The 44,876-nt window shown below is 64.7% G+C and carries 43 protein-coding genes and 1 tRNA gene; 25 read left to right on the top strand and 19 right to left on the bottom strand.

Annotated features, from left to right (window positions below; genetic code table 11):
- The first annotated feature begins 25 nt into the window (after positions 1 to 25).
- The 3 genes from JHC57_RS06925 to JHC57_RS06935 all read left to right on the top strand — a co-directional run bounded on the left by JHC57_RS06925 (position 26) and on the right by JHC57_RS06935 (position 4,410).
- Entirely contained in the window at positions 26 to 2,308 is a 2,283-nt protein-coding gene (locus tag JHC57_RS06925; RefSeq protein WP_294029318.1) for an ATP-dependent helicase, read from the top strand.
- A 73-nt stretch (positions 2,309 to 2,381) separates the two neighbouring features.
- Entirely contained in the window at positions 2,382 to 3,308 is a 927-nt protein-coding gene (locus JHC57_RS06930) for a DUF4349 domain-containing protein (RefSeq protein WP_294029276.1), read from the top strand.
- Between the two features lie 40 nt (positions 3,309 to 3,348).
- A complete protein-coding gene (locus JHC57_RS06935) occupies positions 3,349 to 4,410 on the top strand; it encodes an aspartyl/asparaginyl beta-hydroxylase domain-containing protein (protein WP_294029277.1) in 1,062 nt (353 codons plus the stop codon).
- A 108-nt stretch (positions 4,411 to 4,518) separates the two neighbouring features.
- On the opposite strand, the gene JHC57_RS06940 is transcribed toward JHC57_RS06935, so the two are convergent.
- Positions 4,519 to 4,594 (bottom strand) — tRNA-Ala (locus JHC57_RS06940).
- Positions 4,595 to 4,692: 98 nt separating this feature from the next.
- Here JHC57_RS06940 and JHC57_RS06945 point away from each other — a divergent pair.
- Positions 4,693 to 5,709, top strand: coding sequence for an NADP-dependent oxidoreductase (locus JHC57_RS06945; RefSeq protein ID WP_294029278.1), 1,017 nt, complete (start codon positions 4,693 to 4,695; stop codon positions 5,707 to 5,709).
- 15 nt (positions 5,710 to 5,724) lie between these two features.
- On the opposite strand, the gene JHC57_RS06950 is transcribed toward JHC57_RS06945, so the two are convergent.
- Both JHC57_RS06950 and JHC57_RS06955 read right to left on the bottom strand, forming a co-directional pair.
- Positions 5,725 to 7,092, bottom strand: a complete 1,368-nt coding sequence (locus tag JHC57_RS06950; RefSeq protein WP_294029279.1) for a DEAD/DEAH box helicase — start codon at positions 7,090 to 7,092, stop codon at positions 5,725 to 5,727.
- 113 nt (positions 7,093 to 7,205) lie between these two features.
- Positions 7,206 to 7,730: a hypothetical protein gene (locus JHC57_RS06955; RefSeq protein WP_294029280.1), complete on the bottom strand. Its 525-nt coding sequence runs from the start codon at positions 7,728 to 7,730 to the stop codon at positions 7,206 to 7,208.
- A gap of 191 nt (positions 7,731 to 7,921) precedes the next feature.
- Between JHC57_RS06955 and JHC57_RS06960 the strand changes: the two genes are divergently transcribed.
- Positions 7,922 to 9,343, top strand: coding sequence for an FAD-binding oxidoreductase (locus tag JHC57_RS06960; RefSeq protein ID WP_294029281.1), 1,422 nt, complete (start codon positions 7,922 to 7,924; stop codon positions 9,341 to 9,343).
- A gap of 117 nt (positions 9,344 to 9,460) precedes the next feature.
- Positions 9,461 to 10,240, top strand: coding sequence for a SapC family protein (locus JHC57_RS06965; RefSeq protein ID WP_294029282.1), 780 nt, complete (start codon positions 9,461 to 9,463; stop codon positions 10,238 to 10,240).
- Between the two features lie 87 nt (positions 10,241 to 10,327).
- On the opposite strand, the gene JHC57_RS06970 is transcribed toward JHC57_RS06965, so the two are convergent.
- Positions 10,328 to 10,594 (bottom strand): DUF1674 domain-containing protein, encoded by a 267-nt coding sequence (locus JHC57_RS06970; RefSeq protein WP_294029283.1) that lies wholly within the window; start codon positions 10,592 to 10,594, stop codon positions 10,328 to 10,330.
- Between JHC57_RS06970 and JHC57_RS06975 the strand changes: the two genes are divergently transcribed.
- Positions 10,593 to 11,891 carry a transcription antitermination factor NusB gene (locus JHC57_RS06975; protein WP_294029284.1) on the top strand — a complete coding sequence of 433 codons (1,299 nt, stop codon included), beginning with the start codon at positions 10,593 to 10,595 and terminating at the stop codon, positions 11,889 to 11,891. The genes JHC57_RS06970 and JHC57_RS06975 overlap by 2 nt on opposite strands.
- An 84-nt stretch (positions 11,892 to 11,975) precedes the next feature.
- On the opposite strand, the gene JHC57_RS06980 is transcribed toward JHC57_RS06975, so the two are convergent.
- Positions 11,976 to 13,697, bottom strand: coding sequence for a DUF885 domain-containing protein (locus JHC57_RS06980; protein ID WP_294029285.1), 1,722 nt, complete (start codon positions 13,695 to 13,697; stop codon positions 11,976 to 11,978).
- A 128-nt stretch (positions 13,698 to 13,825) separates the two neighbouring features.
- Here JHC57_RS06980 and JHC57_RS06985 point away from each other — a divergent pair, with 128 nt between their 5' ends.
- The 4 genes from JHC57_RS06985 (at position 13,826) to JHC57_RS07000 (ending at position 18,013) form a co-directional block, all read left to right on the top strand.
- A complete protein-coding gene (locus tag JHC57_RS06985) occupies positions 13,826 to 15,139 on the top strand; it encodes an MFS transporter (protein WP_294029286.1) in 1,314 nt (437 codons plus the stop codon).
- A 127-nt stretch (positions 15,140 to 15,266) separates the two neighbouring features.
- Entirely contained in the window at positions 15,267 to 15,935 is a 669-nt protein-coding gene (locus JHC57_RS06990; RefSeq protein WP_294029287.1) for an alpha/beta hydrolase, read from the top strand.
- Positions 15,932 to 16,852, top strand: coding sequence for a cysteine synthase A (cysK, locus tag JHC57_RS06995; protein ID WP_294029288.1), 921 nt, complete (start codon positions 15,932 to 15,934; stop codon positions 16,850 to 16,852). Before JHC57_RS06990 ends, cysK begins: the two co-directional genes overlap by 4 nt.
- 33 nt (positions 16,853 to 16,885) lie before the next feature.
- Positions 16,886 to 18,013: a cell wall hydrolase gene (locus tag JHC57_RS07000; protein ID WP_294029289.1), complete on the top strand. Its 1,128-nt coding sequence runs from the start codon at positions 16,886 to 16,888 to the stop codon at positions 18,011 to 18,013.
- A 228-nt stretch (positions 18,014 to 18,241) separates the two neighbouring features.
- Here the strand turns inward: JHC57_RS07000 and JHC57_RS07005 are convergent, their stop codons facing one another.
- The 6 genes from JHC57_RS07005 to JHC57_RS07030 form a co-directional block, all read right to left on the bottom strand.
- Positions 18,242 to 19,381, bottom strand: a complete 1,140-nt coding sequence (locus JHC57_RS07005; RefSeq protein ID WP_294029290.1) for a zinc-binding dehydrogenase — start codon at positions 19,379 to 19,381, stop codon at positions 18,242 to 18,244.
- 129 nt (positions 19,382 to 19,510) lie between these two features.
- On the bottom strand, positions 19,511 to 19,912 hold the full coding sequence (locus tag JHC57_RS07010) for a hypothetical protein (protein ID WP_294029291.1): 402 nt from the start codon (positions 19,910 to 19,912) through the stop codon (positions 19,511 to 19,513).
- A 71-nt stretch (positions 19,913 to 19,983) separates the two neighbouring features.
- Positions 19,984 to 20,736, bottom strand: a complete 753-nt coding sequence (locus JHC57_RS07015) for a 3'(2'),5'-bisphosphate nucleotidase CysQ (RefSeq protein WP_294029292.1) — start codon at positions 20,734 to 20,736, stop codon at positions 19,984 to 19,986.
- 2 nt (positions 20,737 to 20,738) lie between these two features.
- Complete coding sequence (cysN, locus tag JHC57_RS07020) at positions 20,739 to 22,640, bottom strand: sulfate adenylyltransferase subunit CysN (protein ID WP_294029293.1); 1,902 nt, start codon at positions 22,638 to 22,640, stop codon at positions 20,739 to 20,741.
- Positions 22,640 to 23,695 (bottom strand): sulfate adenylyltransferase subunit CysD, encoded by a 1,056-nt coding sequence (gene cysD, locus JHC57_RS07025; RefSeq protein ID WP_294029294.1) that lies wholly within the window; start codon positions 23,693 to 23,695, stop codon positions 22,640 to 22,642. Before cysD ends, cysN begins: the two co-directional genes overlap by 1 nt.
- Positions 23,628 to 24,530, bottom strand: a complete 903-nt coding sequence (locus JHC57_RS07030; protein ID WP_294029295.1) for a LysR family transcriptional regulator — start codon at positions 24,528 to 24,530, stop codon at positions 23,628 to 23,630. Before JHC57_RS07030 ends, cysD begins: the two co-directional genes overlap by 68 nt.
- Before the next feature lie 101 nt (positions 24,531 to 24,631).
- On the opposite strand from JHC57_RS07030, the gene JHC57_RS07035 reads away from it, so the two are divergent.
- Genes JHC57_RS07035 through JHC57_RS07055 form a run of 5 tightly spaced genes read left to right on the top strand, consistent with a single transcriptional unit; the run spans position 24,632 to position 27,243 of the window.
- The gene (locus JHC57_RS07035) at positions 24,632 to 25,801 is read left to right on the top strand and encodes an isovaleryl-CoA dehydrogenase (RefSeq protein ID WP_294029296.1); all 1,170 of its coding nucleotides are present in this window, start codon (positions 24,632 to 24,634) and stop codon (positions 25,799 to 25,801) included.
- On the top strand, positions 25,798 to 26,148 hold the full coding sequence (locus JHC57_RS07040; RefSeq protein WP_294029297.1) for a hypothetical protein: 351 nt from the start codon (positions 25,798 to 25,800) through the stop codon (positions 26,146 to 26,148). Before JHC57_RS07035 ends, JHC57_RS07040 begins: the two co-directional genes overlap by 4 nt.
- Positions 26,145 to 26,570 (top strand): VOC family protein, encoded by a 426-nt coding sequence (locus JHC57_RS07045; RefSeq protein ID WP_294029298.1) that lies wholly within the window; start codon positions 26,145 to 26,147, stop codon positions 26,568 to 26,570. Before JHC57_RS07040 ends, JHC57_RS07045 begins: the two co-directional genes overlap by 4 nt.
- Positions 26,567 to 26,959: a VOC family protein gene (locus JHC57_RS07050; RefSeq protein WP_294029299.1), complete on the top strand. Its 393-nt coding sequence runs from the start codon at positions 26,567 to 26,569 to the stop codon at positions 26,957 to 26,959. Before JHC57_RS07045 ends, JHC57_RS07050 begins: the two co-directional genes overlap by 4 nt.
- Entirely contained in the window at positions 26,956 to 27,243 is a 288-nt protein-coding gene (locus JHC57_RS07055; protein WP_294029300.1) for a hypothetical protein, read from the top strand. The genes JHC57_RS07050 and JHC57_RS07055 overlap by 4 nt, the downstream gene beginning before the upstream one ends.
- Positions 27,244 to 27,264: 21 nt before the next feature.
- Here JHC57_RS07055 and JHC57_RS07060 read toward each other — a convergent pair whose 3' ends face one another.
- Positions 27,265 to 29,262, bottom strand: coding sequence for a M13 family metallopeptidase (locus JHC57_RS07060; RefSeq protein ID WP_366928532.1), 1,998 nt, complete (start codon positions 29,260 to 29,262; stop codon positions 27,265 to 27,267).
- A 230-nt stretch (positions 29,263 to 29,492) separates the two neighbouring features.
- On the opposite strand from JHC57_RS07060, the gene JHC57_RS07065 reads away from it, so the two are divergent.
- Genes JHC57_RS07065 through JHC57_RS07090 form a run of 6 tightly spaced genes read left to right on the top strand, consistent with a single transcriptional unit; the run spans position 29,493 to position 34,971 of the window.
- Positions 29,493 to 31,091 (top strand): carboxyl transferase domain-containing protein, encoded by a 1,599-nt coding sequence (locus tag JHC57_RS07065; protein WP_294029302.1) that lies wholly within the window; start codon positions 29,493 to 29,495, stop codon positions 31,089 to 31,091.
- Between the two features lie 2 nt (positions 31,092 to 31,093).
- The gene (locus tag JHC57_RS07070; protein WP_294029303.1) at positions 31,094 to 31,375 is read left to right on the top strand and encodes a barstar family protein; all 282 of its coding nucleotides are present in this window, start codon (positions 31,094 to 31,096) and stop codon (positions 31,373 to 31,375) included.
- Complete coding sequence (locus tag JHC57_RS07075; RefSeq protein WP_294029304.1) at positions 31,372 to 33,210, top strand: biotin carboxylase N-terminal domain-containing protein; 1,839 nt, start codon at positions 31,372 to 31,374, stop codon at positions 33,208 to 33,210. The genes JHC57_RS07070 and JHC57_RS07075 overlap by 4 nt, the downstream gene beginning before the upstream one ends.
- Positions 33,207 to 33,665: a GNAT family N-acetyltransferase gene (locus JHC57_RS07080; protein WP_294029305.1), complete on the top strand. Its 459-nt coding sequence runs from the start codon at positions 33,207 to 33,209 to the stop codon at positions 33,663 to 33,665. Before JHC57_RS07075 ends, JHC57_RS07080 begins: the two co-directional genes overlap by 4 nt.
- Before the next feature lie 2 nt (positions 33,666 to 33,667).
- Complete coding sequence (locus JHC57_RS07085) at positions 33,668 to 34,120, top strand: MaoC family dehydratase (protein WP_294029306.1); 453 nt, start codon at positions 33,668 to 33,670, stop codon at positions 34,118 to 34,120.
- Positions 34,120 to 34,971 (top strand): CoA ester lyase, encoded by an 852-nt coding sequence (locus JHC57_RS07090; protein ID WP_294029307.1) that lies wholly within the window; start codon positions 34,120 to 34,122, stop codon positions 34,969 to 34,971. The genes JHC57_RS07085 and JHC57_RS07090 overlap by 1 nt, the downstream gene beginning before the upstream one ends.
- Here the strand turns inward: JHC57_RS07090 and JHC57_RS07095 are convergent.
- The 5 genes from JHC57_RS07095 to hisI all read right to left on the bottom strand — a co-directional run bounded on the left by JHC57_RS07095 (position 34,968) and on the right by hisI (position 39,774).
- Complete coding sequence (locus JHC57_RS07095) at positions 34,968 to 36,461, bottom strand: phospholipase D-like domain-containing protein (protein ID WP_294029308.1); 1,494 nt, start codon at positions 36,459 to 36,461, stop codon at positions 34,968 to 34,970. The two genes, JHC57_RS07090 and JHC57_RS07095, sit on opposite strands and share 4 nt — an antisense overlap.
- A gap of 46 nt (positions 36,462 to 36,507) precedes the next feature.
- Complete coding sequence (locus tag JHC57_RS07100) at positions 36,508 to 38,310, bottom strand: acyl-CoA dehydrogenase C-terminal domain-containing protein (RefSeq protein ID WP_294029309.1); 1,803 nt, start codon at positions 38,308 to 38,310, stop codon at positions 36,508 to 36,510.
- A gap of 74 nt (positions 38,311 to 38,384) precedes the next feature.
- Positions 38,385 to 38,807: a MerR family DNA-binding transcriptional regulator gene (locus tag JHC57_RS07105; protein WP_294029310.1), complete on the bottom strand. Its 423-nt coding sequence runs from the start codon at positions 38,805 to 38,807 to the stop codon at positions 38,385 to 38,387.
- Positions 38,808 to 38,873: 66 nt separating this feature from the next.
- Positions 38,874 to 39,389 carry a hypothetical protein gene (locus tag JHC57_RS07110; RefSeq protein WP_294029311.1) on the bottom strand — a complete coding sequence of 172 codons (516 nt, stop codon included), beginning with the start codon at positions 39,387 to 39,389 and terminating at the stop codon, positions 38,874 to 38,876.
- A 4-nt stretch (positions 39,390 to 39,393) separates the two neighbouring features.
- On the bottom strand, positions 39,394 to 39,774 hold the full coding sequence (gene hisI, locus JHC57_RS07115; protein ID WP_294029312.1) for a phosphoribosyl-AMP cyclohydrolase: 381 nt from the start codon (positions 39,772 to 39,774) through the stop codon (positions 39,394 to 39,396).
- A gap of 140 nt (positions 39,775 to 39,914) precedes the next feature.
- Between hisI and purF the strand changes: the two genes are divergently transcribed.
- The 3 genes from purF to JHC57_RS07130 all read left to right on the top strand — a co-directional run bounded on the left by purF (position 39,915) and on the right by JHC57_RS07130 (position 42,561).
- Entirely contained in the window at positions 39,915 to 41,372 is a 1,458-nt protein-coding gene (gene purF / locus JHC57_RS07120) for an amidophosphoribosyltransferase (protein WP_294029313.1), read from the top strand.
- A 4-nt stretch (positions 41,373 to 41,376) separates the two neighbouring features.
- Entirely contained in the window at positions 41,377 to 42,111 is a 735-nt protein-coding gene (locus tag JHC57_RS07125; RefSeq protein WP_294029314.1) for an SDR family NAD(P)-dependent oxidoreductase, read from the top strand.
- A gap of 63 nt (positions 42,112 to 42,174) precedes the next feature.
- Positions 42,175 to 42,561 (top strand): hypothetical protein, encoded by a 387-nt coding sequence (locus JHC57_RS07130; RefSeq protein WP_294029315.1) that lies wholly within the window; start codon positions 42,175 to 42,177, stop codon positions 42,559 to 42,561.
- A gap of 41 nt (positions 42,562 to 42,602) precedes the next feature.
- Here the strand turns inward: JHC57_RS07130 and JHC57_RS07135 are convergent, their stop codons facing one another.
- Entirely contained in the window at positions 42,603 to 43,778 is a 1,176-nt protein-coding gene (locus tag JHC57_RS07135; protein ID WP_294029316.1) for a serine hydrolase, read from the bottom strand.
- Between the two features lie 19 nt (positions 43,779 to 43,797).
- Positions 43,798 to 44,876, bottom strand: a 1,079-nt coding sequence (locus tag JHC57_RS07140; RefSeq protein ID WP_294029317.1) for a cyclopropane-fatty-acyl-phospholipid synthase family protein, incomplete at its 5' end; no start/stop codon positions are given.

Here is a 44,876-nt window from a genome sequence, read left to right on the forward strand (position 1 = left end):
CGATACCCCCGCCTCCCTGCCCGACCTGACCCGCCCCGACCCTTCGGATCCGCCCTATCTGCAGGGCCTCAACGGCCCGCAACGACAGGCCGTACTGACCACCGAAGGTCCGGTGCTGATGCTGGCGGGCGCGGGCACAGGCAAGACCGCGGCGCTCACCGCGCGGCTCGCGCACATCATCGCGACGCGGCGCGCCTGGCCGTCCGAAATCCTCGCGGTGACTTTCACCAACAAGGCGGCGCGCGAGATGCGCGAGCGGATCGGGCGGATGATCGGCGACGCGGTCGAGGGCATGCCGTGGCTCGGCACCTTTCACAGCATCTGCGCGAAGATGCTCCGTCGCCACGCCGAACTCGTGGGACTGCAGAGCAATTTCGCCATCCTCGACACCGACGACCAGCTCCGCGTCCTCAAGCAGCTCATTCAGGCCGAGGGGCTCGACGAGAAACGCTGGCCCGCGCGGCAACTCGCCGGGCTGATCGACAAATGGAAGAACCGCGGCCTCACCCCCGCCGACCTCGATGCCGCCGACAAGGAAGCCTATGCCGACGGCAAGGGCCAGCATTTCTATGCGCTCTACCAGGCGCGGCTGAAGACATTGAACGCGTGCGATTTCGGCGATTTGCTGCTCCACATGCTCGTCATCCTGAAGACGCATCGCGACGTGCTGGAACAATATCAGCAGCGCTTCAAATATGTGCTCGTCGACGAATATCAGGACACCAACGCCAGCCAGTATCTCTGGCTCCGCCTGCTCGCGCAGGCCCGCAAGAATATCTGCTGCGTCGGCGACGACGACCAGTCGATCTATTCGTGGCGCGGTGCCGAGGTCGCGAACATCCTGCGCTTCGAGAAAGATTTTCCGGGCGCGACCGTCATTCGCCTCGAACAGAATTATCGCTCGACGCCGCAGATCCTCGCCGCGGCCTCGGCGCTGATCGCGCAGAACAGCGACCGGCTTGGCAAGACGCTGTGGACCGAACTCGACGCGGGCGACAAGGTCCGCGTCGTCGGTGTGTGGGACGGGCCCGAGGAAGCCCGGCGGATCGGCGAGGAACTCGAAACACTTCAGCATCGCAAGGTCGGCCTCGATCGCACCGCCATCCTTGTCCGCGCGCAGTTCCAGACGCGCGAATTCGAGGACCGCTTCATCGCGATCGGCATGCCCTACCGGATCGTCGGCGGCTTCCGTTTCTATGAACGCGCCGAAATCCGCGATGCGCTTGCCTATCTGCGGCTCGTCCAGTCATCGGCGGACGACCTCGCCTTCGAGCGCATCGTCAACGTCCCGAAGCGCGGGCTCGGCGACAAGGCGCTTGCGCGCATCCACCAGTTCGCGCGCCACGAGCGCGCGCCGCTCTTCCACGCCGCCTCGCGGATCACCGAGACGGACGAACTCACGCCGCAGGCACGGCGCCAGCTCGCCAATTTCGTCGCACAGATGCGGAACTGGCAAGCGAAGGCGAACGAACTGTCGCACGCCGAGCTCACCCAGCTCATTCTCGACGAGTCGGGCTATACGGCGATGCTCCAGGCGGACCGCAGCGCTGAAGCCGCGGGTCGCCTCGAGAATCTCTCCGAACTCGTCCGCGCGATGGAGGAATATGAATCGCTCGAAGCCTTCCTCGAGCATGTCAGCCTCGTCATGGACCGCGACAACGACGATCAGAGCGAGACGGTGACGATCATGACGATCCACGCCGCCAAAGGTCTCGAGTTCGACCATGTCTTTCTCGCCGGATGGGAGGACGGGGTCTTTCCCTCGCAACGCTCGATGGACGAAGGCGGCACCGCAAGTCTCGAGGAAGAGCGCCGCCTCGCCTATGTCGCGATCACGCGGGCGCGGCAGCGCGCGAGCATCTATCACGCCGCGAACCGCCGCATCTACGGCCAGTGGATGAGCAGCATCCCCAGCCGCTTCATCGCCGAGATTCCGCCCGAGCATGTCGACAGCGAGAACAGTTTCGGCGGCGGACAAAGCCTGTGGCGTGCGAACTGGTCGGCGCAGGGCGATCCCTTCGCCCATGTCGCCGAACGGAGTCCCACGCGCACGATGACGCGTGGCCCCGCATGGCAGCGCGCGACAGCGCAATCGTCGACGATCACGCGAGCGCCCGCGCCCTCCGAACGCGGCCCCGCAGCCTCGGTCGGCGCCAAGGCCCGTTCGGACCTCGCGATCGGGATGCGCGTGTTCCACGAGAAGTTCGGCTACGGCGAAATCATGGATATCGACGGCAACAAGCTGGAAGTCGAGTTCGATCAGGCCGGCGGCAAGCGGGTGCTCGACAGTTTCGTCAGGCTCGCCTGATCCATATTGTCTACTTATTCAATTATGATATTGCATCACATGCGGCCATGAGTCGCATGTTGGGAGAGACTTCATGAAAAACAGGCTCTTAGCGGGCGCGATGGCGCTCGCCCTGATCGGCTGCTCCGAAAAGAATTCCGAACCGCTCAACGCGCCCGCTTATGACATGGCGCCCGCCGAGGTCACGGAAAGTGCGGCTACACAGTCTATTCCCGCCCCCTCCGCTGCGCGCAGTCCCGACATCAACGTTACAGCGGCGCCGGGTGTCGCTTTCAATTATGCCTATGCTTTTCGCCTTGACGACAATCGCATCGCCAAGGTTCAGGAAGAACATGCCGCGGCATGCGAAGCGCTTGGCACCACCCGTTGCCGTATCACCGGCATGACCTATCGCCTCGTGCGCGAGAATGAGGTCGAGGCGCAGCTCCTGTTCAAACTCGACCCTGCGATCGCTCGCAAGTTCGGCCGTGACGCACTCGGCAGTGTCGAAAAGGCTGAAGGCGTGCTCGCCGAGGCGCGGATCAGCGGCGAGGATGTGGGGACCCAGATCAGCGACTCGCAACGCCGCAGCGCCGATATCAATGCAGAGATCGCCCGCATCGAGACCCGACTCAGACAAGGCGGTATCGGCGACCGCGAACGCGCCGAACTGCAGCAGCAGGTCGCGGGTTTGCGCAGCCAGCTCGACGGCGAACGCGACACCCGGCGCACCGGCGAAGCGATGCTCGCGACGACGCCGATGCAATTCGACTATGTCGGCACGGGCGGCCTTCCCGGGATCGGTTATGGCAACCCGTTCAGCGATGCCCTGAACATGCTCGTCCGCAGCGGCAGCGTGATGCTGTCGTTCATTCTGGTTGTCGGCGCCGCGATCGTCCCGTGGGCGCTGCTCTTTGCATTGCTGCTCATGATCTGGCGGACGCGTCCGATGCTCGGCGTCCGGAAATGGCTTCGCGGAACAGCAGCGCGTGCCCAAACCCCGCCGCCACCGGAAGTCTGACGCGAAACGAGCGTCGCTTGCAAAGGCCCGGCGCCCCGTTATGCCTGATGGCATGACGGGGCAGACGACATGGCTGGACCAGGCACGCGACGCCCACCGTCGCGGCGATGTCGCGGCGGAAACCACAGCGCTTGACGGTGCGATCCGCGCCGACCGCGGCAATATCGCGGCGCTGCTCGCCATGGCGGAACTCAAGCGTCGGCTCGCCGACGACCGCGCGGCGGGCAGCTTCTATCGTCTCGCGCTCGCGACCGCAGCGCAAGCCGGCGGTGTATCCCCCGCCCTGCATCCCGGTCTCCAGCGCGCCGAGGCGTTTCTGGCGACCGCCGATCGCACCTTTGCGGAGCATCTTCTCGGCCAGCTCCACAGCGCGGGGATCGATCCGCAAAGCGCGGCCCCGCGGGTTGCGGAAGCCCTGCGCATGCTCGCCGGCGAACAGCAGCTCTATCTGCAACAGCCGAGCATGTTCTTTTTCCCCGGCCTTGCGCAGCGCCCCTTCTTCGATCGCGCCGATTTCACATGGGCGGCGGAAGTCGAAGCCGCAACCGGGAGTATCCGCGCCGAACTGCTCGCCCTGACAGCGGACGCCGCCGACCGCTTCGCACCCTATGTCGCGGCCAGCCCCAACCGGCCTCCGCCGAACAATCCCCTTCTCGACAAGCCCGATTGGGGTGCGGCATGGCTGTGGAAGGATGGCGCGATCGCGGACGGGATGGAGGCGCTATGCCCCGCGACGCTCGCGGCGCTCGCGCTTGCTCCGCAGCCCGTAATCCCCGGTCGCGCGCCGATCGCGCTTTTCTCGCGTCTTGCGCCCGGTACGCATATCCGGCCGCACCACGGCCTGCTCAACACGCGCCTCATTTGCCACCTGCCGCTGATTGTCCCCGACGGCTGCGGCATTCGCGTCGGGGCGGAAACCCGCAGCTGGAACGAGGGCGAGCTGATGATCTTCGACGACAGCTTCGAACATGAAGCGTGGAACCGCGGCACGCGCGATCGCACAATCCTGCTTTTCGAAATCTGGCGCCCCGACATCGATGCGGACGAACGCGAGCAACTGACGCGCATCTTCTCGGCGATCGACACTTATGGCGGGCAATAGGCGGACAATATCGCGATCGCCGGATTCACGAGGGGAGCGGCGCGAATCTGGCGCCGGAACGGCAAGGGCATGGTGGCGATTGGCGAGACGATCTGCCGGAAAGGTCGCTGGTGGAGCCGAGGGGAATCGAACCCCTGACCTCTGCAGTGCGATTGCAGCGCTCTCCCATCTGAGCTACGGCCCCGCGACCGGCGGGGTCTTAACGGCACTGGCTGGCAGTGGCAACGGCTTTTCTGACCTTGGCCGTTGTTGCACTGAAAATTTGAGGAATGGGGGATTCCGATGACCAAGGCATGGCATTTGACCAGTCGTCCGCAGGGGGCGCCGACGATCGGCAATTTTGATTTGCGCGACCTGCCCGATGCACCGCTCGAAGCGGACCAGCTCCGTGTGCGGAATCTGTGGCTGTCGGTCGATCCCTATATGCGCGGACGCATGAACGATGCGAAGAGCTATGCCGCGAGCTTCCAGATCGATCAGCCGATGACCGGCGGCGCGATCGGCGAAGTCATCGAAAGCCGCATGGAGGGGTTTGCGCCCGGCGACCTGATCCTTCACATGGGCGGCTGGCGCGATGGCGGCGTCATCGGCCTCGACATGATGCCCAACAAGCTGCCTGCCGAAGCACTGGCCGCGGGCCTGACGCCGCAGACCTTCCTGCACAATATGGGCCTGACCGGCGGCACGGCGTGGATCGGGCTCCTCCGCGTTGCGAGCGCCAGGCCCGGCGATACGGTGTTCGTGTCCGCAGCCGCTGGCGCCGTCGGCTCGGCGGTCGTGCAGATCGCGAAGGCGCGCGAGATGACCGTTATCGGATCGGCCGGCGGTGCCGAAAAATGCGCATGGGTGCACGACCTCGGAGCGGACGCCGTGATCGACTACAAGGCGGCGCCGGTACTTCCCCAGCTCGCCGCCGCACTCGAGCGTCTCGGCAAGCCGGGGATCGACGTCTATTTCGACAATGTCGGTGGCGAGCATCTCGACGCAGCCTTCGCCACCGCAAACGATTTTGCCCGCTTCGCGATCTGCGGGATGATCGACGTCTATAACGACGGCAAGCCGCAGGAGATGAAATATCTCATCCGGTCGATCCCGGCGCGGATCCGCATGGAGGGTTTTATCTACACCGACCAGTTCATCGACTGCATGGAGGAATTCTATGCCGATATGGGCGGATTGATCGCAAGCGGCGCCGTGACGATGCGCGAAACGGTGCGCGACGGGCTGGCGTCGGCGCCCGACGCCTTCCTCGGCCTTTTCTCGGGCGAAAATACCGGAAAGATGCTCGTCAGGATCTGACCGGTATAACGAGCTTCAGTTACCGAAACCGACCGACAAAAAGCCCGGCGTCGGGCCATTCCAGCCATCGTCAGGGCCATCAAGATCGTCATGCTTCGGCTTGCGGTCCTCGCGCCGGGGCTTCGCCGGTCGCGTTTCGGGAGCGGCTGCACGAGCGGGCGCCTTGTCGGGCTTGCTCGCCCCCTTGCCGCCGCGCCCGCCGCGCGAGCGACCGCGACGTGGTTCGGAGGCATCAGCGTCATCGGCCTTGGCGGCATCGTCGATCGGCGCCGCGCCGCCATGCACCGGAATCTTGTAGCCGGTCAGCTTCTGGATGTTGTCGACCGCCTCGTCATCCGATGGCGTCACCAGCGTGAAGGCCCGGCCTTTCGCGCCCGCACGACCGGTACGGCCGATGCGATGGACATAATCGTCGGGATGCCAGGGCGCATCGAAGTTGAAGACGTGACTGACGCCCTTCACATCGAGTCCCCGCGCCGCGACGTCCGATGCGACGAGGATGTTGATCGTGCCCGCCTTGAAGCGGTCGAGTTCGGCAATGCGGCTCGACTGATCCATATCGCCGTGGATTTCGCCCGCCTTGTAGCCGTGCCGCTGGAGCGACTTCGCAAGCTCGCGGACGGTGGTCTTGCGATTGCAGAAGATGATCGCGGTCCCGATGTCCTCGGCCTCGATCAGACCGCGCAACATATCGCGCTTGCCGCGTTCGGAGGTCTTGACGACGAACTGCTCGATATTCTCGTTGCGGCTCGCCGGACGGGCGACCTCGATCGTCTTCGGGTTCGACAGAAACTTGTCGGCGAGCTTCTTGATCGGCGGCGGCATCGTCGCCGAAAACAGCAAGGTCTGCCGATTCGCGGGGAGCTTCGTGCAGATATTCTCGATGTCGGGGATGAAGCCCATGTCGAGCATACGGTCGGCTTCGTCGATCACGAGCAGGTTGCAGCCGGTGAGCAATATCTTGCCGCGCTCGAACAGGTCCATCAGGCGCCCGGGGGTCGCGATCAGCACGTCAACGCCCTTTTCGAGCGCCTTCACCTGATCGCCCATCTGCACGCCGCCGATGAGCAGCGCCATCGAGAGCTTGTGATATTTGCCGTATTTCTCGAAATTTTCGGCGACCTGCGCCGCGAGTTCGCGCGTGGGTTCGAGGATCAGCGACCGCGGCATCAGTGCGCGGGTGCGCCCGTGCGCCAGAATATCGATCATTGGCAGGACGAAGGATGCCGTCTTGCCCGTGCCCGTCTGCGCGATGCCGATCATGTCGCGCATCATCAGGACCGAGGGGATCGCGCCCGCCTGAATCGCGGTCGGCTCGCTATAGCCCGATTCGTCGATCGCGCGCAAAAGTTCGTCGGAAAGGCCGAGGTCGGCAAATTTCATGAGGCAATATGTCCGGAAGTTAAGTGGCGTCGCGCCTCCCACGCAGGCGAACGTTGCCGCGGCCCTTGGGCAAAGGACGAGGAAAAGTCAAGAAAAGCCCGCGATAAACGCGATCAATCGTCTTCGTGGACCGGAACCATCAGGCGGAATTTGTCGATCTCGCACTTTGCGCCGGTTCGGGCATGGATCTGGTCGCGATCCTCGCAGAGCTTTCCGTCCTTGCTGCCCTGCATGTAGAAACCGGCATAGAAATCGAGCGCACGGCACCCGCGGTTGAGCTGCGCCCGCAAGCGCTGCTTCTGGCGCGTGATCAGATCGATACTGTCGCGCTGGACCGCCTGCATGCCCAGAATATTGCGCATCGCCACGCATTTTGGTGCCTTCTTTTCCTTCCAGACGACGGGCAGTTCGGTCGCGCGCCTCGACGTCGAAGGCCCCGCCGCAAAATTGTTCAGCTGCGAACGCTGGGCAGGCACCCGGATGATGAGCTGTTGCTCGATCACCACCTGCCAGAAGGAAGACGCCTGATCGATCGTCGGTACCGCAATCGCGACCAACGGCTCCGGCGCCGCGACGGGCGTCGCGGCATCGGCCGCGGGCGCTGCGGCCGCGAACCACAGGAATGCCGTCGTCAGCACAGCTGCGCTGCCGCCCCTTCGGCGCCCTGACAGAAGATAAAATTCACCCGTGGCTCCCACGCCTAAGCCCGCTGGACGAAAAGGCACTAATCGTCCATCGCCCCCCTTTAACAGGAATGATTGAACATCAAATGAACTGCTGTCACCCCTCGTCCTTGTAACGTGCGGGAAATTTTACGGAGTTGAACGGCATGACGCGCCCGCCATCTGCATCGCTGCTCGCCGCGCTCAGGGATCGGCTGGGCGCGAAGGGATACAGCGACGATCCCGACGCGATGGCGCCTTGGCTGACCGATTGGCGCGGCAAATATCACGGCCGGGCGGCGGCCATGCTCTCGCCGGGGACGATCGAAGAGGTCGCTGCGATCGTGCGCCTGTGCCGCAAGGACAAGGTCGCGCTGGTCCCCCAGGGCGGCAACAGCGGGATGGTCGGCGGCGCGACACCCGACGCGAGCGGCGACCAGCTGCTGGTCAGCCTCCGGCGAATGAACCGGATACGCCATATCGACGAAGCGGCGCAGCTCGCCGTCGCCGAGGCGGGCGTGGTACTCGAGAATTTCCACAACGCCGCCCTGGACCATCGCCTCCGGTTCCCGCTCACGCTGGGCGGCAAGGGCTCGGCGACGATCGGCGGGCTGGTATCGACCAACGCGGGAGGAACACAGGTCCTGCGCCACGGAACGATGCGTGCGCTGGTCGCCGGTGTCGAGGCAGTCCTGCCCGACGGCAGCATCTTCGACGGGCTCGCCGCACTCAAAAAGGACAATCGCGGCTATGACCTGCGTCACCTGCTGTGCGGTGCCGAGGGAACGCTGGGCATCGTCACGGCCGCCTGCCTTCGCCTCGTCCCGACCGCCGCGCGGTGCACGGCATGGGTCGGCCTGGAAACACCCGAAGCCGCGCTTCGGCTGCTGCACCGCCTCGATGCTGCGATCGGGCGCGAACTCGAAGGGTTCGAACTTATCCCGCACGCCTGCCTCGACGCAGTCCTGCGGCATATTCCGCAGACCCGTGCGCCGCTTGGGGTCGCGCAGCCATGGTATGTCCTTCTGGAACTCGCCGGCGAGAGCGACCGGAAATTGCTCGAGCAGCTGGAAGAACAGCTCGCGGCCGCGCTCCAGGCCCGACTGATCGGCGATGTCGTGATCGCCAAAAATGACAGCGAAAGCGATGCCTTCTGGCGGTTGCGCGATTCGATCTCGGAGGCCGAACGCGCCGAGGGCCCGGCATTGCAGCACGACGTCAGCGTTCCGGTCGAGCAGATGCCGGCCTTTATCGCGGAAAATCCGCGCCGGCTCTCCCGTGCCTTTCCCGGCGCCCGGGCGCTTTCCTTCGGCCATCTCGGCGACGGCAACGTGCACCACCATGTCCAGCCGCCGATCGGCATCGACGGTGCGGGATGGCTTGCCGAATACGGCGCGGCGGTGAGCGGGCTTGTCTATTCGCACGTCCTCGAACTGGGCGGCTCGATCTCGGCCGAGCACGGCATCGGCCAGATGAAGCGCGACATATTGGCCGAACTGGACAGCCCCGCACGCCTGGCCGCACTTCGCGCCGTCAAGACGGGCCTCGACCCGGCGGGCATCTTCAACCCGGGCAAGCTGATCGGGTGACGCCTCGGCTACCAGCGCCGGTCGCGCGTCGACGCCCTCTTGCGCCGCGCGGCGCGGGCCAATAAGGCGCTATATCCTTTTCGTCCCGCCCTGCGGGACCCTTACCGGAGTCTAGACATGGCCACCGCGCCCGCATCTGCCAATCTTCCGCTGTTCTACAAGGACCTCGCCCCGCTTTCGAGCGTCGAGCATGCCGATTTCCACGCCCGTCCCCTCGACAGCGCCGAATTCCTGGTGGGCCAGCACGCAATCCCGCTGACCTCGGACGAGTTCGTGTCGGCTTGCCGCTTTTTCCCGATCGTCTTTTCGGCCGGCGACAATCCGGTTCCGCTCGCACTGATGGGCCTGAACGAAGGCATCAACACCTTCGTCGACGACCAGGGCAAGCTGGTCAATCCGGTCTATGTTCCGGCCTATATCCGCCGCTACCCCTTCCTGCTCGCGCGCCTGCAGCCCAATTCGGAAGATCTGTCGTTGTGCTTCGACCCGACCTCGGGCGCGCTCGGCAAATTCGACGAGGGCGATGCGCTGTTCGTCGACGGCCAGCCGTCGGAGCAGGTGCAGGCCGTGCTCGAATTCTGCAAGAATTTCGAGGAGGCCGGCCAACGCACCGGCATGTTCATGGACGAGCTCAAGAAGGCCGATCTGCTCATGGACGGCGAAGTCGCCATCCAGCAGGAAGGCAACGACAAGCCCTATGTCTATCGCGGTTTCCAGATGGTCGACGAGAACAAGCTGCGCGAATTGCGCGGCGACGTGCTGCGCAAGCTGATGCAGAACGGCATCCTCGGTCTGATCTTCGCGCATCTTTTCTCGCTGCAGCTGATGCGCGAAGTGTTCGCCGAACAGGTCAAGAGCGGCAAGATGCCGCTGAACACCGAACTGCCCGCCGCCTGAAACAGACAAACAAAAGGCCGCCCTCATCGATGACGGGGCGGCCTTTTGTTTTTGGCCGTTACACTATCGGCCAAATCCGGTCGTAGCTCAGAAATCGACAGCTACGCCTTTGAGCTCCCAGTCGCCGTAGCGCACCGGGTTGCGCCCGCCGGGCTGATCCCCGGCCTTGTCTTCATGGATCGGCCGGGGCGCCGGAACCGCACTGTTCGTCCACCCCTCGGGCGCTTTCACATGCGCGGGGCGCTTTACAGCACGCGGCGTTCCGCCGATGGTCGGGGTCGGGCTGTTTTCACTCGTCATGCCCGCAATATAGGATTTTTCATGCGCCACGCCAACCACGCCTGTGCCGGTCATGGCTGATCGCCGTCCGCGTCGCCGTCGGTCCGCGGGTGAGGCCGAGCCGCCGGGCATGGCGCCGCGCCGCGCGGCGTTGCGGCTGCTCGACGCGATCTTGCGGCGTGGCGATCCGCTCGACGTCGCCATGCATGCCGCCGCGCAGGGCCTGACCGGCGCCGATCGCGCCTTTGCCGTCGCCATCGCGTCCGAGGCGCTGCGCTGGATGGTCGATATCGACGCGCTGATCGACGGCGCGACGGCGCAAATCCTGCCCGACGACGTCAAATCGCGCGCGGTACTCCGGATCGCGCTCGCACAGCTGCTGGTACTCAAAAGTCCGGGCCATGCGGTCGTATCGACCGCGCTGCCCCTCGTCGACGGCGGGCCGCGACGGCTGGTCCATGCGATCCTGTCCCGCGCGCAACAAGAGGAATGGCAGCTTCCGGCGGGCGCCACGCTTCCCCTGCCCGCTGCCGAACGCTGGGCCGAGCAATGGGACCTGAAAATGGTCGAGGCGGCGGAAGCGAGCTGGAGCGCGCCACCGCCGATCGATCTGAGCTTCGCCGCCGAACCCGGCGCGGACGAATGGCCCGAGGCGCTCACGCTCGCACCACGCCACCGCCGCCTGCCGCGCGGACAGGCCGTCGAGGCGATGCCCGGCTACCGGGAAGGCGGCTGGTGGGTGCAGGATCTGGCGGCCAGCATGCCCGCACGCCTGCTCGGCAACGGCGAGGGCCGGACGGTACTCGACCTCTGCGCCGCGCCGGGCGGCAAGACGATGCAGCTCGCCGCCGCAGGATGGAATGTCGTCGCGGTCGACGCCAGCGCCAAGCGGCTCGAACGGCTGCGCGCCAATATCGAACGCACCAGCCTTTCGGCGGAGATCGTCCAGGGCGATATCCGGTCGTGGGAACCGGCGAATCCTGCCGACGCGATCCTGCTCGATGCCCCCTGTTCGGCGACCGGCATTTTCCGTCGCCACCCCGATGTGCTTCACCGCATCGAACCGCGGCAGATCGAAGAGATGGCCGCGTTGCAGGCCGACCTGCTCAGCCGCGCGGCGAATTGGCTGAAACCCGGCGGAACACTCGTCTACGCAACCTGCTCGCTCGAACGCGCCGAGGGCGAAGACCGGATGTCGGCTTTTCTCGATCGCCACAAGGGCTGGACCGTCGCCCCCGCGCGCCCCGACGAGTTGCCCGATATGATCGCGCCCGACAGCGACGGATTTGTCCGGACGCTCCCCGGCATGCTCGCCGATGAAGGCGGCCTCGACGGATTTTTCGTCGCGCGGCTGCGCGCGCCGTCAAACTGACCTTCCGCGCGAGCGGGACATGAACGTTCGCGCCCGCGGCCAGACTTTCCCGGGAAAGAACTGGCCGCGGATCGCCCGGCTTCGTCAGAATACCGCCTTCGGCGCCGTCTCCTTCATCATCGCAGCACGCACCATCGGGATCGGCGGGCCGCCGTAAGACAGGAATTCGTCGTGGAACGCCTTCCACTTCGTCTTGTCGCCCTTGGTCCAGTCATCGCGCAGCTTGCGGATCATCAGCTTGCCCATCGTGTAATTGAGATAGGCGGGATCATAGGTGCCACGCGCCGCCTGTTGCCGCGCGTTACCTTCGTCCTGATAGCATTGCTCCTTGAACAGCTTTTCCGAGTCCGCGACCGTCATCCCCTTGGTGTGCAGGCCGATCGCCGAGAGATAGCGGCAGTCGCGCAGCAGCGCGTTCGACAGCTGGCCGATATGCGTTTCGGGGTCGCCCTCGCCCAGCCCGGCATCCCACATCATCTCTTCGGTATAATGGGCCCACCCCTCGGCGAAGGCGTAGCCGACGAACAGCTTGCCGAAGATGCTTTCGGCGCGGTTCGAGTGAAGGAAGTTGAGGAAGTGGCCCGGCCAGACTTCATGGACCGAGGTAAACATCAGATCCTTGCGTCCCGGCACGAAATCGGCCTGCGTCTGCTTGTCCCACGCGGGATCGGGCGGCGAGATATAATAGACCGACGGCAGGCCTTTCTCATATGGCCCCGGAATGTCGATATAGGCGCTGTTCTGCCGGTTATACGGCGGCGATTCCTCGACCTGCGCCTGTTCGGTCCCCGGGATCGTCACGATGTCCTTTTCGATCAGGAAGGCCCGAAGCGCCGGCAGCTGGCGCCGTGCCTCGGCAACCGGGCCGTCGGCGGGCTTGTCCGAATTCATCTTCTTCATGCAGTCGGCGATCGTCATTCCGGCGGCATAGGTCGCGCAGGCAGCCTTCAGCGCGTCCTGGTTGCGCTTGAGGTCGGCCTGCCCGATACGCTCCAGCTCGTCGAGCGGCGTGTCGACGCCCTCGTTGGTCAGGATCATCTTCGAGAATTTCTCGGCGCCGAGCGCGTAGCCGTCTGCCGTACCCGGCTGCGATCCGACATATTTCGCAAGATCGGTCATCGCTGCGCCAGCTTTTGCGACGGCTTCGTCGAACTGCTTCTGCAGCGCCTCGTCCTTGACCGACGCAAAGGCGGCCTTTGCGTCGCCGGTATAATAGTCGGCAAAGCCGCCGAAGCCTGCGGTGCCATATTTGACGAAGGTCGCGGGCAGCGGAAGCTTGAGGTTCGCCTTGATCTGTGCCGCGGCTGCCGGGACCTTTTCGGCATAGGCGATGAACGCCTTCATCCGCGTCGTCGCATCGGCATAAGGGCGCGCGATATAGACATTGGGATCGAGCGCGCCGGTGTAGAAGGCAGGGTTCTTCTGCGCGAAATCGGTATCGCGAAGGAAGAAGAGCTGTCCCTGCGCGACGTGGATCAGATAATCGCGCTCGAACTTTTCGGCTTCGGTCATCTCCCCGTCGAACGCCTTGGCGTCGGCGATCGCCTTTTCGAGATAGGCGGCCTGTTTTTCGAGGCCCTCGGGCGACCAGTCGGGTAGCTGGCCGTCATATTCATGCTTGCCCTGATAAACGGCGAAATTGGGATTGAGCGGGAAATAGCCCGCGAGGAACTGATCGCGAAATCCGGTCCAGTTCGTCGCCCCCGATCCTGTCGCCGACTTGTTGTCCGACGCATTGCAAGCGGTCAGCACCAGCAAGCTCGCAGCCATCGCTGCCCCGCCGAAACGGACAAATTTGCTTTTCATTCCAATATCTCCCTGACTCCTGTGTCGACACTTGTGCCAGCGACCCCGACCGATGACACCTGCAAATCGACGAACGGCAAAGCTATGCCATCTGGACAGCAACGAAAAGCGGACTACGGCGATCGGCAATGGCGACGATCCCTCCCCCCGAAGGCGTAGAACCGGTGATGCCGGAGGCGACGCCCAAAGCCCCCTCCCCGCTCAGCTATCCCGACTTCCGCTATTTCTGGGTCGCGCGATTCACCGCAGTGATGGCTACGATCGCGATGGTGGTCGTCATAGGCTATCAGCTCTACGACACCGCGCGCACCGACTATGGCATGTCGATCAAGGAAGCCTCGTTCCAACTGGGGCTGCTCGGCCTGTTCCAGTTCGTCCCGCTTGCGATCCTCACCCCCGTCGCCGGCTGGGCGGCCGACCGGTTCGAGCGGCGCAGCGTCGCGATCTTTTCGAACCTCATCGACCTCCTCATCGCCGCAACGCTCGGGTGGCTTACCTGGGCGGACGGCCTGACCCTGCCGCTGCTCTTCGGCCTTGCCGCGCTCCACGGCGTCGCACGCGTCTTCTCGGGCCCGGCGATGAGCGCGATCGCGCCGAATATCGTCCCGCCTGCTGTCCTGCCGCGCGCGATCGCGATGAGCAGCATCGCCTGGCAATCGGCGTCGGTGGTCGGGCCGGCAGCCGGCGGGCTGATCTATGCCGCACACCCGGGAGCGGTCTACGTCTTCTCCGCGCTTCTCCTTGCCATTTCCGCGTTCACGCTCAGCCGCGTGCGGCCCGTCCTGCCGCCGCCCGCCGAAGTTCGCCGCCACCCGCTTCGCGAAATGGTCGACGGGCTGCGCTTCGTGTGGGTCGAGCGCTTCCTGCTGGGGACGATCACGCTCGATCTGTTCGCAGTCCTGCTCGCGGGCGCGACCGCGATGTTCCCGGTCTTCGCGCGGGACATATTGCACGCCGGGCCCGAAGGCGCGGGGCTGATGCGCGCCGCCGTCGCGGCGGGCTCGGTCGCGGTCGCGGTCGGCCTCGCCATCCGCCCGATCGAACGCAATGTCGGCGTGAAGATGCTGTGGGCGGTTGCGGTGTTCGGTGCCGGCACTGTTGCGTTCGGACTTTCAACCAACCTGATCCTGTCGCTTGGCGTGCTCGTGCTCATGGGCGCGGCGGACATGTTCTCGGTTTTCGTGCGCGGTACGCTGATCCAGCTCAACACCCCCGATCATATGCGCGGCCGCGTCAGTGCCGCGTCGGGGCTCGCGATTTCGGCGTCGAACGAGCTTGGCGAGATGCGCGCCGGCGCGATGGCGGCCGCGCTCGGCCCGATCAGCGCCGTCGTCGTCGGCGGCGCCGCGGCGGTCGGGGTGACCGCGCTGTGGGCCTGGATCTTCCCGGAGCTGCGGCGTGCCAGAACCTTCGAACCGCAGTTCAGGCAAGCGAACGACTAGCGCCGGCACCGCTTGCCGCGCGCACCACTCATTTTACCCGAAAGCTATTGTCAATTTATTTAGTTGAGTTATTGAAGACTCACCCGTCACCGCGGTTCCCCCTCTCTCCCCCGATGGAGCGACCGCCATGAACAATTCGAATATCCGCCATAAAATCCTGACCATACCGGGTCTCTACAACAGCGGCCCCACCCACTGGCAGAGCCTGTGGGAGCGCAGTTTTGCCGACTGCGAACGTGTCGAGCTCGGCAGCTGGGACGAACCGCTGAAGGACCAGTGGGTCGAGCGGATCGCCGACGCGATCGACGCCGAGCACGAGCCCGTCCTCATCGCCGCGCACAGCCTCGGCTGCCACGCCTTTGCGCACTGGTTCGCCGCGGCGAGCAGCGTTGCCCGTGACCGCATCGCCGGCGCATTGCTCGTCGCGCCGCCCGACCTCTCGCAGCTGCGCCGCGACGCGCGGGTCGCGAGCTTCACCGACTCACCCGCACTATCGTCGCAGGTGCCGATGATCGTCGTCGCCAGCGATGACGATCCCTACGCCAGGACCGCGCATGTCTGGCGCCTGTCGCGGCACTGGGACGCGCGCTTCGTCAACGCCGGCCCCTTTGGCCATATCAACGCCGAATCGGGCATCGGCGACTGGCCTTATGGACAGTATCTGCTGGCATCGTTACAACCCGCGCCGACGCCGGTGCCGGCGGACGAGGCACGCTGGCTCCGCGCCGGCGACTGGCCAAATCGCGTCCGCCGCGACCCGCGTTTCGAGTTCAAAGAGAGAGCGCACCGATCATGAAAGCCAATTCGATCCTCGATACCATCGGGAACACACCACACATCCGTGTCGCCAAGCTGTTCCCCGACGCCGAAGTCTGGGTGAAGTCGGAACGCAGCAATCCCGGTGGATCGATCAAGGATCGAATCGGCCTCGCGATGATCGAGGCGGCCGAACGCGACGGCAGCCTGAAAGCCGGCGGCACCATCGTCGAGCCGACGTCGGGCAATACCGGCATCGGCCTCGCGATGGCGGCCGCGGTCAAGGGCTACAAGCTCATCCTCGTCATGCCCGAAAGCATGTCGGTCGAACGCCGCCGGCTGATGCTCGCCTATGGCGCGACCTTCGACCTGACGCCCCGCGAAAAGGGGATGAAGGGAGCGATCGAGCGTGCGATCGAGCTCGTCGAAACGACCCCGGGCGCATGGATGCCGCAGCAGTTCGAGAATGAGGCGAATATCGACGTCCATGTCCGTACGACCGGCCCTGAAATCCTTGCCGATTTCAAGGACAGCCCCATCGACGTGCTGATCACCGGCGTCGGCACCGGCGGCCATATCACCGGGACTGCGCAGTTCCTGAAGCAGCATTGGCCCAATCTGAAGGTCTATGCGGTCGAACCCGAGCTGTCGCCGGTGATTTCGGGGGGCCAGCCCGGACCGCACCCGATCCAGGGCATCGGAGCGGGCTTCATTCCGCGCAACCTCCATACCGACCTTCTCGACGGCGTGATCAAGGTCGACGCCGCCGATGCCAAGGATTTCGCGCGCCGCGCCGCGACCGAGGAAGGCATGCTCGTCGGTATCTCGTCGGGCGCGACACTGGCGGCGATTGCGCAAAAGCTCGGCGAACTGCCGCCGGGTAGCCGCGTGCTCGGTTTCAACTACGACACTGGCGAGCGCTATCTGTCGGTTCCCGATTTCCTGCCGGAAATCTGACTCCGCGCCATGCGCCTTGAAGGCGATCGGGCAGTGCCGCTGCTGCGCGACTGGACGGGCTGGCTGTTCGTCCTGATCGCGGTCGCAGCGGTCGTTGCGGTACTCTTCGCGAGCCAGCCGGCGGGCAATGGCAGCCGCCACGCGCACACACACCCGGTCGCGCCGCCCGCCGATGTCGTCCCCGAAGTCCAGCCCATGGAACTCGCCCCGGTGACGCAGGACGACGCGCGCGCGCAGAATGCCGAAGTCGCGCTGGTCACCAAGGGTTTCGTCGCGGCGCGCCCCTTCGTCTATGCCGGTGGCGGCGACGCAAAAGCTCGCGCTCGTGACTGTCTTGCCGCGGCAATGCTTTACGAGGCCGGCGACGACGCCAAGGGACAGCAGGCGGTGGGTCAGGTCGTCATCAATCGCGCACGCCACCCCGCCTTTCCCAAATCGATCTGCGGCGTCGTGTTCCAGGGATCCGAACGCACCACGGGGTGCCAGTTCACCTTCACCTGCGACGGTGCATTGAACCGCCGCTATTCGGATGCGGCGTGGCAGCGGGCACGCAACAACGCCGATCTGATGCTGTCAGGCGGAACCTATCCGCCGGTCGGGCTCGCCACCCATTACCACACCGACTGGGTTCGCCCCTATTGGAGCGACAGCCTCGAGAAGATTGCGATCGTCGACACGCATCTCTTTTTCCGCTGGCCGGGTTTCTGGGGTACCCAGGGCGCGTTCCGCGGCACGGTGTCGGGGAGCGACGGGCCGGTGGCGAAGCTCGCGGCGATATCGCCGCTGCATGCGATCGCGCTGGGATTGCCGGCCGAGATTGCCGCGGGTGTCGACGCCAATGCCGCGGTCGGCGAAGCACGCGTCGTGACGGGCGCCGGCGAAAGCGCAGGCCGCGACACGATTTATACCCAGCTCGACCGCAAGGCGGCGCCCGAAAGCTTCGTCACCACGGCGCTGCGGCTGTGCGGCGACAAGCCCTATTGCAAGTTCATGGGCTGGACCAATCCGACCCTCAAGCCGGACAGCGACGCCATGAGCGACACGCAGCGCTCGGCGATGAGCTTTTCCTACCTCCGCGACGACAAGGCCGGGTTTGAAAAGGCGCTGTGGAATTGCAGCGAATACAAGCGCGACGACGTGCGCCAGTGCATGAAGCGCTGATTCGGAAAACGGCGGAATTCCGGCTGACTTCATTCGGGAATGGTATTTCCCGCGGTGATAAAGCCACAAAACCACGCATGCACACGTTCGGATTGTGGCTTTTGTGGCTTTAGCCCCCGCCCTCTGCTGCAAACCCCGGCTTTCGCCAAGGAAGCGACAATATGATCGGCCGGGCTCCATCCGCGAGGATGAAACACAGCTCGACTTTGCAGGACGGGCTTTTCTCGATCAGCCGTGCGGCCTGATCAGATATTTCTCGCCCGTACGCTTCGCGTTGTACGCCTGCGCCGTATCGATATCGAGCGCGTCGGTCAGCGAGACCTCGTGACTGTAATGGCTCTTGAAAGTGGTCGTGAGCTCATCAACGACGCGTTTGCGCATCCGCCCCACCGTTTCCATGCCCGCCTTCGCCATGAAGGGCGTCAGCAGGAAGCCGCCGAGAGCCCAGGTCAGTCCGAAGCTGCGCGCCGAGAAAGTGGTCGGCGACAGATCGAGCGCGCCATAGATATAGACCTGCTTGAACGTGTCCGAGCCATAGCGGCTGTAGATCGTCATCTTCCGCACGGCAGCGGCTTCCATCGCGGTCAGTATCTGGCCCGCGAGCTTGCCGCCGCCGGTCGCATCGAAACCGAGCGTCGCGCCGGTTTCGGCGATCGCATCGACGAGGCGCTCCATGAAATCGTCGGCGCCGCTGTTGACGATATGTTTCGCGCCGATGCCCTTCAGGATTTCGACCTGCGCGTCGCTGCGCACGATGTTGACGAGCGGAATGCCGTCCTTCGCGCAAATCTTGACGAGCATCTGGCCGAGGTTCGAGGCGGCGGCCGTATGAACGATCGCGCTGTGGTTCTCCATCCGCATCGTTTCGGTGAATGCGAGGCTGGTGAGCGGGTTGACGAAGCAGGACGCGCCGTCGGCGGGATCGGTACCGTCGGGCAGCGGCATCACCATCTGCACGGGCAGGCAGCGATATTCGGCATACATCTCGCCGCCGAGCAGCGCGACGGTCTTGCCGAGCAGCGCCTGTGCCTCAGGCGTATCCCCTGCCGCGACAACGGTGCCGCAGCCTTCGTTGCCGATCGCGAGCGCATCACCGACGCGGCCCGCCATTGCGCGCATGCCGGCAGGCGGGATGTCGGCGGTGATGACGGGCAGGCCTTCGCGGGTCGAGGCGCGCGCGGTCGACATGTCGGCGCCGCCGAACAGCAGGCCGAGATCCGACGGGTTGATCGGCGCGGCGAGCACCTTCACCAGCACTTCGTTCGGCTTCGGTTTCGGCATCGGACGGCGCTCGAGCGAGACTTCGAGTTGCCCTTCGGGCTTCACGAGCGTCAGCATGGTGAGGTTGGTTTCAGGCAGGTCGATCATCGCACATCTCCCGTATTCGGTTTTTCGATGCAACGGATTAGGGCGTGTCGCACCGGCTGGCAACCGGCGTTCGATCCGGCGACGCTGGCATTTAGTCCGGGTACCGACTGCGGTCGATGCACCCCGGCGCTATGGCGCCGATTTTTCCCGCTCGCAGACCCTGCGGTAAAGATGCTGGTCCGAAGCGGTTGCTCCCAACTCTTCCCAAGGCGAGCTATGGTCCGGGCCTGACACATCGGTGGCGATGGGCTGATTTTTGTCGTCGAATAGCTGCGGGCCGACCATGCGAGCGCCGCGCGTGCCGCAGTTTACCTGAACGACGCCATTCATGGCGACGGCATTGCCCGGCGCACCTTCAGCCTCGGTCATTTCGAGTGAAAAGCCGATTTGCCGTACCTCGTCATCCACCTGACGGTAGGTGTCGGCATAAAGAATATATGTCACGCCACCATCGGTGAAGCGATCAGGATCGGCTGCTGCCGGTGCAAGCGCGATGGACAGCGGCAGAAGCCACGATGAAGGGTCGATCATGCTTCCTCATGGCCTCTGGTGAACGGCCAGCCAAGAACGAAATGTGCGGCCCGCCCGGAATGGCAGCGGCCCTACCCGGCTGGCGAATATTGTGCGGCGAGGCGCAGCACCTCTTCGGCCAGCTCCATCCGGCAGATCAGCAGATCGGGGAGATAGGGGTCGGCACAATTATAGACGAGCGGCGATCCGTCGACGCGGCTGACGTGCAGGCCTGCGGCAATCGCTACTGCGGCCGGGGCGCAATTGTCCCATTCATATTGCCCGCCGGTATGAAGGTAGATGTCGGCCTCGCCGCGCACCACAGCCATCGCCTTGGCACCTGCCGACCCCATGGCGAGCAGTTCGGCGCCCATCTTTTCCGCGACATGGACGGCTTCGGCGGCAGGCCGCGTGCGGCTCACCAGCATTTTGAGCGGGACATTGGCGGGCTCGAGCGGCTTCGGTGAACCCGAGGTCAGCGTCAGGCCCAGCCCCGGCAGCGCCACGGCGCCGACCGTCGGAACGCCCTCTATCGCGAGCGCGACATGCACCGCCCAGTCGCTGCGCCCTTCGCTATATTCGCGCGTGCCGTCGAGCGGATCGACGATCCACGCGCGCCTGTTGTCGCAGCGAACGATATTGTCCTTTTCCTCCTCGGAAAGGATGGCATCGTCGGGGCGCGCGGCACGGAGTTCGCGCATCAGCATCGCATTGGCCCGCGCGTCGCCCGCCTGACCGAGCGACTTGCCGACAAATTTGCCCGATATTTGAAGATCAAGCAGCATCAGCCCCGCGGCTGCGGCGAGCCTTTCAGCGAGCTGTTCATCCGTTTCCCCCGCAGTCATATCTATCCCAGCAAGCGATCGATGATCAGATCCGCCGCCTCTTCGGGCGTCATCGCGGTCGTGTCGATGCGGATCTCCGGATTTTCGGGCGCCTCATAGGGGCTGTCGATCCCGGTGAAGTTCTTGAGCTGTCCGGCGCGCGCCTTTTTGTAGAGGCCCTTCACGTCGCGGCGCTCGGCCTCGGCGAGCGGGGTGTCGATAAACACCTCGATAAACTCGCCCTCGGGCAGCATGCCGCGCACCATTTCGCGCTCGGCGCGGAAGGGCGAGATGAAGGCGGTGATGACGATCAGCCCGGCGTCGCTCATCAGCTTGGCGACCTCGCCTACCCGCCGGATATTCTCGATCCGGTCGGCCTCGGTGAAGCCGAGGTCGCGATTGAGGCCGTGGCGGACATTGTCGCCGTCGAGCAGGAAGCTGTGGCGGTTCATCCGGTGCAGCTTCTTTTCGACGAGGTTCGCGATCGTCGACTTGCCCGATCCCGACAGGCCGGTGAACCACAGCAGCGCGGGCCGCTGGTTCTTGAGGTTCGCGCGCATGTCGCGGTCGATGTCGGTCGCCTGCCAATGGACATTCTGTGCGCGGCGCAGGCTGAAGTGCAGCATGCCCGCGGCGACGGTCGCGTTGGTGAGCTTGTCGATCAGGATGAAGCCACCGAGCGTCCGATTATCGCCATAGGCTTCGAAGGTGATCGGCTTGTCGGTCGACAGTTCGACGACGCCGATGCCGTTGAGGTCGAGCGTCTTCGCCGCGAGATGGTCGAGCGTGTTGACGTTGATTTCGTACTTCGGTTGCTGGATCGTCGCCGAGACGCTCTGCGTCGCGAGTTTGAGCCAATAGGCGCGGCCCGCGATCATCGCCTCGTCGGCCATCCACACCAAAGTCGCCTCGAACTGGTCGGCTGCCTCGGGCGGCGCGTCGGCGGCGGCGATCACGTCGCCGCGCGAGCAATCGACCTCGTCAGCGAGCGTCAGTGTGACCGACTGGCCTGCAACGGCTTCATCGAGGTCGCCGTCGAGGGTGACGATGCGGTCGACGGTCGTGGTCTTGCCGCTCGGCAGGATGCGCACCGCGTCGCCGGGCCGGACCTTGCCGCTCGCAAGCTGGCCCGAGAAGCCGCGGAAATCGAGGTTCGGACGGTTGACCCATTGCACCGGCAGGCGGAACGGCTTGGCTTCGTCGGCGGCGGCTCCGATCTCTACATTTTCGAGATGTTCGATCAGCGCGGGCCCCTTGAACCACGGCGTGTTGTCCGAGAGCGCGGTGATATTGTCGCCCTTGAAGCCCGAGATCGGAATCGCGGTGAAGTTCGTGATGCCGATCTCGCTCGCGAAGGCGCGATACGCCAGCGTGATGCGATCGAACACGGCCTTGTCGTAGCCGACGAGGTCCATCTTGTTCACCGCGAGCACGATATGGCGGATGCCGAGCAGGTGCGCGAGGAAGCTGTGGCGGCGCGTCTGCGTGAGCACGCCCTTGCGCGCGTCGATCAGGATGACGGCGAGGTCGGCAGTCGAGGCGCCGGTCACCATGTTGCGCGTATATTGTTCGTGCCCCGGGGTGTCGGCGACGATGAACTTGCGCTTTTCGGTCGTGAAAAAGCGATAGGCGACGTCGATAGTGATCCCCTGTTCGCGCTCGGCGGCGAGGCCGTCGACGAGCAGTGCGAAATCGATCTCCTGCCCCTGCGTGCCGACGCGCTTGCTGTCGGCTTCCAGCGCGGCGAGCTGGTCCTCGAAGATCATCTTCGAGTCATAGAGCAGGCGGCCGATCAGCGTGGATTTGCCGTCGTCGACCGAGCCGCAGGTGATGAAACGCAGCAACGATTTCTGCTGATGTTGCGCGAGATAGGCATCGATATCCTCGGCGATCAGCGCGTCGGTGACGTAAACAGGATCGGTCATCAGAAATACCCCTCCTGCTTCTTCTTCTCCATGCTCGCGTCACCGCCATCCTTGTCGATGATGCGCCCCTGACGTTCGCTGGTCGTGGTGAGCAGCATTTCCTGGATGACTTCGGACAGGGTCGTTGCCCCGCTCTCGACCGCCCCGGTGAGCGGATAGCAGCCGAGGGTGCGGAAGCGCACCGAACGTTCGACAGGTGTCTCGCCGGGAAGCAGCGGGAAGCGGTCGTCGTCGACCATCAGCAGGAGGCCGTCGCGCTCCACCGTCGGGCGCGGCGCGGCGAAATAGAGCGGGACGATCGGGATATTTTCGCGCGCGATATATTGCCAGATGTCGAGTTCGGTCCAGTTCGAGATCGGGAAGACGCGGATGCTCTCCCCCTTCGCCTTGCGCGCGTTGTAGAGGTTCCACAGTTCGGGGCGCTGCTTCTTCGGGTCCCAGCCGTGGCTCGCGGTGCGGAAGGAAAAGATGCGCTCCTTCGCGCGGCTTTTTTCCTCGTCGCGGCGCGCGCCGCCGAAGGCGACATCGAAGCCGTGGAGGTCGAGTGCCTGCTTCAGCCCCTCGGTCTTCCACATGTCGGTGTGCAGCGGACCATGGTCGAACGGGTTGATCCCGCGTTCCTTGGCTTCGGGATTCTGATATACGATAAGCTCCATGCCGCTTTCGGCCGCCATGCGGTCGCGCAGTTCATACATGGCCTTGAACTTCCAGGTCGTATCGACATGGAGCAAAGGGAATGGCGGCGGCGAGGGATAGAAGGCCTTGCGCGCGAGATGGAGCATCACCGCGCTGTCCTTGCCCACGCTGTAGAGCATCACGGGCTTGGCCGCGTCGGCCATCACTTCGCGCATGATATGGATGCTCTCGGCCTCGAGCCGGTCGAGATGAGTCAGCGTATCGGTCATGCCCCGCCCTTGCCGCCCCTCATGACGGCGGGCAAGCTGTATGGCCTTTCGGGGGGCCAAGCCAGACTTGTGAGGCGCCGGATCATGCGGTGGCCTCGACCTTCGTCCGCCGCCACTCGGCCGCGATGGCGCCGATCGTTTCGAGCGCATGGGCGAGTTGCGGCGCGACCTCGGGCAATGCCGCCCACGCCGGATCGGCGATCAGCCCCAGCTCGCGGCGAAAATCATAACCCGCGACCTTGAGCGGAACGATGCCATCTATCGCGAGCGAGACCGGCGCAGTGGTGATCCCGATTCCGGCGGCGACCATGCGCAGGCAACGCTCGTCGCTTTCGCTGCGCAGCGCAAAGCGCGGACGGACGCCGTGGCGCGTGAAGAAACGGCTCGTCGCGTCGAGAAATTCGCATGAGCGACGCGCGATCATCGTCTCGGCGGCAAGCTCCTCGGGCCCGACCTCGATCCGCCCCGCGAGCGGATGATCCGACGCAATGAACATCGCAAGCGGCTCTTCGTAGAGCGATGTCACATGATCGCCGCGTTCGCCCGCACGCAGCGGAACAAGCGCCATGCTGATGCGACCGCTGCCGAGCGCGGCCCGCAGCTCGGAGTCGCTGTTTTCGATCAGCTCGATGGCGAAACCGGGGCGTAGCGCCGCCGCGACCTGTTGCAACAGCTCGGCCGGCACCGAGCGGATGACTCCGAGCTTGAGCTCGCTCGCATGACGGTCGCTTTCACGGTCGAAATTGTCGGCAGCGCGAAAGCCGCGTTCGAGATCGCGCGCGATCGGCAGAAAGCGGCCGCCCGCCTCGGTCAGTCTGATCTGGCGGCGGTTGCGGATGAAAAGCGGCGTGCCGACCAGCTTTTCGAGCTCGGCGATGCCGGTCGACAGCGCCGGCTGGGTGACGCGAATCCGCAGCGCCGCCTGCGTAAAACTGCCCGCATCGACCACGGCAAGGAACTGACGGATATGGGCACGCTTAATCATAGATTTTACTTATGCCAAACCGTCATTCGTTTCAATTTCCCTATGGCTGAAATTTGATGCAGTATCGCGGCCTGTCCTGCTCCCAGATCGATAGGTAATCCATGCGCGCCACCCCCGATTTCGATTTCGCTCTCGGCGAAACCGCCGACATGATCCGTGACACCACCGCCCGTTTCGCCGACGAACAAATTGCCCCGCTCGCCGCCAAGGCCGACGCGGAAGACTGGTTCCCGCGCGACGAACTGTGGACGCAGATGGGCGAACTCGGCCTGCACGGCATCACCGTCGAGGAAGAATTCGGCGGGCTCGGGCTCGGCTATCTCGAACATGTCATCGCGGTCGAGGAAGTCAGCCGTGCGAGCGCCGCGATCGGCCTCTCCTACGGCGCGCATTCGAACCTATGCGTCAACCAGATCCGCCGCTGGGGCAATGCCGGGCAGAAGGCGAAATACCTCCCCAAGCTGATCAGCGGCGAACATGTCGGCAGCCTCGCGATGTCCGAGGCCGGCGCCGGCAGCGATGTCGTGTCGATGAAGCTCAAGGCCGACAAGGTTCAGGGCGGCTATGTCCTCAACGGTACCAAATTCTGGATCACCAACGCGACCTGCGCCGACACGCTGGTCGTCTATGCGAAGACGAGCCCCGAGGCGGGATCGCGCGGCATCACCGCCTTCCTGATCGAAAAGGACATGCCGGGGTTCGCCATCGGGCAGAAGATCGACAAGGTCGGCATGCGCGGTTCGCCGACCGCCGAACTCGTCTTCACCGATTGCGAAGTGTCCGAAGAGCAAGTGATGGGTCCCGAAAATGGCGGCGTCGGCGTGCTGATGTCGGGGCTCGACTATGAACGCGTCGTGCTCGCGGGGCTCCAGCTCGGCATCATGCAGGCGTGCCTCGACACGGTCATTCCCTATGTCCGCGAGCGCAAGCAGTTCGGCAAGCCGATCGGATCGTTCCAGCTCATGCAGGCGAAGGTCGCCGACATGTATGTCATGCTCCAGTCGGCGCGCTCCTATGTCTACAACGTCGCGAAGGCTTGCGACGCGGGGCAGACGACGCGCTTCGACGCGGCGGGCGCGATCCTGCTCGCGAGCGAGAATGCCGTGAAGGTCGCGGGCGAGGCGATCCAGGCCCTCGGCGGCGCGGGCTATACCAAGGATTGGCCGGTCGAGCGCTACTGGCGCGACGCCAAGCTTCTCGACATCGGCGCGGGCACGAACGAGATCCGCCGGATGCTGATCGGCCGCGAACTGATCGGCGCCGGCGCGTGATCTGGCTCTGGCTGTCGGCCGCCTTCATGGTGACGACGGCCGGGGTTCATTCGGTGCTTGGTTACCGGCGGCTGATCGTGCCGTTGCTGCGCGGCGAAGCGGGTCCGCTCGCCGATCCGTTGACGCGACGGATCGTCCGCTTCGCATGGCACGCGACGTCGGTGCTGATGCTGATTTCGGCGGCGGCAATCGCATGGCCCGGCACGCCGGACGCATTGCTGATCGTCATCGGCGGCGGATGGCTGGCCACCGGGCTGTTCAATGCGGCCTATACGAAGGGCCGACACATCGCCTGGCCGGCACTCAGCGGCGCGGGCATCCTTGCCCTGATCGGCGCGTTGGCATGAGCATGCGCGGGCTCGTCCATCATATCGACCTGACGGTCGGCGATCTCGCCGCTTCGCGGGCCTTCTACGAGAACGTGCTGGGTTTCCTCGGCTATCGCCGCTCGGCCGATCATGACAATGGCAGCGACTGGGATCGTAATGGCGAGCCCTTCCATTCGATCGGCATTTTGAAGGCCCGCGGCGAAGGCGCCAAACGGTCGCACGACCGCTATTCCCCCGGTCTGCACCATCTGGCGTGGGCAAGCGACAGCCGGGAGGACGTCGATCGTCTGCACGCGCTATTGCTGGAAATCGGAGCGACGATCCTCGACGCGCCCGCCGATTACCCGCGTTATGGTCCGACCTATTACGCCGTCTTCTTTGCCGATCCCGACGGACTGAAGCTCGAATATGTCCATGGCGCGACGGCGAGCGAGCTATGAGCGAATTTCGCGTCACAGGCTTCGACCATATCGTGCTGTGCGTCCGCGACGTCGCCGTGACGCGCGCCTTCTACGAACGGGTTCTGGGCATGACCGCGCGCGAGGAGCGACCGGCCAAATACTCGCTCCATTTCGGCGCGAACAAGGTCAGCCTGCAGGATGCCGCGGCATCGCCGGGCATCGCGCGCGATACTGTGCCCGGCAGCGGCAATTTCTGCCTGCTGAGCGACACGCCGATCGCTGACTGGCGCCTACATCTGGCGGAGCAAGGCGTCGACGTGATCGACAGCGGATTGCGCGATGGTGCGACGGGGACGATCGACTCGCTCTATTTCCACGATCCCGACGGAAACCTCGTCGAGGTCAGCAATATGGTCGAGCGGCGATGAGCGATACGCTGCTCACCGCCCTGCAATATTATGGCGCGGGCGCGGCGACGCTCGCGGCGCTGCTCGTCTCGCTCGACCTCGGACGGCGATGGACCGGCTGGGCCTTCGTCATCTTCGTGACAAGCAGTATGGCCCTTGTCGCCTGGGGTTTCCTGCAACCCGACAGCGAAGGCATCGGCTGGCAGAATATCGCGCTGCTCGGCATCAACTGCGTGGGCGTCTATCGTTACCTGATCCGGAAGGAAAAGCCCGGTCAGCCGGGTGGCAAGGGCGGGACCGACTGAGTGCCCCGCCCTCCCCGATCATCAACCCCAGACGCGGACGCGCTTGTCGGGCGCAAGGTAGAGCTTGTCGCCTTCCTTGACGTCGAACGCCTTGTACCAGGCGTCGAGATTGCGCACCGTCAGCGCGCGGTACATGCCCGGCGCATGGCCGTCGGTCGCGATGCGCGCGCGAAGCGCCTCGGCGCGCATCTTGGTCGCCCACGTCTGCGCATAGGCGATGAAGAAGCGCTGATCGCCGGTGAAGCCGTCGATTACCGGCGCTTCCTTGCCGCCGAGCGACGCGCGATATGCATCATAGGCGGCCTGAAGCCCCGCGACGTCGGCGATATTCTCGCCCAGCGTCAGCTTGCCGTTAACCGCCAAGTCTGGGAACGGCTTGTAGGTGTCGAACTGCGCCGCAAGCGCGTCGCCGGCGGCGTTGAACTTCGCCAGATCCGCCGGGGTCCACCAGTTGCGCAGCGCGCCGGTGGAATCGAACGCCGCGCCGTTGTTGTCGAAGCTGTGGCTGATCTCATGCCCGATCACCGCGCCGATCGCGCCATAGTTGAACGCCGGGTCGGCCTTCGCGTTGAAGAAGGGCGGCTGAAGGATCGCGGCGGGGAAGTTCAGCGCGTTCTGGACCGGCAGGTTCACGGCGTTGACGGTCTGCGGAACCATCCACCATTCGCCCTTGTCCATCGGCTTGCCGATCTTGGCGAGCTGGTGCGCATATTCCGCCTTCTGCCCCGCAACCTCGTTCGCATAGGCATCGGCACCGACCGTGTAGCTGCCATAGTCGCGCCATGTGTCGGGGTAGCCAACGCCGACCGCGATCGTCTCGACCTTCCTGATCGCTTCCTTCTTGGTTTCGGGCGCCATCCAGTCGATCATGTTCACACGGGTGGCAAAGGCCGCCTTGATGTTCTTCACCATGTCACCGACTTCGGCCTTGGCGGAGGCGGGAAAATATTTGTCGGCATAGGCCTTGCCCACCGCGTCACCCAGATAGACGTCGAGCGCGTCGAGCGCGCGCTTTTCGCGGCCGCGCTGCTGCGGCGTGCCCGCCATCGTCGTGCCGTAAAAGCTGAAATGTGCGCTATCGATCGCGCTCGGCAGCACGTCGGCATGGCTGTTGATCTGGTGGAAAGCGAGCCAGTCCTTCCACGCGTCGAGCGGTTCGGACGCGACGAGCGCCGACAGGCCGGTAATCGCGTTCGCGTGATAGGCGCCGAACTTCGCCGCCCCGTCGAGCTTCGCGGCGCTCATGAACGCAGGCCAGTCAATGCCGGGGGCCTTTTTGGCGAAATCGCCCTTGGCCCAGACGTCGGCCGACTTGGTGAAGTCCTCGCTCTGTTCGCGCGTCGCGTGGGCCTTCGCGATCCTGACCTCGAGATCATAGATGCGCTTCGCCTTCGCGGCGGCATCGCTCTGCCCCGCGGCAGTCAGCAGTTTGACGATATAAGCCTGATAGGCGGTGCGGATGCTCGCCATCTTGGGATCGGCCGAGAGATAATATTCGCGCTCGGGCATGCCGAGCCCGCCCTGCAGCAGATAGGGTATGACCTCGCCCGGGGTCGCGAGCCCCTGCGTCACGAAGACGCCGAACAGATTTTCGGTCTGGAAATTGGTCGCATTGAGCGGGTCGACGTCGGCACGAAGCTGCTCGCCGAGCACCTTCGACAGCGCGGCCTTGTCGGTGATCGCGGCAAAGCGCGCGAGGTCGGCGGCAATGGGCTTCATCCCCGCGGCGTCGATCGCCTTCACATTGGTGAAGGCCTTGTAGAAAGCCGCGATGCGACCTTCGTTGGTGTCGGGCGCGGCATCGCCCCTTACGATCGTATCGACCAACTCGCGGTTGCGTTTTTCGGTTTCGAGCTGCGCGACATAAAAGGCGCCGATCGACGAGCGGTCGGCCGGGATTTCGGTGGCCTTGTCCCAATTGCCGTTGGCATAGGCGTAGAAGTCGTCGCCGGGCTTCGCGGCGGCATCCATCGCCGCCTTGCTGATCCCGATATCGGTGCCGACCGTATAGGCGGCCAAGCTGTCCTTCCCGCTACTGCAGGCGACGGGACCCGCAAGAACTGCGGCGGTGGACAGAAGAACAGCAAAGACAGCTTTTTTCATAAGAACGACCTTGTTTTGTCATGGAAAGGCAGACGGCGTACGCCTGTGAAAAAGCGGTTTCAATACCAACCATTTTCGGCCTGCTGCGCTTTTCAATCGACGAGCGGCGGGTTAGTTCCGAACAGATTTCCAGGAGAGACGATACTGTGAGCGCACCGGTTCTTGGCACGAACATCAATGCGGACAGCGACGAATATCGCACCCGCAGCGCGCATAACCGCGCGCTGACCGACGCGCTGCGGACGGCGGTCGCCGAAGCCGCGCTCGGCGGAAACGAGAAGTCGCGCGAGCGGCATACGAGCCGCGGCAAGCTGCTGCCGCGGGAACGCGTCGAACGATTGCTCGATCCGGGCTCGCCCTTCCTCGAAATCGGCCAGCTCGCCGCGAACGATCTCTACGAGGGCGAAGTGCCCGGCGCGGGGCTGATCTGCGGCATCGGACAGGTGTCGGGACGCCAGTGCATGATCGTGTGCAACGACGCGACGGTGAAAGGCGGCACCTATTATCCGATGACGGTGAAGAAACATCTTCGCGCGCAGGAGATCGCCGAGGCGAACCGCCTGCCGTGCATCTATCTCGTCGACAGCGGCGGCGCGAACCTGCCGCATCAGGATCAGGTCTTTCCCGACCGCGACCATTTCGGGCGCATCTTCTTCAATCAGGCGAATATGTCGGCGAAGCGCATCCCGCAAATCGCGTGCGTGATGGGAAGCTGCACCGCAGGCGGCGCCTATGTCCCCGCGATGAGCGACGAAACGGTGATCGTGCGCAATCAGGGAACGATCTTCCTCGCCGGCCCCCCGCTGGTGAAGGCGGCAACGGGCGAAGAAATCAGCGCCGAGGATCTCGGCGGCGGCGACCTGCACGCGAAGAAATCGGGCGTCGTCGACCACCTTGCAGAGAATGACGAACATGCGTTGACGATCGTCCGCGACATCGTCAGCCACCTTGGCGAGGACAAGGGTTTCGAGGTGCCGATCAAAGCCCCGCGCCCGCCCAAATATGCCGCCGAGGAAATCTACGGCGTCGTTCCCGACGACGTCCGCGCGCCATACGATGTGCACGAGGTGATTGCGCGCATCGTCGACGCCAGCGAATTTCACGAGTTCAAGGCGAATTACGGCAGCACGCTCGTCTGCGGCTTCGCGCATATCTGGGGCATCCCGGTCGCGATCCTCGCGAACAACGGCGTGCTGTTCAGCGAAAGCGCGGTCAAGGGCGCGCACTTCATCGAACTGGCACAGCAGCGGCGCATCCCCCTGCTCTTCCTCCAGAATATCAGCGGCTTCATGGTCGGGGGCAAATATGAGGCCGAGGGGATCGCCAAGCATGGCGCGAAGCTCGTCACGGCGGTTGCCACGGCCACCGTGCCGAAGATCACCGTGCTGATCGGTGGCAGCTTCGGGGCGGGCAATTACGGCATGTGCGGGCGCGCTTACTCGCCGCGCTTCCTGTTCAGCTGGCCGAACAGCCGGATCAGCGTGATGGGCGGCGAACAGGCAGCAAGCGTGCTCGCGACGGTCCACCGCGACGCCGACAAATGGACGCCCGACGAGGCCGAAGCCTTCAAGGCCCCGATCCGTCAGAAATATGAGGACGAAGGCAACCCCTATCACGCCACCGCGCGCCTGTGGGACGATGGCATCATCGACCCCGCCCAGACGCGCGACGTGCTCGGACTGGCCTTCGCCGCAACGCTGAACGCCCCGGTCGAGGATTGCGGCTTCGGCGTGTTCAGGATGTGACGATGGTGATGAGCGTAAATCTTGATGGCGACATCATCGACAGCGAGGCCCTGTTTCACACGGCGTTTCGCGAAGCGTCGGGCGTCGAATGGTATGGCGGAAACCTCGACGCGCTGTTCGACCTGATGGTCGGCGTCGTGGCCGGCCCCATCGACATCGCCTGGACCAATGCCGCCCGATCGCGCGCCGCGATCGGCGAGCGCTTCGACCGCCTTCTCACTGTCATCTTCGACGCCATTGCCTATCGCGGCGACGGCTCGATCAACTTGCGGCTGGAATCATGATCACCTCCCTCCTCATCGCCAATCGCGGCGAAATCGCCTGCCGCATCATCCGCACCGCGCGCGAGATGGGCATCCGCACCGTCGCGGTCTATTCGGACGCCGATGCGAAGGCACTGCATGTGCGCGAAGCCGACGAGGCGGTGCATATCGGACCGTCGCCGGCGCGCGAGAGCTATTTGATCGGCGAGAAGATTATCGCCGCCGCGAAAGCCACGGGCGCCGAGGCGATCCACCCCGGGTACGGCTTCCTGTCCGAAAATGCCGAGTTCGCGCAGGCGGTGGCCGATGCCGGGCTCGTGTGGGTCGGGCCGAAGCCATCGTCGATCACCGCGATGGGGCTGAAGGACGCCGCCAAGAAGCTGATGGCCGATGCCGGGGTGCCGGTGACGCCGGGCTATATGGGTGAAAATCAGAACCCCGCCTACCTCGCCGAACAGGCCGCGCTGATCGGCTACCCCGTGCTGATCAAGGCGGTCGCGGGCGGCGGCGGCAAGGGGATGCGGAAGGTCGACGCCGCAGCGGACTTCGCCGACGCGCTCGCCTCGTGCCAGCGTGAGGCGGCGGCGTCGTTCGGCAATGACCATGTGCTGATCGAGAAATATATCCTGACCCCGCGCCATATCGAGGTGCAGGTGTTCGGCGACACCCACGGCAATGTCGTCCACCTGTTCGAGCGCGACTGCTCGCTGCAGCGCCGCCACCAGAAGGTGATCGAGGAAGCCCCCGCCCCCGGTATGGACGAAGCGACGCGCGCCGAGCTTTGCGCGGCCGCCGTTCGCGCCGCGAAAGCCGTCGACTATGTCGGCGCGGGCACGATCGAGTTTATCGCCGACGCTTCGGAGGGCCTCCGCGCCGATCGCATCTGGTTCATGGAAATGAACACGCGCCTGCAGGTCGAGCATCCGGTGACCGAGGAGATCACCGGCGTCGACCTCGTCGAATGGCAATTGCGTGTCGCAAGCAGCGAGCCGATCCCGCTGGCGCAAGGCGAACTCGCGATCAACGGCTGGGCGATGGAGGCGCGGCTTTACGCCGAGGATCCGGCAAAAGGTTTCCTGCCTTCGATCGGCACGCTCGAACTCTTCCAGCTTCCCGAACATATCGGCCGCGTCGACACCGGCGTTTACGAAGGTGCCGAAGTGTCGCCCTTCTACGACCCGATGATCGCCAAGGTCATCGCGTGGGGCGAGGATCGCGAGGAGGCGCGCGAATTGCTGTCCGAGATGCTGGAAGACAGCGCGATCTGGCCAGTGAAGACCAATTCCGCGTTCCTGTTGGGCGCGCTCGACCATCCCGATTTCGTCGCGGGCACCGTCGATACCGGCCTGATCGGCCGCGACGGCGATGCGATGACCGAAGAGCCGGTGCCGACCGCGCAGGCGCTGACCAATGCGGCAATGGCGATGGTACCGCGCTCGCTGCAATCGGGGTTCCGCCTCAACGCCCCCGATGTGCGCAGCGCCCCCTTCCTGCTCGACGGCAAGCGTGTCGAGGTCGAACTGCACGGCCCCGGCGCCGAGGAGCCGGCGCCGGCAATGCTCGTCGCCGAAGGCGGCTCGGTGTGGCAGCTCACACCATGGCGCGCCGAGGGCAGTGCGGGCGGCGCGGCCGGCGACGGCGCGATCCTGTCGCCGATGCCCGGCAAGGTCATCGCGGTCGAAGTGGCGGCGGGCGACCGGGTAACCAAGGGGCAGAAACTGCTCACGCTCGAAGCTATGAAGATGGAGCACAGCCTGACCGCGCCGTTCGACGGCGTGGTGGCGGAGCTCAATGCGGCGGCGGGCGCGCAGGTTCAGGTCGAGGCGCTGCTGGCGAAGATCGAGGCGGCGGAGTGAGCGAACTCGTCCTTCGCGACGCGACGGCGGCAGATCTTCCCGCGATCCTTGCAATGCTGGCCGAAGAGACGATTCCGCCGGGGCGCGAGGCGGATCCGTCCGACCCGCGATATGTCGCGGCGTTCGAAGCGATCGATAGCGACCCCAACCAGCGCCTGATCGCCGCCGAGATCGACGGACGCGTGGTCGGGACGATGCAGTTGAGTTTCCTGCCCGGATTGTCGTTCATCGGCAGCTGGCGCGGGCTGATCGAGGCGGTTCGCATCGTTGCCGACCTGCGCGGACAAAGGCTGGGCGAACGAATGATACTCTGGGCGGTCGATCAATGTCGTGCGCGCGATTGCAAGCTCGTCCAGCTCACATCATCGGCGGCGCGCACGGACGCGCATCGCTTTTACGCGCGGCTCGGCTTCGTGCAGAGCCACGTGGGCATGAAACTTCATCTGAGGGACTGAAAATGGCAGGACGTTTTTTCGACGAATGGACGATCGGCGATACGCTGACGCACGAGATCCGGCGGACGGTGACCGAGACCGACAATCTGCTCTTCACGACGATGACGCACAACCCGCAGCCGCTGCACCTCGACATCGAGGCGGCGAAGGCGTCGGAGTTCGGCCAAATCCTCGTCAACGGCACTTTCACCTTCAGCCTGATGGTCGGGCTGTCGGTCGGCGACACCACGCTCGGAACGCTGGTGGCGAATCTCGGCTACGACAAGCTGGTGATGCCCAAGCCCGTGTTCATCGGCGACACGCTTCGTGCCGAATCCGAGGTCGTTGGTCTCAAGGAATCGAAATCGCGGCCCAATGCGGGTATCGTGACCTTCCTGCACCGCGCGATCAACCAGCGCGACGAAATCGTCTGCCAGTGCGAACGATCCGCCCTGCTCAAGAAGAAAGCTGCCTGATGCGCCTCCGTTCCCTCCTCTTCGTCCCGGGCGACCGGCCCGAGCGCTTCGCCAAGGCGGCGGCATCGGGCGCCGACGCAATCATCCTCGACCTCGAGGATTCGGTATCGCCCGCGAACAAGGAGGCGGCACGCCAGTCGATCGCCGACTATCTGTCGGGTGAACGCGAGGTCGTGACGCTCGTGCGCGTCAACCCGCTCGACGGGCATCTGACCGCCGCCGACGTCGCCGCGATCGCCGCGGCGCGGCCCGACGCGATCATGCTGCCTAAGGCCGAGGGCGCGCCGAGCATCGCGCAGCTCGACACGATCCTGCGCAGCGAGTCCGCGCGCGATGCTTCGCTGCCGCCGATCCTGCCGATCGCGACCGAAACCCCCGCGGCGATTTTCACCCTCGGCAGCTACCGCGAGACGAAGGATCGCCTGCTCGGCCTGACCTGGGGCGCCGAAGACCTGCCTGCCGCGATCGGCGCGACGACGAGCCGCGAGGCCGACGGCAGATACACCTCGCCCTATGAAGTCGCGCGCGCGATGACGCTGTTCGCCGCCCATGCCGCGGGAACCGCGGCGATCGATACGGTCTTTCCGGCGATCAAGGACGAAACCGGCCTCGCCGCCTATGCCGCACGCGCGCGGCGCGACGGATTTACCGGCATGATGGCGATCCACCCGTCGCAGGTCGCGCCGATCAACGCCGCTTTCACCCCGTCGGCCGACGAGGCGGCGCGAGCGCAGGCGATTGTCGACGCCTTCGCCGCCAATCCCGGCGCCGGCGTGCTGCAGATCGACGGCAAGATGGTCGACGCCCCGCACCTCAAGCAGGCACGGCATATCCTTTCGCTGGCTGACTAGGACTTTCGCCCGAACGGTCGATGCCGCTTCATCCAGTCGCGACCGCGATGCCAGCTCTTCTTCAGCCCGCGTTCGGTCAGACTTTCGAACATCGCATCGGGGCTGGTCGGATCGAGCAGCTCATTTTCGGCGATGAACTCGTCGAACGGCCCCGGGGCGGTCAGGTCGAGCCATTCAAGCGATCTGCCCTTGCCGCGCAACGCCTCGATCGTCCCGATCAGCGAGCCGGTCCGCTTGAAGGCGGCCGCGACCTCTTCTTCCCCCACGTCGAGATGCTCGGCGAGCAATGACTCGCGCAGCCGTGCAATCGCCGGTTCGATTCCCTCATTGGCCGGCAACGCGGCGTCGATCGTCACATCGCATTCGCTGTCGAGCCCCATCGAACGATTGTTCATGTTGGCCGATCCGACCCGGATCATGCGGTCGTCGACGATCGCGGTCTTGGCGTGGACATAGATCGGTTCGCCGCCTTTCGTGCGCGGATAATAGACCCTCAGCCGGTCGCCATGCTTCGCCTTCGCGATCTGGCGCACCAGTTGCACGCGCGCGGCGTCCATCGCCATCTGTTCGAGCCAGCCGTCGGCGGTCTCGGGCATCACCATCACGAATTCGGGCGGATCGTCCTCGTTCAGCCGCTCGGCGATCGCGGCGGCGATCTTTCCGCAGGTGAAATATTGGTTCTCGAAGTAGATGAAGCGGTCGGCCGCCGCGATCATGTCGAGATAGAGCTGCTCGATCTCGCGAATTTCCTCATAGCCGTCATATTTGGCGCGGGTGCGCGAGATCGCGACATCGACCCCCTCGAAATCGGGATCGAGATCGTCCGGCCAGCTTTCGCCGGTGCCGTTCACCTCGCGCAGTGGCTTCTTCGTCGCGCGCTGCCAGCGTTCGTTGCCGAGGTCGGCGAGCGCGTTGCCGACCGGGCCGGCGAGGATCATCGTGCTGTCGTGCCACGGCATATAGGCTTTGCCGTCGGGCGCGGTGCGGTGCGGATCGCCGTCCTTGTGATCGCGCGTGTCCCAGCGGCGCGACCCGACGTCGATGCCCCCGCAGACCGCGAGATGATCGTCGAACACCGCGACCTTCTGATGATGGCTGCATCCGACGGGGTGCGCGCTGTCGAGGCGAAAACTGATCGAGCGCGTCAGTTTCCAGCGCGCGACCATCGACAGGATGCGCGGCATCGCGAACTGTTTCAGCCCGCCGAAATTCCAGCGCAAGATGTCAATGTCGCGATCGGGTTTCTCATGCGCGAGCCGCAGCAGATAATCGCCGAGCGGCTCGCCCTTGCCCCGCTTGTCGGGGATCAGCGCGATGCGCGGATCGAAATCCCAGCCGATCAGCAGGATGCGCTCCCTCGCGCCCGCCATCAGTTCTTTCAGCAGTTTGTAGTAATCCGCCGCATCGACGATCATCCGGGCCTTGTCGGCGCGCTCGATCCGCCAGCAATTGCGGCCTTTGACGACTATCGGTGCAAGCTCGTTCCCCATCGCCGCCACCACGCATGATGGCGACGATAGTTGCAAGAGCGAAAAATCAGGCCGCGGCGAACTGTTCGGGCGTCAGCGCCATCATCGCCTCGCTGCCCGCCTCGATCTTGCGGCGGAGCGAGCCCGCGTCGGGCAGGAAGCGCTCGCCGAAGTAGCGCGCGGTGACGAGCTTGGCTTCGAGGAAATCCTTGTTGCCGCGGCCTTCGGCGAGCGCCTTCTGCGCCGCCTCGGCCATCATCAGCCACATCGAGCCCAAGGCGACGAGCCCCAATATGTGCATGTAATGATGCGCGCCGGCGCCGACATTGTTCGGGTTGGCCATGCCATTCGCCATGAACCACATCGTCGCGGCCTTGAGCTCGCCATTCGCCTTTTCGAGGCGCGTTGCGAAATCGGCGAGCGCCTCATTGCCCTTGGCGCGGGCGCATTCCTCGTCGACGATCGCGAAAAAGGCCTGGATCGCGCGACCGCCGTTCTGCGCGAGCTTGCGCCCGACAAGGTCCATCGCCTGCACGCCGTTCGCGCCCTCATAGATCATCGTGATGCGCGCATCGCGGACATATTGCGACATGCCCTGCTCTTCGATGTAGCCGTGGCCGCCGAACACCTGCTGCGCATTGGTCGCGACCTCATAACCCTTGTCGGTGCCGAAACCCTTGATGACCGGGGTCAGCAGGCTGACGAGATCGTCGGCGCGCTGGCGCTCCTCCTCGCTCTCGGCGACGTGCGCGAGATCGACCTGCAGCGCACCCCATGTGCAGAGCGCACGCAGCCCCTCGACGGTCGCCTTGCCGTCCATCAGCATGCGGCGGACGTCGGGGTGCACGAACAGCGGATCGGCCTTTTCCTGCGGGTCCTGCGGTCCCGTGAGCGCGCGGCCCTGCCGGCGATCGTGCGCGTACCGGACGGCGTTCTGATAGGCGACATCGGCCTGCCCGAGCCCCTGGATGCCGACGCCGAGGCGGGCGGCGTTCATCATCACGAACATCGCGGCGAGCCCCTTGTTCTCCTCGCCGACCATCCAGCCTTTCGCGCCGTCATAGTTCATGACGCAGGTCGAGTTGGCGTGGATGCCCATCTTGTGCTCGATCGACCCGCACGAGAGCGTGTTGCGCTCACCCAGCGAACCGTCTCCATTGACGATGAACTTCGGCACGATGAACAGTGAGATGCCCTTGACGCTGTCGGGCGCATCCGGCGTCTTCGCGAGCACGAGATGGATGATATTGTCGGTAAGATCATGTTCGCCCGACGAAATGAAGATCTTGGTACCCGTGACCGCATAGCTGCCATCGCCGTTCGGCACCGCGCGCGTGCGGATCATGCCGAGGTCCGTGCCGGCGTGCGGCTCGGTCAGGTTCATCGTGCCGCTCCATTCCCCAGCGATCATCTTGGGGACATAGGTCGCCTTCTGCTCATCCGATCCCTTGACGAGGATCGCGGCGGTCGCGCCCTGGGTCAGCCCCGGATACATGGCAAACGCCTGATTGGCGGCGTTGCGATATTCCTCGACCGGGAAGCCGATGACATGCGGCAGTCCCTGCCCGCCGAATTCCTCGGGCGCGGTCAGCAGACCCCAGCCCGCGTCCGAATAGGCTTTATACGCTTCCCTGAAGCCCTTCGGCGTCGTCACCGAGCCGTCGTCGTGGCGCGTGCAGCCTTCGAGGTCGCCCGACTGATTGATAGGGAACAGCACTTCCTCACAGAATTTGCCCGCTTCGGTCAGCACCGCCTCGATCATGTCGGGGGTCGCGTTGGCAAAGCCCGGCAAGTTCGAATAGCGCTCGATCCCGAGCACGTCGTTGAGGAGAAACAGCGTGTCCTGCACGGGAGCGCGATAGACGGGCATGGGAAATCCTTCTGAAAAGCAGTTTCGATGTCAAACTTGCCCGGGGAGAGGCAGAGGGTCAGGAGCCGGGCGGCCTATTGGCCGGCATCGACTTTCTTCACCATATCGATGAAGCGTGACAGCTCATCTACAGCGCTGTCAATATCGTCGCGCTGGCGGCGCAGCAGCGCGATGCGCTCCTCGCATTTTTCGATCGTCACCTGGCGCTGAAGCTTGCGGCCGTCACCGACGTCGTAAAGGTCGATCATCTCGCGAATGTCGGCGAGGCTGAACCCCGTGCGTTTGGCACGCAGGATCCATGCGAGCCGCGCCCGGTCGCGTTTGGAATAGATGCGCGACAGGCCCTTGCGCGACGGGCTGATCAGCCCCTCGTCCTCATAGAAGCGCAGCGCGCGCGCCGTGACGCCGAACTCGGTCGACAAGTCGGTGATGCTGAACTGTTCGCGCCCCAGATGATCGGGCGTGTCGATATGGGCGTGGCCGTAGGGTTCGGTCATGCAATTGAAACTAGTTTCCGTTGACGTGAACGTCAAGAGCGCCGAAGCGCGCCGTATCGGGGGAGGTCAGCCCGCGCAGGGACGCCGCATAATGCCGTCTCGGCCGGCAATCCGCAAGTCCTGCGCATCGGCTTCGGACCAGCTCGCACGCGGCAGCCGCAAGCCCGAGAGCGACGCCCTGTTCGGGCACAATCGCGTGCACTGCGGCGGCAGGCGCCCCGGCAGTCGCAGCTCGTCTTCCTGCTCGTGAACGAAGGCATCGCAGCCGTCGGCACCGGCGAACTGCATCCGCCATCCGTTCCGCTCGCGCGTCATCGTTCCGCGTGCGGTGCAGGACAGACTCGTCCCGAACGCCGCAGTGACGGCAAAGCGCCATTTTCCGGCGCCGTCGGAAACGACGCACATGGCATCGCGGCCGAGATCGTGGGTCCGCTCGAACACGCCGACTGGACTTGCCGCTTCGGGGCGAACGACTCCGCGCTGGCGCGCCGCGACCTCGAGCGGATTGTCGGCGTCGATTCCCTTTGCAGGCGGTGCGGGCCGGTCGCACCCGCCGAGCAGCAGCGCAAGCAGCGCCGGCACAAAGCTAGCCCTGCGCATCGTCCGCCAGAAAGGTCAGGCTGCCGTCGGCCTCGACGCGGCGATAGAAGCAGGAACGACGACCCGTGTGGCATGCCGGCCCCGCGGGCCTGACACGCAGCAACAGCGCGTCCTGATCGCAATCGACGCGCATCTCGACCAGCGCCAACCCGTTGCCCGACGTCTCGCCCTTACGCCAAAGGGAGGCCCGCGACCGCGACCAGAAATACGCCTGTCCGGTCTCGCGCGTCCTTGCAATCGCCTCCGCGTTCATATGCGCGACCATCAGCAGCACCTGCGTGTCGGCGTCGGTGACGATCGCGGTCACCAGCCCGGCGGCGTCGAAACGCGGGTCAAATCGGTCGGTAGTGTCGCGCTGATCTTCCATGAATGGCGCTTTAGAGCAGGATATGAGCCACTGTCACCCGTCCTTCTTGTCGCATGTGACAATTGCGTGATTAGGGGGGCGACATTTGCGATTGCCCTCCCTATATGCGCCGCAGTCACTGCCCCTGCCCCTGGAACGACATGCTGACGACCCATCCTTTCGACGACGACAAGCTCCGCGAGGAGTGCGGCGTATTTGGTATTCATGGCGCCGATAGCGCCGCCGCGGTTGTCGCGCTGGGCCTCCATGCCCTGCAGCACCGCGGACAGGAAGCCGCGGGCATCACTGCCTTTGACGGCAAGGACTTCCACACCCACCGCGCGATGGGCCACGTTGCGGGCAATTTCGACCGCGACGAGATCATCCGCCAGCTCGACGGCGCCTCGGCGATCGGCCATGTCCGCTATTCGACGACGGGCGAGACCGCGCTGCGCAACGTCCAGCCGCTGTTCGCCGACCTTGCGACCGGCGGCTTCGCCGTCGCGCACAATGGCAACATCTCGAACGCCGCCGCGCTCCGCAAGGTGCTCGTCCGCCGCGGTTCGATCTTCCAGTCGACCAGCGATACCGAGGTGATCATCCACCTCGTAGCGACGTCGAACTATCGCTCGCTGCTCGACCGCTTCATCGACGCGCTGAAGCAGGTCGAAGGCGCCTATTCGCTGATCTGCCTCACCGCCGAAGGCATGATCGGCTGCCGCGACCCGCTCGGCATTCGCCCGCTCGTCATCGGCAAGCTCGGCGATGCGCATATTCTGGCGTCGGAAACGGTCGCGCTCGACGTCGTCGGCGCGGAATTCGTCCGTTCGGTCGAGCCCGGCGAGCTGGTCATCGTCCGCGACGGCCAACTTACCTCGCATCGCCCCTTCGCGGAGCAGTCCGCGCGGCCGTGCATCTTCGAATATGTCTATTTCTCGCGCCCCGACTCGATCGTCGACGGCACGAGCGTCTATTCGGTGCGCAAGGCGATCGGCGCCGAGCTGGCGCGCGAAAATCCGGTCGACGCCGACCTCGTCATCCCCGTCCCCGATTCGGGCACGCCGGCGGCGATCGGTTATGCGCAGGAATCGGGCATTCCCTTCGAGCTCGGCATCATCCGCTCGCACTATGTCGGGCGCACCTTCATCCAGCCGGGCGACAAGGTCCGCCATCTGGGCGTGAAATTGAAGCATAATGCGAACCGCGCGCTGATCGCGGGCAAGCGCATCGTGCTGATCGACGATTCGATCGTGCGCGGCACGACGAGCCTGAAGATCGTGCAGATGATGCGCGATGCCGGCGCCGCCGAAGTCCATATGCGTATCGCGAGCCCGCCGACCCAGCATAGCTGCTTCTATGGCGTCGACACGCCCGAACGGGCGAAGCTGCTCGCGGCGCAGATGACGGTCGGCCAGATGGCGAATTTCATCAATGCCGACAGCCTCGCCTTCCTGACGATCGACGGCCTTTATCGCGCGCTCGGCGAAGCCGACCGCAAGCATGATGCCCCGCAATATTGCGACGCCTGCTTCACCGGCGACTATCCGACCACGCTCACCGATTTCGACGAGCATGGGCTGGAAGATCAGTTTTCGCTGCTTGCCGAACGGGTTGTTTGACATAATGACCACAAAATCTGAAGAATTGGCGGGCCAGGTGGCGCTCGTCACCGGGGCGAGCCGCGGCATCGGTGAGGCGATCGCCGAAGCACTGGCCGCACGCGGCGCGCATGTCGTGATTACCGCGCGCACTGCGGGCGGGCTCGAAGAGCTCGAGGATCGTATCCACGCCGCGGGCGGCAGCGCGACGATCGCACCGCTCGACCTGACCGACGGCGACAGCATCGCCCGCCTTGCGAGCGCGATGGCCGAACGCTGGCAACAGCTCGACATGCTCGTCCTGAACGCGGCGATGCTCGGCACATTGACCCCTGTCGCCGCCATCGACGGCAAGGAATTCAACAAGCTGCTGACGCTCAACCTGATTACACAGCAGGCGCTGATCGCCAATTTCGATCCGCTGCTTCGCCGCGCCGCGAACGGCCGGCTGATCGCGCTGTCGAGCGGTGTTGCACGCGAACCGCGCGCCTATTGGGGCGCCTATGCCGCATCGAAAGCGGCCTTCGAAACGCTGGTGACGAGCTATGGCGCCGAGATGCGCAATATCTCGACCGTGCGCACGGCGATCCTCGATCCCGGCGGCACGCGCACGCAGATGCGGGCACGCGCCTATCCCGGGGAAGACCCGCAAAGCATCAAGGACCCCGTGGCGGTCGGCGAATATGTCGCCGGGCTGATGGTCGAAGGCTTCGACAGCACAGCCTTCCACGCGCTGCCCAAGGTCATGGAAAAAGCTTAACGCCATCTTCGTTTTCCTGCGCTAAGATGCTCTCATAAGAGGGTTTGCGAGGGCGCGGGAATAATGACCAAGACACTTTTGCGATCGGCGATCGCCGCGATGATCGGCATCGTCGTCGCTTTCGGGCTGATCTGGCTGGCGCAATATGCCGGCGCCGAGATTTCCCCCGACGTCTACGATCCGGATAGCGGTGAAATCCTGATCCCGGTCGGTTCGACGATCGCACTGATCATCGGCTGGTTCATCGGCACCTTTGCCGGCGGCTGGCTCGCGATGCGCGTATCGGCGGGGACCGGCGCCGGCTGGATCGTCGCGGGTTCGGTTATCGGTGCCGCGCTCTATCGCGCGGTGACGCTCGCCGATACCTGGTGGATCATGGCGCTGGGCGTCGCCGTCCCCCTCGCCGCGGTCTGGCTGGCCCAGCGCGCGACGAGCGTTGTTACCGACTAATCCGATTCTGTCATGCCGGCGCAGGCCGGGGTGACCCAGGTTCAGTTGGCGGTTTCCTTGTCCAGCGCCGCCTGTACGCGCTTGTAGAAGGCTTCGCGCGCCGCGCCGACGCCCTCGGGGTCGGTCGCCGTCGGCCAGTTGCCGTTCGACGCGATCACCAGCTTGCGCTTCGGATCGATGAAGATGCCCTGTCCGAAGATGCCTTGCGCGGCGAAGCTGCCATCGTCGTTGGTCCACCATTGATAGCCATAGCCGCGGCCCGGGAGGTCGATGCTCGCCTGCTTCGTCGTCGCTGATGGCAGCCAATCATCAGGGAGCACCTTCTTGCCACCCGCAACGCCGCCGTTCAGGATGAACTGGCCGAAACGCGCATAATCCCTGAGACTCGCCGACATGCAGCAGCCGCTGATCTCGTGCCCCGTCGGCCCGAGCATCCACGCCGCGTCCTGCTCCATGCCGAACGGCTTCCAGACCTTCTCCGACAGATAGGCCGACAGCGTCTTGCCCGTCGCGCTCGACACCAGCACGCCGATCAGATTGGTCTCGCCGGTCTTGTATACCCACCTCGACCCCGCAGGCGCTTCGCGCGGCAAGGTCTTCATATAGCTGACGGTTATGTCCTCGCCCGCAACAGGTTTTTGCAGGTTGAACTGCGCGACGTCGGACTTGGGATCGGTATAATCCTCGTTCCATTTGACGCCCGAGGTCATCGTCAGCAACTGACGCACGCTGACATCGTCATAGGCCGAGCCCTTCAACCCCGGGATATAGGCGGTGACCTTGTCGTCGAGGCTCTTGATATAACCGTCCTTCACTGCCGCACCGACGAGGGTCGAGGTGAAGCTCTTGGCGACCGAGAAGCTTGTCCAGCGGCCTGCGGCATCATAGCCGAGCGCATATTTCTCGAACCGCACCTTGCCGTCCTGCACGATGATCAGCCCGGCGTTCCGCTGTTTCGCCATATAAGCGTGGACATCGGCACCAAGGTCGATCGGCTCGCCCTGCGGCAACGGATAGACGGGCCCGCCTGCCTCGACCTTGTTCACCACGACCTTGGGAACCGTTTCCATCGTGCGGAATGCGGCGTCGCGTTGATCCTGGGTCCAGAAGAGCACATTCAGATCCTTTGGAAGTTGGTCGGTCGTCTCGGAGGTCGCGGGCGCGCTGCACCCCGCCGCCACGGTGCACAGCAGCACCGCCGCCAAAAATCTTCGCATCTGATGTCCTCCCCTGTTTTCAGGCCGTCTTTTCGAGCGTGACTTGCGCGACGTCGATACCGCCGCCGCGGAAACCGCCTTCGCAATATTGCAGATAATAGCGCCAAAGCCGGACGAAGCGTTCGTCGAACCCCGGTGGAAGCTGGTCGGCCGCGGCCGCCGCATCGAAGCGTTCGCGCCACTGGCGCAGCGTCTCGGCATAATCCCCGCCGAACCGCCGCACGTCGCGCCAGGCAAGGCCGCGCGCCTCGGCCAGCGCGCGAAAGCGGCTTTCCGAAATCAGGCAGCCACCCGGGAAGATATAGGCCTGGATGAAGTCGCTGCTCGCCGCATAACGCTCGAACAGCGCGTCATTGATCAGGATATACTGGATCGCCGCCCTGCCTCCGGGACGCAGCAGCCGGGCAATCGCATCCATATAGGCGGGCCAATAGGCTTCGCCCACCGCTTCGACCATCTCGACGCTCGCGATCGCGTCATAAGGGCCCCTCGCGTCGCGATAGTCGCAAAGTTCGATCCGCGACCGTCCCGACAGGTCGATCGCGCCCAGTCGGGCATCGGCGACCTCGGCCTGTGCGGGCGACAGGGTGATGCCGGTGTAGAGCACATCGTGCCGCTCGACCGCGCGCTCGGCGAGCGCTCCCCAGCCGCACCCGATCTCGAGCAGCCGGCTGCCCGAACGCAGGTCGAGCCGGTCGAGGATCGCATCGACCTTCGCCGCCTGCGCCTCCTCGAGCGACTGCCCCGGATCGGTGAAGAGTGCACTCGAATAGTTCATGGCAGAATCGAGCCACAAACGATAGAAATCATTTCCTAAATCATAGTGGGCATGGATGTTCCGCTTGGCCCCGCGGCGATCGTTGCGGTGAAGGGCGTGGATCACCTTGTTCAGCCAACGCCACGGGCCATGCGCCCTCCCGACATTGCCGAGCGATTCGCCATTGCGCATGAACAGGTCGAAAAGCGGTACCGGATCCGGCGAGGACCATTCCCGCGCTTCCCACGCACGGTACCAGCCGACCGAGCCCGACAAGGCGAGCCGCGCCAGCGCCGCCCAATTGTGAAGATGGACCACCGCGACCGGCCCCTTGCCCCGCC

Source organism: Sphingopyxis sp., assembly GCF_016463645.1.
Taxonomy (GTDB): Bacteria; Pseudomonadota; Alphaproteobacteria; order Sphingomonadales; family Sphingomonadaceae; genus Sphingopyxis.

Coding starts and splice junctions, on each gene's coding strand:
- JHC57_RS07055 (WP_294029300.1), top strand. CDS start 26,956: ATGAGCGATACGCTGCTCACCGCCCTGCAATATTATGGCGCGGGCGCG.
- JHC57_RS06975 (WP_294029284.1), top strand. CDS start 10,593: ATGGCTGATCGCCGTCCGCGTCGCCGTCGGTCCGCGGGTGAGGCCGAG.
- JHC57_RS07070 (WP_294029303.1), top strand. CDS start 31,094: ATGGTGATGAGCGTAAATCTTGATGGCGACATCATCGACAGCGAGGCC.
- JHC57_RS07050 (WP_294029299.1), top strand. CDS start 26,567: ATGAGCGAATTTCGCGTCACAGGCTTCGACCATATCGTGCTGTGCGTC.
- cysK (WP_294029288.1), top strand. CDS start 15,932: ATGAAAGCCAATTCGATCCTCGATACCATCGGGAACACACCACACATC.
- JHC57_RS07105 (WP_294029310.1), bottom strand. CDS start 38,807: ATGACCGAACCCTACGGCCACGCCCATATCGACACGCCCGATCATCTG.
- JHC57_RS07100 (WP_294029309.1), bottom strand. CDS start 38,310: ATGCCCGTCTATCGCGCTCCCGTGCAGGACACGCTGTTTCTCCTCAAC.
- JHC57_RS06960 (WP_294029281.1), top strand. CDS start 7,922: ATGACGCGCCCGCCATCTGCATCGCTGCTCGCCGCGCTCAGGGATCGG.
- JHC57_RS07035 (WP_294029296.1), top strand. CDS start 24,632: ATGCGCGCCACCCCCGATTTCGATTTCGCTCTCGGCGAAACCGCCGAC.
- JHC57_RS07130 (WP_294029315.1), top strand. CDS start 42,175: ATGACCAAGACACTTTTGCGATCGGCGATCGCCGCGATGATCGGCATC.
- purF (WP_294029313.1), top strand. CDS start 39,915: ATGCTGACGACCCATCCTTTCGACGACGACAAGCTCCGCGAGGAGTGC.
- JHC57_RS06950 (WP_294029279.1), bottom strand. CDS start 7,092: ATGAAATTTGCCGACCTCGGCCTTTCCGACGAACTTTTGCGCGCGATC.
- JHC57_RS06970 (WP_294029283.1), bottom strand. CDS start 10,594: ATGACCGGCACAGGCGTGGTTGGCGTGGCGCATGAAAAATCCTATATT.
- JHC57_RS07125 (WP_294029314.1), top strand. CDS start 41,377: ATGACCACAAAATCTGAAGAATTGGCGGGCCAGGTGGCGCTCGTCACC.
- JHC57_RS07045 (WP_294029298.1), top strand. CDS start 26,145: ATGAGCATGCGCGGGCTCGTCCATCATATCGACCTGACGGTCGGCGAT.
- JHC57_RS07090 (WP_294029307.1), top strand. CDS start 34,120: ATGCGCCTCCGTTCCCTCCTCTTCGTCCCGGGCGACCGGCCCGAGCGC.
- JHC57_RS06980 (WP_294029285.1), bottom strand. CDS start 13,697: ATGAAAAGCAAATTTGTCCGTTTCGGCGGGGCAGCGATGGCTGCGAGC.
- cysD (WP_294029294.1), bottom strand. CDS start 23,695: ATGCGCTCGAAACGATCGGCGCCATCGCGGCCGAGTGGCGGCGGACGA.
- JHC57_RS07085 (WP_294029306.1), top strand. CDS start 33,668: ATGGCAGGACGTTTTTTCGACGAATGGACGATCGGCGATACGCTGACG.
- JHC57_RS07095 (WP_294029308.1), bottom strand. CDS start 36,461: ATGGGGAACGAGCTTGCACCGATAGTCGTCAAAGGCCGCAATTGCTGG.
- JHC57_RS06965 (WP_294029282.1), top strand. CDS start 9,461: ATGGCCACCGCGCCCGCATCTGCCAATCTTCCGCTGTTCTACAAGGAC.
- JHC57_RS06945 (WP_294029278.1), top strand. CDS start 4,693: ATGACCAAGGCATGGCATTTGACCAGTCGTCCGCAGGGGGCGCCGACG.
- JHC57_RS06930 (WP_294029276.1), top strand. CDS start 2,382: ATGAAAAACAGGCTCTTAGCGGGCGCGATGGCGCTCGCCCTGATCGGC.
- JHC57_RS07005 (WP_294029290.1), bottom strand. CDS start 19,381: ATGATCGACCTGCCTGAAACCAACCTCACCATGCTGACGCTCGTGAAG.
- JHC57_RS06990 (WP_294029287.1), top strand. CDS start 15,267: ATGAACAATTCGAATATCCGCCATAAAATCCTGACCATACCGGGTCTC.
- JHC57_RS06935 (WP_294029277.1), top strand. CDS start 3,349: ATGCCTGATGGCATGACGGGGCAGACGACATGGCTGGACCAGGCACGC.
- JHC57_RS07015 (WP_294029292.1), bottom strand. CDS start 20,736: ATGACTGCGGGGGAAACGGATGAACAGCTCGCTGAAAGGCTCGCCGCA.
- JHC57_RS07030 (WP_294029295.1), bottom strand. CDS start 24,530: ATGATTAAGCGTGCCCATATCCGTCAGTTCCTTGCCGTGGTCGATGCG.
- cysN (WP_294029293.1), bottom strand. CDS start 22,640: ATGACCGATCCTGTTTACGTCACCGACGCGCTGATCGCCGAGGATATC.
- JHC57_RS07010 (WP_294029291.1), bottom strand. CDS start 19,912: ATGATCGACCCTTCATCGTGGCTTCTGCCGCTGTCCATCGCGCTTGCA.
- JHC57_RS06985 (WP_294029286.1), top strand. CDS start 13,826: ATGGCGACGATCCCTCCCCCCGAAGGCGTAGAACCGGTGATGCCGGAG.
- JHC57_RS07135 (WP_294029316.1), bottom strand. CDS start 43,778: ATGCGAAGATTTTTGGCGGCGGTGCTGCTGTGCACCGTGGCGGCGGGG.
- hisI (WP_294029312.1), bottom strand. CDS start 39,774: ATGGAAGATCAGCGCGACACTACCGACCGATTTGACCCGCGTTTCGAC.
- JHC57_RS07075 (WP_294029304.1), top strand. CDS start 31,372: ATGATCACCTCCCTCCTCATCGCCAATCGCGGCGAAATCGCCTGCCGC.